The organism is Lysobacter soli, from assembly GCF_003382285.1.
Lineage (GTDB): Bacteria > Pseudomonadota > Gammaproteobacteria > Xanthomonadales > Xanthomonadaceae > Lysobacter_J > Lysobacter_J soli.
On sequence record NZ_QTJR01000011.1, the window covers coordinates 1 to 57671 of the forward strand.

The 57671-nt window shown below is 67.4% G+C and carries 49 protein-coding genes (1 of these 49 running past the window's edge); 23 read left to right on the forward strand and 26 right to left on the reverse strand.

Annotated features, from left to right (window positions below):
* Positions 1-200: 200 nt before the first annotated feature.
* Positions 201-1283 (reverse strand): HDOD domain-containing protein, encoded by a 1083-nt coding sequence (locus DX912_RS14070; RefSeq protein ID WP_233433597.1) that lies wholly within the window; start codon positions 1281-1283, stop codon positions 201-203.
* Positions 1284-1869: 586 nt separating this feature from the next.
* Here DX912_RS14070 and DX912_RS14080 point away from each other — a divergent pair.
* Together DX912_RS14080 and DX912_RS14085 are read left to right on the forward strand one after the other, a co-directional pair.
* Positions 1870-3474, forward strand: coding sequence for a peptide chain release factor 3 (locus DX912_RS14080; protein WP_115843358.1), 1605 nt, complete (start codon positions 1870-1872; stop codon positions 3472-3474).
* 8 nt (positions 3475-3482) lie between these two features.
* The gene (locus DX912_RS14085; protein ID WP_233433598.1) at positions 3483-3752 is read left to right on the forward strand and encodes a DUF1294 domain-containing protein; all 270 of its coding nucleotides are present in this window, start codon (positions 3483-3485) and stop codon (positions 3750-3752) included.
* A gap of 10 nt (positions 3753-3762) precedes the next feature.
* Here DX912_RS14085 and DX912_RS14090 read toward each other — a convergent pair whose 3' ends face one another.
* Together DX912_RS14090 and DX912_RS14095 are read right to left on the reverse strand one after the other, a co-directional pair.
* Positions 3763-4407 carry an aspartyl/asparaginyl beta-hydroxylase domain-containing protein gene (locus DX912_RS14090; RefSeq protein WP_115843362.1) on the reverse strand — a complete coding sequence of 215 codons (645 nt, stop codon included), beginning with the start codon at positions 4405-4407 and terminating at the stop codon, positions 3763-3765.
* 2 nt (positions 4408-4409) lie between these two features.
* Positions 4410-5033 carry a sulfotransferase family 2 domain-containing protein gene (locus DX912_RS14095; RefSeq protein WP_115843364.1) on the reverse strand — a complete coding sequence of 208 codons (624 nt, stop codon included), beginning with the start codon at positions 5031-5033 and terminating at the stop codon, positions 4410-4412.
* Between the two features lie 206 nt (positions 5034-5239).
* Here DX912_RS14095 and trhA point away from each other — a divergent pair, with 206 nt between their 5' ends.
* Complete coding sequence (trhA, locus tag DX912_RS14100) at positions 5240-5974, forward strand: PAQR family membrane homeostasis protein TrhA (RefSeq protein ID WP_115843366.1); 735 nt, start codon at positions 5240-5242, stop codon at positions 5972-5974.
* Positions 5975-6190: 216 nt separating this feature from the next.
* The gene (locus tag DX912_RS14105) at positions 6191-8080 is read left to right on the forward strand and encodes an AsmA family protein (RefSeq protein WP_233433599.1); all 1890 of its coding nucleotides are present in this window, start codon (positions 6191-6193) and stop codon (positions 8078-8080) included.
* 24 nt (positions 8081-8104) lie between these two features.
* Here the strand turns inward: DX912_RS14105 and DX912_RS14110 are convergent, their stop codons facing one another.
* The 3 genes from DX912_RS14110 to mtgA all read right to left on the reverse strand — a co-directional run bounded on the left by DX912_RS14110 (position 8105) and on the right by mtgA (position 10438).
* The gene (locus tag DX912_RS14110; protein WP_115843552.1) at positions 8105-8533 is read right to left on the reverse strand and encodes a CBS domain-containing protein; all 429 of its coding nucleotides are present in this window, start codon (positions 8531-8533) and stop codon (positions 8105-8107) included.
* A gap of 113 nt (positions 8534-8646) precedes the next feature.
* Complete coding sequence (locus DX912_RS14115) at positions 8647-9660, reverse strand: glycosyltransferase family 2 protein (protein WP_115843370.1); 1014 nt, start codon at positions 9658-9660, stop codon at positions 8647-8649.
* 34 nt (positions 9661-9694) lie between these two features.
* Positions 9695-10438, reverse strand: coding sequence for a monofunctional biosynthetic peptidoglycan transglycosylase (mtgA, locus tag DX912_RS14120; protein WP_233433604.1), 744 nt, complete (start codon positions 10436-10438; stop codon positions 9695-9697).
* A 115-nt stretch (positions 10439-10553) separates the two neighbouring features.
* Here mtgA and hslO point away from each other — a divergent pair, with 115 nt between their 5' ends.
* The 6 genes from hslO to DX912_RS14150 all read left to right on the forward strand — a co-directional run bounded on the left by hslO (position 10554) and on the right by DX912_RS14150 (position 23032).
* A complete protein-coding gene (gene hslO / locus DX912_RS14125) occupies positions 10554-11474 on the forward strand; it encodes an Hsp33 family molecular chaperone HslO (protein ID WP_115843372.1) in 921 nt (306 codons plus the stop codon).
* Between the two features lie 140 nt (positions 11475-11614).
* The gene (locus tag DX912_RS14130) at positions 11615-12439 is read left to right on the forward strand and encodes an XOO1806 family protein (RefSeq protein WP_181902849.1); all 825 of its coding nucleotides are present in this window, start codon (positions 11615-11617) and stop codon (positions 12437-12439) included.
* Positions 12440-12713: 274 nt separating this feature from the next.
* Positions 12714-15698, forward strand: a complete 2985-nt coding sequence (locus DX912_RS14135; protein ID WP_115843376.1) for a TonB-dependent receptor domain-containing protein — start codon at positions 12714-12716, stop codon at positions 15696-15698.
* 331 nt (positions 15699-16029) lie between these two features.
* Positions 16030-19014, forward strand: coding sequence for a TonB-dependent receptor domain-containing protein (locus DX912_RS14140; RefSeq protein ID WP_115843378.1), 2985 nt, complete (start codon positions 16030-16032; stop codon positions 19012-19014).
* Positions 19015-19245: 231 nt separating this feature from the next.
* The gene (locus DX912_RS14145; protein WP_115843380.1) at positions 19246-22263 is read left to right on the forward strand and encodes a TonB-dependent receptor domain-containing protein; all 3018 of its coding nucleotides are present in this window, start codon (positions 19246-19248) and stop codon (positions 22261-22263) included.
* Positions 22264-22372: 109 nt separating this feature from the next.
* The gene (locus DX912_RS14150) at positions 22373-23032 is read left to right on the forward strand and encodes a TIGR02466 family protein (protein ID WP_115843382.1); all 660 of its coding nucleotides are present in this window, start codon (positions 22373-22375) and stop codon (positions 23030-23032) included.
* 89 nt (positions 23033-23121) lie between these two features.
* Here DX912_RS14150 and DX912_RS14155 read toward each other — a convergent pair whose 3' ends face one another.
* From DX912_RS14155 to DX912_RS14190, 8 genes are all read right to left on the reverse strand, one after another.
* On the reverse strand, positions 23122-24039 hold the full coding sequence (locus DX912_RS14155; protein WP_181902841.1) for a DUF4097 family beta strand repeat-containing protein: 918 nt from the start codon (positions 24037-24039) through the stop codon (positions 23122-23124).
* A 71-nt stretch (positions 24040-24110) separates the two neighbouring features.
* Complete coding sequence (locus DX912_RS14160; protein ID WP_115843386.1) at positions 24111-24632, reverse strand: hypothetical protein; 522 nt, start codon at positions 24630-24632, stop codon at positions 24111-24113.
* Positions 24629-25231, reverse strand: coding sequence for an RNA polymerase sigma factor (locus DX912_RS14165; RefSeq protein WP_232338446.1), 603 nt, complete (start codon positions 25229-25231; stop codon positions 24629-24631). The genes DX912_RS14160 and DX912_RS14165 overlap by 4 nt, the downstream gene beginning before the upstream one ends.
* A 26-nt stretch (positions 25232-25257) precedes the next feature.
* A complete protein-coding gene (locus DX912_RS14170) occupies positions 25258-26838 on the reverse strand; it encodes a tetratricopeptide repeat-containing sulfotransferase family protein (protein WP_115843388.1) in 1581 nt (526 codons plus the stop codon).
* A complete protein-coding gene (locus DX912_RS14175) occupies positions 26835-27866 on the reverse strand; it encodes a hypothetical protein (RefSeq protein ID WP_115843390.1) in 1032 nt (343 codons plus the stop codon). The genes DX912_RS14170 and DX912_RS14175 overlap by 4 nt, the downstream gene beginning before the upstream one ends.
* Positions 27867-27900: 34 nt before the next feature.
* Positions 27901-28485, reverse strand: a complete 585-nt coding sequence (locus tag DX912_RS14180; RefSeq protein ID WP_115843392.1) for a 2OG-Fe(II) oxygenase — start codon at positions 28483-28485, stop codon at positions 27901-27903.
* A 7-nt stretch (positions 28486-28492) separates the two neighbouring features.
* Entirely contained in the window at positions 28493-30301 is a 1809-nt protein-coding gene (locus tag DX912_RS14185; protein ID WP_115843394.1) for a phosphoenolpyruvate carboxykinase (GTP), read from the reverse strand.
* A gap of 57 nt (positions 30302-30358) precedes the next feature.
* Positions 30359-31021, reverse strand: a complete 663-nt coding sequence (locus DX912_RS14190; RefSeq protein ID WP_115843397.1) for a TetR/AcrR family transcriptional regulator — start codon at positions 31019-31021, stop codon at positions 30359-30361.
* Between the two features lie 272 nt (positions 31022-31293).
* Between DX912_RS14190 and DX912_RS14195 the strand changes: the two genes are divergently transcribed.
* Positions 31294-33762: an acyl-CoA dehydrogenase gene (locus tag DX912_RS14195; protein ID WP_115843399.1), complete on the forward strand. Its 2469-nt coding sequence runs from the start codon at positions 31294-31296 to the stop codon at positions 33760-33762.
* Between the two features lie 75 nt (positions 33763-33837).
* Entirely contained in the window at positions 33838-34305 is a 468-nt protein-coding gene (locus DX912_RS14200; RefSeq protein WP_115843401.1) for a hotdog fold domain-containing protein, read from the forward strand.
* Between the two features lie 10 nt (positions 34306-34315).
* Here the strand turns inward: DX912_RS14200 and DX912_RS14205 are convergent, their stop codons facing one another.
* Together DX912_RS14205 and DX912_RS14210 are read right to left on the reverse strand one after the other, a co-directional pair.
* Positions 34316-34669, reverse strand: coding sequence for a DUF1304 domain-containing protein (locus DX912_RS14205; RefSeq protein ID WP_115843403.1), 354 nt, complete (start codon positions 34667-34669; stop codon positions 34316-34318).
* 233 nt (positions 34670-34902) lie between these two features.
* Positions 34903-36210, reverse strand: coding sequence for an NTP/NDP exchange transporter (locus tag DX912_RS14210; RefSeq protein ID WP_220340811.1), 1308 nt, complete (start codon positions 36208-36210; stop codon positions 34903-34905).
* Between the two features lie 220 nt (positions 36211-36430).
* On the opposite strand from DX912_RS14210, the gene DX912_RS14215 reads away from it, so the two are divergent.
* The 3 genes from DX912_RS14215 to DX912_RS18640 all read left to right on the forward strand — a co-directional run bounded on the left by DX912_RS14215 (position 36431) and on the right by DX912_RS18640 (position 40635).
* Positions 36431-38011, forward strand: coding sequence for a GMC family oxidoreductase (locus DX912_RS14215; RefSeq protein WP_115843407.1), 1581 nt, complete (start codon positions 36431-36433; stop codon positions 38009-38011).
* A 436-nt stretch (positions 38012-38447) separates the two neighbouring features.
* A complete protein-coding gene (locus tag DX912_RS14220; protein ID WP_425477953.1) occupies positions 38448-39599 on the forward strand; it encodes a serine hydrolase domain-containing protein in 1152 nt (383 codons plus the stop codon).
* Between the two features lie 577 nt (positions 39600-40176).
* A complete protein-coding gene (locus DX912_RS18640; protein WP_386840412.1) occupies positions 40177-40635 on the forward strand; it encodes a hypothetical protein in 459 nt (152 codons plus the stop codon).
* 361 nt (positions 40636-40996) lie between these two features.
* On the opposite strand, the gene DX912_RS18445 is transcribed toward DX912_RS18640, so the two are convergent.
* Entirely contained in the window at positions 40997-41332 is a 336-nt protein-coding gene (locus tag DX912_RS18445; RefSeq protein WP_181902842.1) for a hypothetical protein, read from the reverse strand.
* 29 nt (positions 41333-41361) lie between these two features.
* Here DX912_RS18445 and DX912_RS18450 point away from each other — a divergent pair, with 29 nt between their 5' ends.
* Complete coding sequence (locus tag DX912_RS18450; RefSeq protein ID WP_181902843.1) at positions 41362-41616, forward strand: hypothetical protein; 255 nt, start codon at positions 41362-41364, stop codon at positions 41614-41616.
* Positions 41617-41654: 38 nt separating this feature from the next.
* On the opposite strand, the gene gcvH is transcribed toward DX912_RS18450, so the two are convergent.
* The 5 genes from gcvH to DX912_RS14250 form a co-directional block, all read right to left on the reverse strand.
* On the reverse strand, positions 41655-42050 hold the full coding sequence (gcvH, locus tag DX912_RS14230) for a glycine cleavage system protein GcvH (protein WP_115843413.1): 396 nt from the start codon (positions 42048-42050) through the stop codon (positions 41655-41657).
* A gap of 111 nt (positions 42051-42161) precedes the next feature.
* The gene (gene gcvT / locus DX912_RS14235; protein ID WP_115843415.1) at positions 42162-43283 is read right to left on the reverse strand and encodes a glycine cleavage system aminomethyltransferase GcvT; all 1122 of its coding nucleotides are present in this window, start codon (positions 43281-43283) and stop codon (positions 42162-42164) included.
* A gap of 123 nt (positions 43284-43406) precedes the next feature.
* Positions 43407-43922, reverse strand: coding sequence for a hypothetical protein (locus tag DX912_RS14240; protein WP_115843417.1), 516 nt, complete (start codon positions 43920-43922; stop codon positions 43407-43409).
* Positions 43919-44359 carry an NfeD family protein gene (locus DX912_RS14245; protein WP_115843419.1) on the reverse strand — a complete coding sequence of 147 codons (441 nt, stop codon included), beginning with the start codon at positions 44357-44359 and terminating at the stop codon, positions 43919-43921. The genes DX912_RS14240 and DX912_RS14245 overlap by 4 nt, the downstream gene beginning before the upstream one ends.
* A gap of 3 nt (positions 44360-44362) precedes the next feature.
* Positions 44363-45340: an SPFH domain-containing protein gene (locus tag DX912_RS14250; RefSeq protein WP_115843421.1), complete on the reverse strand. Its 978-nt coding sequence runs from the start codon at positions 45338-45340 to the stop codon at positions 44363-44365.
* 106 nt (positions 45341-45446) lie between these two features.
* Between DX912_RS14250 and DX912_RS14255 the strand changes: the two genes are divergently transcribed.
* Genes DX912_RS14255 through DX912_RS14265 form a run of 3 tightly spaced genes read left to right on the forward strand, consistent with a single transcriptional unit; the run spans position 45447 to position 48078 of the window.
* Positions 45447-46082 (forward strand): RNA polymerase sigma factor, encoded by a 636-nt coding sequence (locus DX912_RS14255; RefSeq protein ID WP_115843423.1) that lies wholly within the window; start codon positions 45447-45449, stop codon positions 46080-46082.
* On the forward strand, positions 46075-46830 hold the full coding sequence (locus DX912_RS14260; RefSeq protein WP_115843425.1) for a hypothetical protein: 756 nt from the start codon (positions 46075-46077) through the stop codon (positions 46828-46830). Before DX912_RS14255 ends, DX912_RS14260 begins: the two co-directional genes overlap by 8 nt.
* A gap of 27 nt (positions 46831-46857) precedes the next feature.
* Positions 46858-48078: a PDZ domain-containing protein gene (locus DX912_RS14265; RefSeq protein ID WP_115843427.1), complete on the forward strand. Its 1221-nt coding sequence runs from the start codon at positions 46858-46860 to the stop codon at positions 48076-48078.
* 237 nt (positions 48079-48315) lie between these two features.
* Here the strand turns inward: DX912_RS14265 and DX912_RS14270 are convergent, their stop codons facing one another.
* The 4 genes from DX912_RS14270 to DX912_RS14285 all read right to left on the reverse strand — a co-directional run bounded on the left by DX912_RS14270 (position 48316) and on the right by DX912_RS14285 (position 53069).
* Positions 48316-49263 (reverse strand): DUF6607 family protein, encoded by a 948-nt coding sequence (locus DX912_RS14270; RefSeq protein WP_115843429.1) that lies wholly within the window; start codon positions 49261-49263, stop codon positions 48316-48318.
* A 41-nt stretch (positions 49264-49304) separates the two neighbouring features.
* A complete protein-coding gene (locus tag DX912_RS14275) occupies positions 49305-51599 on the reverse strand; it encodes a TonB-dependent hemoglobin/transferrin/lactoferrin family receptor (protein WP_115843431.1) in 2295 nt (764 codons plus the stop codon).
* 187 nt (positions 51600-51786) lie between these two features.
* Positions 51787-52026, reverse strand: coding sequence for a hemin uptake protein HemP (locus tag DX912_RS14280; RefSeq protein ID WP_115843433.1), 240 nt, complete (start codon positions 52024-52026; stop codon positions 51787-51789).
* 74 nt (positions 52027-52100) lie between these two features.
* On the reverse strand, positions 52101-53069 hold the full coding sequence (locus DX912_RS14285) for an aldo/keto reductase (RefSeq protein ID WP_115843435.1): 969 nt from the start codon (positions 53067-53069) through the stop codon (positions 52101-52103).
* A 325-nt stretch (positions 53070-53394) separates the two neighbouring features.
* Between DX912_RS14285 and DX912_RS14290 the strand changes: the two genes are divergently transcribed.
* From DX912_RS14290 to DX912_RS14305, 4 genes are all read left to right on the forward strand, one after another.
* A complete protein-coding gene (locus DX912_RS14290) occupies positions 53395-53973 on the forward strand; it encodes a TMEM165/GDT1 family protein (RefSeq protein WP_233433600.1) in 579 nt (192 codons plus the stop codon).
* 109 nt (positions 53974-54082) lie between these two features.
* Entirely contained in the window at positions 54083-55219 is a 1137-nt protein-coding gene (locus DX912_RS14295; protein ID WP_115843437.1) for a GGDEF domain-containing protein, read from the forward strand.
* Between the two features lie 190 nt (positions 55220-55409).
* On the forward strand, positions 55410-56708 hold the full coding sequence (locus DX912_RS14300) for a NupC/NupG family nucleoside CNT transporter (RefSeq protein WP_115843439.1): 1299 nt from the start codon (positions 55410-55412) through the stop codon (positions 56706-56708).
* A 1-nt stretch (position 56709) separates the two neighbouring features.
* Positions 56710-57671: the 5' portion of a ribokinase gene (locus DX912_RS14305; RefSeq protein WP_115843441.1), read on the forward strand. Its footprint extends 7 nt past the window's final position; only the first 962 of its 969 coding nucleotides appear in the window; the start codon lies at positions 56710-56712; the stop codon falls past the right edge of the window.

Here is a 57671-nt window from a genome sequence, read left to right on the forward strand (position 1 = left end):
CCGTTCGTTCACCGCTACGGCTTCGTTACCCCTCACCCCAACCCCTCTCCCGGTGGGAGAGGGGCTTGAAGCGCGCCTCGTCATTCCAGCGGAATATGGAACCCATCAGCCCGCAGCGACCGCTACGCGTCGCGAGCGCGCAGAAACAAAAAGGGCGCGTCACCGACGCGCCCCTTCGCAAACACTTCAAACCGAACCGCTTACGCGGCCTGCGCTGCCGACGGCTCCACCAGATCGCGCCATTGCGGCAGGCGGTCCAGGACATTGACGCCTCGCAGGTAACCCTCGTCCACCGGCGCACCGGCGACCAGCGACGAGGCCACGTGCACGGCACCGGCGACCCAGAAGCCGCTCGCCTTCAGGCGACCCGGGCGGTGCTGGAACGCGACGCCTTCGACGATCGGCATCGGCAGGCCCCACAGGCCCAGGAGGTACGCACCGGCCTCGGCGTAGTGCGGGCCGCTCGAACCTTCCGAACCGTCGGACACGCCCGGCAGCAGCTTGCCGACTTCCGCCAGCAGGCCGGCGGTGGCAGCGAGTTCGGCGCTCGGGCCCGCGAGCAGGCGACGCGCCAGGCGCGAGGTCCGCAGCGCGCGGTCCTGGATCGCCTCGCGTTCCTTCCCGGCCAGCTGGTTCGGGCCGAAGGCCTCGCTGGCCAGCACCAGGCGCAGCAGCTGCTGATGGCCCAGTCGCGTGACCGCAGCGCGGATGTCGGTGATCTCGCGACCGCCGGAGAAGTACGCCGAATTGCACAGGCGCAGCACCTTGGCGACGATCGCCGGGTCCTGCGAGAGCATCTGCGCGATGGCCGCGTTGCTCGCATCCGGATCGCGCAGCAGGCGCGAGAGTTCCAGGTACAGGCGCGGCGGCGGCGGGAGCGAGCCGACGCGGCCCACCGCCTGCTTGAGTTCCTCGCTGCCCAGCACGTTGCGCAGTTCGGCCACGCTGTCGATGGCCTCGATCAACTCGCCGGCATCCAGCGGTCGCGACAGCAGCCGGTGCGCGCAATCCAGGCCCTGCATGCTGCCGCTGTCCTCGTCCGGATCCAGCAGCAGGATGCGCACCGCCTGCGGGTGCAGCGCCGCCACCTGGCTCAGCAGGACCGGACCCGGCACGACGCCCAGGCGCAGGCCGCAGATGAAGACGTCGACGGGCTCGCCCGACGACAGTGCCGCATCGGGTTCGGCCAGCCACTGCACATTCCAGCCCAGATCGAAATAACTCAGCGACTCCTCGAATTCGCCGGCGCGGCCGGCGTCCTCACCCACGATCACGATGCGCACTGCAACCCCCGGAAATACGGAATGCGAATATCCATGACGGGTAGCGGCACGCATAGGCCGGGCTTTAGGAACTGCTGAACGGGGATGTTCTGAATTGGGAGCGGGCGCACACTTTCGGTTCCGGCCCGTCTGACGGGGCTTGGGCATCGAGCTCGGAGCTCGAGCGGCGGAGCAATTCGCTCGGACCGTCGAGCCGTCTGCTCGTGACGCCGAGTCCGGAGCTCGGACTGCCGAGCTATTTGCCCCGAACGCCGAGCTCGGAGCCCGGACCGCCGAGCTATTTGCCCCGAACGCCGAGCTCGGAGCCCCGACCGCCGAGCTATTTGCTCCGAACGCCGAGCTCGGAGCTTGAACCGCCGAGCTCTCAGCTCCGAACACCGAGTCCGGAGCTCGGACGGCCGAGCCACAAGCTCCGGACGCCGAGCCCGGAGCTCGGATCGCCAGGCTTTCAGCCAGGATATCGTGTGCCCGAACGCCGGCCGCCCTGCTCCCGACGGCCGCCCGGGCCAGCCGCGTATAATTCCCGCCCTTCCCGACTACCGACCCGCGGACCGCCGTCTCCGGCCCGTCCGCGCCCGCCGTTGCCATGTCCGACGTTTCCCTCGAAGCCGCCCGCCGCCGCACGTTCGCGATCATCTCGCACCCCGACGCGGGCAAGACCACGCTCACCGAAAAGCTGCTGCTGTTCGGCGGTGCGATCCAGATGGCCGGCTCGGTCAAGGGCCGCAAGGCCGCGCGCCATGCGACCTCCGACTGGATGGCGCTGGAAAAGGAGCGCGGCATCTCGGTGACCAGCTCGGTGATGCAGTTCCCCTACGAGGGCAGCATCGTCAACCTGCTCGACACCCCGGGCCACGCCGACTTCGGCGAGGACACCTACCGCGTGCTCACCGCGGTGGACTCGGCGCTGATGGTCATCGACGTCGCCAAGGGCGTCGAGGAGCGCACGATCAAGCTGATGGAGGTGTGCCGCCTGCGCGACACGCCGATCATGACCTTCATCAACAAGCTCGACCGCGAAGGCAAGAACCCGATCGAGCTGCTGGATGAAGTGGAAAGCGTGCTGAAGATCCAGTGCGCGCCCATCACCTGGCCCATCGGCATGGGCCAGCGCCTGAAGGGCGTGGTGCACCTGGTCACCGGCGAGGTGCACCTGTACGAACAGGGCCGCAACTTCACGCGCCAGGATTCGACGATCTTCCCGTCCATCGACGACCCGGCGCTGGAAGCGCGCATCGGTGCGCAGATGCTGCAGGAACTGCGCGACGAGCTGGAACTGGTCGAAGGCGCCTCGCATCCGTTCGACGTCGCGAAGTATCTGGCCGGCGAACAGACGCCGGTGTTCTTCGGCTCGGCCGTGAACAACTTCGGCGTGCAGCTGCTGCTGGACTTCTTCGTCGAGCACGCGCCCTCGCCCAAGCCGCGCGCCACCACGTCGCGCGAAGTCGCCGCGTACGAGCCCAAGCTCACCGGCTTCGTCTTCAAGATCCAGGCGAACATGGATCCGCAACACCGCGACCGCGTGGCGTTCATGCGCGTGTGCTCGGGCAAGTTCAGCGCCGGCATGAAGGCGTTCCACGTGCGCAGCGGCAAGGAAGTGAAGCTCGCCAACGCGCTGACCTTCATGGCGAGCGATCGCGAGATCGCCGAGAGCGCGTGGCCGGGCGACGTCATCGGCATCCACAACCACGGCACGATCTCCATCGGCGACACGTTCACCGAAGGCGAGAACCTGAGCTTCACCGGCATCCCGAACTTCGCGCCCGAGCTGTTCCGCCGCGCGCGCCTGCGCGATCCGCTGAAACTCAAGCAGCTGCAGAAGGGCCTCGCGCAGCTGTCGGAAGAAGGCGCGACGCAGTTCTTCCGCCCGCTGATGAGCAACGACCTGATCCTCGGCGCAGTCGGCGTGCTGCAGTTCGATGTCGTCGCGTACCGCCTGAAGGACGAGTACGGCGTGGACGCGAGCTTCGAGCAGGTCAGCGTGGCGACCGCCCGCTGGATCCGCTGCGACAACGAGAAGAAGCTGGAAGAGTTCCGCGACAAGAACGCGATGAACCTCGCGCTCGATGCGGCCGGCCAGCTGGTTTACCTCGCTCCCACGCGCGTGAACCTGCAGCTGGCGCAGGAACGTGCGCCGGACGTGACGTTCCTGGCCACGCGCGAGCACGCGCACGCGGCGGCGTTCGACTGATGTCGCCGGTGGCGCTTTGGTGGCTGGCCGCGTGGCTGGCGCTCAACGCCGCCACCGTGCTCGTGTTCGCCTACGACAAGGCGATTGCGGGCGGTACGCGCCGGCGCGTGCCGGAACGGACGCTTTTGACGCTCGCGCTACTCGGCGGCTCGCCGGGCGCCCTGCTGGCGATGGCGTTGTTCCGCCACAAGACGGCGAAGGCGGCGTTCCGCCGGGCCATGATGGCGATCGTCGCGCTGCAGGTCATCGTGCTGGGGCTGTTCTACCTGTTCCGCTGACGCGCGCGCGTCACTTCCGCGCCGGCAACTTCCCCACCCAGTCCGGGATCGTCTGGTCCGCGTCGAAGTATTCGAAGATCAGGTGGATGCGGTCGGTGTCGCCGTTGTTCTCCACGGCGTGCACGGCCATGTTGCTCACTTCCACCGCCTCGCCTTCGACGAAGTGGTAGCCGGTGCCGTCGATGAAGAACACGACGCGGTCGTTGGTGAGAAGCGGCACGTGGATCTTGTGCGGCCACTTCGCGGCCGGGTTCGCGTCGCGATGCGGCTTGATCACGCCGCCCGGCGCCATGCGCGCGAGCATCACGCGCGGGAATTCCGCGTTCGCATAGCCGTACGGCGCCACGGCCTGCGCCATGACGGGCTCGAGCAGCTCGCGCCATGACGACCACAGCGGCCGTTCGTAGTGCTTGCGCCAGTCCTGGAAGTCGCTGACGAAGCGGAACACGATGTGGCGCGTGCGATCGAGCGCTTCGAAGCGGTTGGGCTTGTCGGCGTTCTCCGCGTCCCACGTCGCCTCGGGCAGCGCGAGCACCGCCTCGCGCAGGCGTGCGATGTCGACATGGCCCAGGCGTCGCACCGATGTCGTCTTGCGCGGATTGGGCTGGATGTCTTCCGGTTTGAAGCCGGCGGGCGGGAACGTCGTGGTGGCCATGGTCAGAACTCGTAGCCGAACAGTTCGAGGTCGCGCCTGTATACGGACGCGACGTCCTGGATCAGCGCATCGTCGTAGTAATCGCGGTAGCTGCCGCGGCGCGAGCTGTTGACCTGACCGAGCGTCGCCCCGGGGATCTTCAGGCGTTCGCAGATCAGATCGTACGACCCCTGCATGTCCTCCACGCGCCCGACGTGGTCGGCGAGCACCGCGCCATCTTCGCCGGTGACGAACGTGTGCTGCGGCTGGAACAGGATGTGCTGCCGGGCGCGCGGGTCCTGCAGGATGTAGCGCATCACCTGCTGCGGGTTCTTCAGGAACGCTCCGTCGGCGCGCGTCATGAACGCGCAGTACGAGATGAAGCGGTCGAACGGGTTACGCACGAAGGCGAACTTGAAGTACGACGCGAATGCCTCGTCGCCGAGGAACGGACGGATCTGCTGCAACGTGATGTGGCCGTGCTTGATCGCGGCGAGTTCCTCGAACGGGAACCGCTTGTTGACGAACAGGCCGACCTGTTCGAGATCGTCCTCGCTCATGTGCTCGCGCAGCGCCTGCCGCACCGAATGCGTGCCGGTCTTGGGAATGGCGGCGAAAACGAAGCGGTGCTGGTGCGAGATGATCATCGGTCCCCGACGCGATTGGCTCTGCCGGCCATCATAGAGCGCGACGCGGCGCACGAGCGGGCCGCGACGGCGTGCGCATCCTGCGCGACGCGGCGCACGAGCGGGCCGCGACGGCGTGCGCATCCTGCGCGCCGCGTCACAGCCCGGGCGAACGGGACGGCCCACATCAGAGCAAATACTCCAGCCTGCGCTAGGATGCTCGAACCATGCCCCCCGCACGCTCCGTCCATGACGGCTCCGCTCCTGTCGAGCCGCCCATTGCGCCCTCCGCGCGGCCTTCCGCGGCGGACGAGCCGCATTCGGTCCGCGAGGAACTCGTCAACGCGCTGACCCATGGCCTGGGCGCCACCGCCGCGCTCGCCGGCGGCGCGGTCCTGATCACCCTCGCCGCGCTGTTCGGCGACGGCTGGCAACTGGGCAGCGCGATCGTATTCGGCATTTGCCTGCTGGCGCTCTACCTCGCGTCCACGCTGTACCACGCGATCCAGCATCCGGTCGCCAAGGCCCGGCTGAAGGTGGTGGATCACTGCGCGATCTACCTGCTGATCGCGGGCACCTACACGCCCTTCACGCTCATCGGCCTGCGCGGGCCGTGGGGCTGGGGACTGTTCGCAGCGATCTGGACGCTGGCGCTGGCGGGCGTCGTGTTCAAGCTGTTCTTCACCGGGCGCTTCAAGTTGCTGTCGACCGGCATCTACATCGCCATGGGCTGGCTGGTGCTGGTCGCAATCAAGCCGCTGATCGGCGCGCTCGACGGCTGGACCATCGGTTGGCTGTTCGGTGGCGGCCTCTTCTATACGCTGGGCACGGTGTTCTATCACCGGCCTTCGCTGCCGTACTCGCACGCGATCTGGCATCTGTTCGTCGTCGCCGGAAGCGTGTGCCATTACGTCGCCGTGATGGCGCAGGTCGTCACGCCGGGAACGCTGCTTCCGACCTGAACTGCTCGCAAACGCATTCACTTTCGCTTTACCGCGCGCCGCCGATGGTGGGGGCGATTCTTGCGGAAGTGTGCAGTGAACCGATTGCGTCTCCCATTCATTCCCGAGCTTCGCGTGCGCTGCGGCGCGCGCGCGTGACGCATGCCCTGGCGCAGCGCACACGCAGCGGGACCGGACGACGCGAACGGCCGCGCGTGGCCGCATCGCCATCCGGTAATGACGGCACTGGCAATCGTGGCGGTGCTCGTCGCCGTCCTCATCGCGATCTGGGACTGGAACTGGTTCAAGGGCCCGGTCGAGCGCCAGGTCAAGGCGCGCACCGGCCGTGAGTTCCACATCGGCGGGAACCTCGATGTCGACCTGGGCTGGACGCCGGTCGTCTCCGCCGAAAAGGTCAGCTTCGGCAACGCCGAATGGTCGCGCGCGCCGCAGATGGCGACCGCCGACCGCGCCGAAATAGGCATCGCATTGTGGCCGCTGCTGCGTCGCCAGGTGTTGTTGCCGTTGATCCGGCTCGACAACCCGCGCCTGCTCCTGGAGACCAACCCGAAAGGCGGCGACGGCAACTGGATCTTCGGCGAGAAGGGCGGCGACACCGACGTGCAATTCCGTCGCGTCGATATCCAGCGGGGCTTCGTGCAGTTCCTCGATGCACCCAACCGCACTGACATCCGCGTCGGCGTGAGCAGCCAGCACAAGGCCGCGCGCGATGCTTCCGCGCCGGTGTCCGTGGTGGGCGGCGGCCTGTGGCAGAACAACCGGTTCGTCCTTCAGGGCAATGCCGCTTCGCCGCTGTTGCTGCGCGATCGCACCGCGCCGTACCGCATCAACGTGCGCGCCTCCGCTGGCGCGACGCACGCGCATGCGCGCGGCACGCTGCTCGATCCGCTCCGCCTTCGCGGGTTCGACCTGCAGATGAAGCTGTCGGGGCGCGACCTGGGCGACCTGTATCCGCTGCTCGGCCTGGCGATTCCACACACGCCGCCGTACTCGCTCGACGGGCGCTTCAGCCGCGAGGGCGAGGTCTGGCATTACCGCAAGTTCGACGGCCGCATCGGCGACAGCGACATGCATGGCGATGCGAGCGTCGACACCTCCGGCAAGCGTCCGTACCTGCGCGCGGACCTGACCTCGCGCCGCCTGGACTTCGACGACCTCGCCGGTTTCGTCGGCGGCACGCCGCAGACCGGTCGCGGCGAGACCGCCAACGCCGAGCAGGACAAGGATGCGGCGCAGCAGGATGCGAGCGGGCGCCTGCTGCCGCAGACGCCGTACAACCTCACCAAACTGCGCGCGATGGATGCCGACGTCCGCCTGCGCGCGATGCGCATCAACGCGCCCAGCCTGCCGCTGGACGACATGGACGCGCACCTGCTGCTCGAAGGCGGCATGCTCAAGCTCGACCCGCTCAACTTCGGCGTGGCCGAAGGCGACATCCGCTCGCGCATCCGCATGGACGCGCGTACCGACACGATCCGCACGCGCGCCGACGCGGACATCGCCGGATTGAACCTCGGCAAGCTGCTGCCCAAGGTCGAGATCACGCAGAACGCGATCGGCAAGATCAGCGGCAAGGTCGGCATCGAAGGCACCGGCAATTCCATCGCCGCGATGCTCGGCAGCAGCGACGGCAACATTGCCGTCGGCATGGGCCAGGGCCGCATCAGCAACCTGCTGATGGAGATGGCCGGCATCGACCTGGCCGAGATCATCAAGTTCAAGCTCGGCGGCGACAAGCAGATTCCCGTGCGCTGCGCGTTCGCCGACTTCGGCGTCGACGACGGCCTGATGACCACGCGTTCGCTCGCCTTCGATACGAGCGACACGATCCTCATCGGCTCCGGCACGGTGAACCTGCGCGACGAGAAGCTCGATCTCACGATCCGGCCGCGTCCGAAGGACCGCAGCCTGCTCGCCTTCCGCACGCCGCTGCGCGTGGATGGCACGTTCAAGAAGCCTGCGGTGCATCCGGACCTGGCGAAGGTCGGCCTGCGTGGCGCGATCGCGCTGACGTTGGCGACGATCACGCCGCCGGCGGCGTTGCTGGCGACGCTGGAACTTGGTCCGGGCGAAGACTCGGGTTGCGGCGGGAAGTACGCGAAGTAGGTCCCGGCCGCCGTATCGCTCGCGTCAGCTGGCGATGTAGCGCTGCAGCTGGTCCAGTTCGAGTTGCTGGTCTTCGATCACCGCCTTCACGAGGTCGCCGATCGACACCACGCCAAGCACCTGCCCGTTGTGCACGACCGGCAGGTGGCGGATGCGGCGGTCGGTGACGATCTGCATGCAGCGATCGGTGGTGTCGTCCAGGCCGATGCTGATGACTTCGGCCGTCATGATCGTGCGCACCGGTGTGTCGGCCGAGGAGCGGCCCTGCAGCACGATCTTCCGCGCGTAATCGCGTTCGGAAAGAATGCCTACCAGCCGCCCGCCCTCAAGCACCAGTACCGCACCGATGCGCTTTTCGGCCATGAGGCGGATCGCGTCGATCACGGGCGCGTCCGGGCCGATCGCGAACACTTCCGGCGCCTTGGCTTCCAGCAGTTGCCGCACGGTACGCATGGCCGACTCCATGTTCCTGGGGGCTCGCGGCCGAGCATACTCCAGCGCGGCGTCAACGCATGCGAAGGCGTGAACGCGCGACGGGACCCGCATCGAGCGCTCTCGAAGCCCGCTCAGTCCACCGCGGAACCGTGCAGACGGTGGACGCGATCGCCCTCGTCGGCCGCATGCGCCGGCCGGGCGGGAGACGCGGGCTGCCAGCTGTCCACCAGATAGAGCGGGCGTTGCTTGGATTCGTCGTAGAGGCGACCGAGGTATTCGCCGATCACGCCCAGCGCGATCAGCTGTACGCCGCCGAGGAAGAGGATCACCGACATCATCGTCGGCCAGCCCGCGACCGGATCGCCCCACAGCAGTGCCTTGACGATGATCGCCACGCCATAGAGGAAGGCGACCAGCGCGGTCAGCAGGCCCAGATACGTGGCCAGTCGTAACGGCGCGGTCGAAAAACTGGTGATGCCTTCCAGCGCGAGGTTCCACAGGCGCCAGAAATTGAACTTGCTGCTGCCGGCCATGCGCGGGTCGCGGTGATAAGGAATCGCGATGCGGTTGTAGCCGACCCAGCCGAACAGGCCCTTCATGAAGCGATGGCGTTCGCGCAGCTGCTGCAATGCATGCAGCGCGCGGGCCGAGAGCAAGCGGAAATCGCCGGTGTCGGCAGGAATCGGCGTTTTCGAAAGCGCGCCGATCACGCGATAGAACGCGTGCGCGGTGACGCGCTTGAGCCACCTTTCGCCTTCGCGCTCCATGCGCGTGCCGTGGATGTCGTCGTAGCCCTCGCGCCACTTGGCGACGAATTGCGGGATCAGTTCCGGCGGATCCTGCCCGTCGGCGTCGAGGATCAGCGCCGCGCCCTCGTCCACGCGATCCAGTCCCGCGGTCAGCGCCAGCTCCTTGCCGAAATTGCGCGACAGGCGCAGCAGTGCGATCCGGCGATCGGCCGCCGCGAGGTGCTGCATCACCTGCCAGGTCGCGTCGCGGCTGCCGTCGTCGACATACAGCACCTGCGCGTCGATGCCGTCGCGCGCGAGCGCGTCGAGCTGCGCCTCGATGCGCGGGTGCAGCACCGGCAGGCTGTCGGCCTCGTTGAAGGCGGCAATGACGATCGTGAGGCGTTCGGCGGTCATGACGGGATGGTACTGGGTGATCGGGAGCCGGAGCTCATTCGAGGCGTTGCAGGTATCCGGTGCCGCCCATGTAGCGCATCTGGCGTTGGATCGCCTGAGCACGCCGCTGCACATATGGACCGGGCTTGGCGATGCTGTAGCGACGCGGGCTCGGCAGCACGGCGGCCATGCGGGCAGCCTCTGCTGCGGTGAGCCGCGCGGCGTCCTTCCGGAAGTACGTGCGCGCGGCGGCCTGCGCGCCGTACACCCCGTCACCGAACTCGGCGACGTTGACGTACACCTCGACGATGCGGTGCTTGGGCCACATCGTCTCGATGAGCACGGTGTACCAAGCCTCGATGCCCTTGCGCACCCAGCTGCGTCCGCTCCACAGGAACAGGTTCTTCGCCGTCTGCTGGCTGATGGTGCTGCCGCCGCGCACCTTGCGGCCGCGCTCGTTGTTCTTGCGCGCGCGCTCGATGGCCTTGAGGTCGAAGCCGTAGTGCTCGGCGAAGGTCTGGTCTTCCGAGGCGATCACCGCAAGCGGCACGTAGGGCGAGATGTCGTCCAGATCGCGCCAGTCATGGGCGATGCGGAACGACCAGTCGCCATCGCCCCAGGCTTCGAGCTGGCGCCAGACCATGAAGGCACTGAAGGGCGGATCGACGAAGCGCAGCGTCGCCACCTGCACCACGCTCAGCACCAGAGCCGCAAGCGGAAGCGCGATCAACCAGCGCAGCCAGCGACGGCGTCGGCGCGGCAACGCGTGCCCGTGCGCCGGCGATGCCGCGGCGTCCAACTCTTGCACGGGCGATGCTCCGTCCCCATGGTGGTGTCGACTTTTCAAACTTGACGCCTCTTCACACGACCGCGCGCATTATTCCAACGACGCGCGCCAACCGCACGAGTTCCGCATGCCCCAGACCGATACCGCGCCCGTCGGCGACCGCGACAAGTTGACCCGCTTCCTCATCGAGACCGCCGGCGTACGCGGCGTGCGCGTGCACCTGGCCGATACGTGGACGCAGGTCCGCGAACGCGCCGAGTACCCGCAGGCCGCGGCCGAACTGCTCGGCGAGGCGCTCGTCGCAGCGGCTGCATTCACCGGCCACGCCAAGGTCGACGGCCGGCTGTCGGTGCAGCTGCGGGGCCATGGCGCGCTGCGCACCCTGTTTGCCGAGTGCACCGCCGCCGGCACCTTGCGCGGCATCGCGCAGGTCGACGAGGACGCCGGGACCGTTTCGCGCGACCTGCGCGACCTCGGCGAAGGCGCGCTGCTGGCCATCACCATCGAGAACCCGTCGCTCGATGGACGCGAACCCATGCGCTACCAGGGCCTGGTGTCGCTGGAGTCGGACTCGCTCGCCGGCGCCTTCGAGGACTACTTCCGCCAGTCCGAGCAGTTGCCGACGAGGCTCCTGCTCGCCGCCGACGAACGGCAGGCCGCGGGGCTGATGTTGCAGAAGCTGCCGGGGGATCATGGCGACGACGACGGCTGGTCGCGGGTGGGTGCGCTGTTCGACACGCTCACCACGCGCGAGCTGCTGGAATGGTCCGCGGATGACCTGCTGACCCGACTGTTCCACGAGGACGGGGTGCAGGTGCTGGGGCAAAGGCCGCTTCGCTTCGCATGCTCGTGTTCGCGCGAGCGGGTGGAGTCGATGCTCGTCTCCCTCGGCCAGGCCGAGGCGGAGGCGGCCGTCGAGGCGGCCGGTGGCGCCGCCGAGATCCGTTGCGAGTTTTGCGGACAGAGTTACCGTTTCGACGCAGAGGAAATCGCTAGCTTGTTCACCGTGGCAACGACGGAACTGGCGGCCCCGGACAGGGTCCAGTGACCGTCCGGACGCCCTGGGGAATTGTTAAATAAACATAAACGGTCTATAGTCGCGGTCCTCAGGAGAGGGGAACTCCGCCCGGTTAAACCGGTCGTATCCAAGACATGAACACGCGCCTGCTTCGACTGCCGTTGACCCTGATGCTCGCCATTGGCGTGGCGGCAGGCGTGCACGCGCAGTCCCGCACCACGGCCGCGGATACGACCTACCTGCCGGTCTGGAACCAGAGCAGCGGCAAGCTCGAATACCTCCTGCAGCTCGAACCTACCGGCGCGCCCGTCGCAGGCGCCCGCTGGCGCGTGGGCAGCAACACGCTCGATGCGGCCTTCGGCCTGGAAGCAGGCGACACGCTCGGCCTGGTCTGCGATCGCAAGACCGGCCTGGCCGGCGCCATCGGCAACCTCGCCAACCATTGCGCACTCGCCTCGCTCGACGAGGACGACGATCGCACCGCGGCCCGTACCGGCACGCTTGGCGCAAGCCTGAGCCGCGCCGGCGGCAAGGTCGGCCTGGCGCTCGGCACCGGGCGCGACACCCTGCCTGCCTGGCTGAGCCCGAACGCGAAGTTCAGCAAGGTCGACCAGAACACCCTCACCGTCTACGGCCAGAAGAACATCGGCCGTGAAGCCACGGTTTCGATCGGCGGCACGTGGGCGCGGGCCAAGCTCATCCCCGCGGGCGAAATGCCTGCGCTGGCCGATCGCTGGAGCAGCCACAGTCTTACCGTTGGCGCGGGCATGGGCAATTTCAGCGCCAACATCGTCGGCCGCGTGGTCGACACGCCGGGCGAACCCGGCCAGTGGGAAGGCTTGGGCGTCGGCCTGACTTGGCGCACGCCGTGGAGCGGACAGCTCACGGTCGGTGCAGAGAACGTCGTGACTCGCGGCAAGAATCCGTTCGCACCGGAGAACGTCGACAAGGACGAAGGCACCGTGCCTTACGTCCGATACGAGCAGGATCTCTGACGTGAGCCGCGGCGCATTGCGCCGAACTCCGGGCACGAAACCACGACGGCCGCGCAACCAGCGCGGCCGTTTTGCGTTTGATCACAGGCCTGTGGACTCCATACGTCGCAGTACCAAGGCGTACGGATTTCACATGTTTCAAACTGTGCGTTAACGACACTTTCACTTCTCGCGCAAGCTGGTTAGGATCCGGTTGCCTTGCCGATTTTGGCGTTCCGTTTGACGCCACCGGCCAGGTCCCATGGGATCCATCGACTCACGCTTGGAGAGAGAGATGAACTTGAAGACCACCCCGCTCCGCGACGCGATCGTCTATTCGCTCGCGGTCGGCGCTACCGCGGTCGCCAGTACCGGCATCGCCGTCGCACAGGAACAGCAGCAGACCACCACGCTCGACCGCATCGAAGTCACCGGCTCGCGCATCCGCCAGGTCGACATCGAGACCGAAGCGCCGGTGCTCACCATCAGCCGCGCGGACATCGAACAGCAGGGCTTCCAGTCGGTCGCCGACATCCTGCAGAACATTTCCGCCGTCGGCGCCCCGGCCATCAGCCGCGCCTCCCCGCTCAGCGCGGGCGAGAACGTCGGCGGCCAGTTCATCAGCATGCGCAACCTCGGTACGACGCGCACGCTGATCCTGGTCAACGGCAAGCGCCTGGGCATCAGCACCAGCGGCCTGCAGGACGTGTCGCTCATCCCGACCGTCGCGGTCGAGCGCGTCGAAGTGCTGAAGGACGGCGCCTCGTCGATCTACGGCTCGGACGCCATCGCCGGCGTGGTGAACATCATCACGCGCTCGAACTTCGAAGGTGCCACGGTCGATGCGTACTACGGCCAGTACAGCGAAGGCGACGGCGAGACCACGCGCGCTTCGGGCATCCTCGGCTTCACCGGTGACCGCGGCTCGCTGACGGCGGCCGTCGAATACCGCAAGGAAGAGGAAGTCTTCGCACGCGATCGCGAGTATTCGGCGTACCCGCAGAGCTACAAGCACCCGACCCGCGGCTGGACCACGGCTTCGCAGTGGGGCCAGGTGACCGACGCCCGCAACGCCACGACCAACCCGTTCGGCGTGGGCAACCTGGTGCTCAACGAGGGTGCGGACTGGCGCCGCATCGCCAACTACCACACGCAGAACACGAACACCGGCACTACGGCTGCAGATCCGAACGGTTCCCCGGTCGACAAGAGCAACACCAACCAGCAGACGCACCTGCGCACGCCGCTGGAGAGCAAGTCGCTGTTCGTCAACGGCCTGTTCGACATCACCGAGAACGTGCGCTTCCGCGGTGACGTGCTGTACACCGACCGCACCTCCGAGCGCCAGGTCGCCGGCTATCCGTTCCAGAGCGCCTCGGCCGGCGTCGTGCCGGGCGGCTTCAAGATGGCCGCGAACAGCTACTACAACCCGGTCGGCACCTGGCACGGCTTCGCCAATCCGCACGCGGTGAACTTCACCCGTCGTACGTGGGAAGTGCCGCGCGTCGACCAGCCGCAGTCCACCACGTGGCGTTTCGCCGCGGCCGTGGAAGGCAGCTTTGGCGTCGCCGACCGCATGTTCGACTGGGACGTCAACTACCTCTACAACAACAACAAGGTCCACCAGGAAAACTACGGCAACCTCAACATCGAGCGCGCCCGTCAGTCGACCGGTGCCTCGTTCCTGGACACCGACGGCGTGGTCAAGTGCGGCACGCCGGGCAACGTGATCCTGGGCTGCGTGCCGTGGAACCCGTTCATCCCGTACGGTCGCGTCGGCGACGGCGGCCTCACCGGCAACCAGGCCCTGCAGGACTGGCTGTTCCAGCGCCTGAATTCGTCGGGCGAAACTGAAACGACGGTGTACGCGGCGAACCTGAGCGGTTCGCTGGCGACGTTGCCGGCGGGCGACCTGGGCGTGGCGGTGGGCGTCGAAAACCGCAAGGAAGAAGGTCGCTTCATTCCCGACGCGCAGGCGGTCACGGGCAACTCGACCACGCTCGCGAGCGGTCCGACGCAGGGCAGCTACTCGGTGGACGAAATCTACGCCGAGTTGTTCATCCCGGTGCTGGCCGACCTGCCGGGCGCGAAGGAACTGAGCTTCAGCCTCGCCACCCGCTACTCGGACTACGACACCTTCGGCGACACGCTCAACAGCAAGTTCGGCTTCAAGTGGAAGCCGCTGGATTCGCTGCTGTTCCGTGGTACCTACGCTGAAGGCTTCCGTGCGCCGACGATCGCCGACCTGTACGGTGGCGGCTCGCAGACGTTCTCGTTCTTCACCGACCCGTGCGACACGAGCTTCGGTGCGGCGGCGTCCAACCCGACCGTTCGTGCTGCGTGCGGCACCCAGGCGCCGGTGGTTCCGAACCCGAACACGTTCCGTCAGCTGGCGCAGGGCTTCACCCCGGCGACCGCGGCCGGCGCACAGTCGCCGGTGGCGTTCTTCTCCGGTTCGAACCCGAACCTGATCCCGGAAACCTCGGAGTCCAAGACGCTGGGCACCGTGTGGAGCCCGGGCTTCATCGAAGGCCTGAACATCAGCCTGGACTGGTGGAACATCCGCATCGACGACACCATCGTCGCCGACTCGCCGACGCAGATCCTCAACGACTGCTACATCCAGAACGATCCGACGCGCTGCGCACTGTTCACGCGTGACGCGGCCCAGGGTTACGTCAACAACCTCGCCTTCGCCAGCATCAACGCCGGCTACCGCGAGGCCGAGGGCTGGGACATGGACCTGAGCTACCGTCTGGCGACGGAAGGCTTCGGTACGTTCAACCTGTCCTGGCAGACGACGTACACCACCAAGGACGAGATCAAGACCGACACCAACCCGGCGACCAAGGCGCAGCAGCTGGTCGGCTACGCGACCTCGCCGGGCTTCGTGGGTACCTTCCGCGTCCGCTCCAACACCAGCCTGACGTGGGATCTGGGCATGTGGAGCGCGACCTGGGGCATGCGCTACTACTCGGGCATGAAGGAAACCTGCTTGTCGGCCGCGCTGTTCCCGGATGAGTGCTCCAATCCGGAGTTCGCCGTCGCCAACCCGGTGCCGGCACAGGCGCGCGCGATCAACGAGATCGGCTCCAACACCTTCCACGACCTGGAATTCCGCTGGAAGGCGCCGTGGAACGCGACCGTCGCGGTCGGTGCGAACAACGTGTTCGACCACCAGGGTCCGGTGGTGTACAGCCAGCCGAACGCGAACGTGTCCTACCAGGGCCAGTTCGACATCGGTCGTTTCTTCTACATGAAGTACCAGCAGCGCTTCTGATCCATCCACGGATGGAGCAATCGAGCGGCCCCGAAAGGGGCCGCTTTTTTTTTGCCCCGTGCAAGCCGCACTGCCCGCCTGCCGCTCCGCCGCGAGCACGAAAGCGGCTCTGCCACCCCGGCGGATTCGGCGGGGCCTTTCGATGTGCCGATTCAGGCTTCCGGCCTTGCTGGTTTCACTTGTCACGATCCGATAACCGGTAGTTAACGCGTCTTTCACTTTTCTGTTGAGGGGGTTAGGATCGGGTTAAGCCTTGCCGTTTTTGGCGTCTGATTTGACTCCGTCGGCTGGGCCCCATGGGAAGTACCACCTGAGTTTTTCGGAGAGAGAGATGACCTTGAAGACCACCCAGCTCCGCGACGCGATCACCTTCGCGCTCGCCGTGGGCTCTACTGCGGCGGCCGGTACCGGCATCGCCTTCGCCCAGGAAGGCGAGAAAGCCACGACCCTCGATCGCATCGAGGTGACGGGTTCGCGCATCAAGCGCGCCGACATCGAAACGTCCCAGCCGATCTTCTCGCTGAGCCGCGACGACATCACGGCGCAGGGCCTGACCTCCGTCGGCGACGTGATCCAGAACATCACCGCCAACGGTTCGACGCTCAACAGCACCTTCAACAACGGCGGTAACGGCGAGACGCGCGTCAGCCTGCGCAACCTCGGTTCCAACCGCACCCTGGTGCTGGTCAACGGTCGTCGCTGGATCGGCGGCACGGGCCTGGGTGGCGCGGTCGACCTCAACACCATCCCGTCGGCAGCCGTCGAGCGCATCGAAATCCTGAAGGACGGCGCCTCCACCATCTACGGTTCGGACGCCATCGCCGGCGTGGTGAACGTGATCCTGCGCCAGAACTTCGAAGGCGCCGAAGCCAACGCCTACATCGGCCAGTTCGACAAGGGCGACGGCGAGCGCCAGGCGTACGACTTCACCATCGGCACGAGCGGCGACCGCTTCTCGGCGATGCTGGGCTACGGCTACGTCAAGGAGGAGCCGGTCATGGCCGGCGACCGCTACATCTCGAAGGAGCCGACCTACACGACCGGCAACTTCTTCGGTTCGGGCACCAGCCCGAATGGTCGCTTCGCTCTGTGCCCGGGTGGTTACAACATCACCACCAACACCTGCACCGGCGGCCAGACCAACTTCAATGGCGGCGCTGGCACCTTCACCTACGACGGCGCAGGCACCCCGGCCCGTCCGTACGTGCCGGGCGTGGATGCGTACAACTTCGCTCCGGAAAACTACCTGCTGACGCCGCAGGAGCGTCGTTCGGTGTTCGGTAACGCGTCGGTCGACATCACCGACAACGTCCGCTTCAAGACGACCGTCACCTACAACGAGCGCGTTTCCGAGCAGCTGCTGGCCGCCATGCCGGTCGTGCTGGGCTCCGCCCCGGGCGCGACGCCGCTGGCGCAGGACGTCTTCATCAGCCGCAACAGCATCTACAACCCGTTCGGTGCCGACGTCTCGCGCATCAACCGCCGCATCACCGAGACCGGCGGTCGTTCGTTCAACCAGGACGTCCGCACGTTCGCGATGAACGCCGGCTTCGAAGGCACGCTGAACTTCGGCGACAACTACTACGACTGGGAAGCGGGCTACTTCCGCGGCCAGAACAAGGCGAACAACACCACCTACGGTCTGTTCAACCTGATCGCGCTGGGCCAGGCGCTCGGCCCGTCGTTCCGCGACGCCGACGGCACCCCGCGCTGCGGCACGGCGACGGCTCCTATCGCCGGCTGCGTTCCGATGAACATGCTGGGCGGCGTGGGCGGCATCACGCAGGACATGCTCGACTTCGCCAGCTTCACCGCGCATGACGAGTACAGCTACACGCAGAAGAACTACTACGCGAACTTCAGCGGCGACCTGTTCGACCTGCCGGCTGGCGCGCTGGGCTTCTCGGTTGGTGCCGAACACCGCACCGAAGAGGGCTACGATTCGCCGGACGCGCTGATCAACTCGGGCAACACCACCGGCAACGCGCGTACCGCGACCGCCGGCGGTTACAAGGTCGACGAGGCCTACATCGAACTCGCGATCCCGGTCCTGGCCGACCAGCCGTTCGCCAAGCTGCTCGACTTCTCGGTGGCCACGCGCTACTCGGATTACTCGAACTTCGGCGACACGCTCAACAGCAAGTTCGGTTTCCGCTGGAAGCCGATCGAAGACCTGATGGTTCGCGGCAACTGGTCGGAGGGCTTCCGCGCTCCGTCGATCGCCGAGCTGTTCGCCGGTCAGGCCGACTCGTTCCCGAGCCTGGCCGATCCCTGCAACACGGCCAACTACAACACGCAGACCACCGTCGGTCAGGCGCAGTGCCGTGCCGAAGGCGTTCCGGCCGGTGGCTACCGCCAGGACAGCGCGCAGATCCGCATCACGGTCGGCGGCAACCCGAACCTGCTGCCTGAGAAGTCCGAGTCGTACACATTCGGCTTCGTGTACAGCCCGCACTTCGTCGAAGGCCTGGACGTCTCGCTGGACTGGTGGAAGATCACGCTGGAAGACCAGATCACCACCATCGGTGGTGCGACGATCATCCAGCAGTGTCTGGATTCCGGCGGCGCCGGTCCGACCTGCGATCTGTACACGCGTAATCCGGCCGGCGACATCAGCACGCTGCTCAACACCACCACGAACATCGGTGGTACGCGCGTTGAGGGTTACGACCTGACCGTCGGCTACAGGCTGCCGGAAACCCCGTGGGGCAAGTTCAGCTTCACGTGGGATACCACGTACCTGGCCGAGCAGATGGACGACATCGACGGCGACGGCCGTTACGGCGAGGACAACCAGCGTGAGCCGGCGATCGGCCAGCCGTTGAACTACAACGAAGGCGGCAACCTGGTCGGCGAATACGCGCAGAACGACAACAAGTGGCGCATCCGTTCGAACCTGGCCACCCGTTGGGAAATGGGCGACTTCGGCGCGACCTGGAACATGCGCTTCTACTCGCGTCAGGACGAAGTCTGCGATCCGGGCTTCGAAGAGTACGGCTTCGGTTACCTCTGCACCGAGACCGACCGCTTCGTCGGCGTCCCGACGGACGCGAACGCCAATGGCGTCTGGGACGGCACGGCCGGCGGCGACACGATCGAGTCGCAGAAGGAAAGCCAGCACCACATCGGCGGCACGACGTACCACGACGTGAGCGTTTACTGGAACGCGCCGTGGAACGCCAAGATCTCGGTCGGTATCAACAACGTGTTCGACAAGAACCCGCCGATCGTGCTCAACGCCTTCGCCAACACGTTCGACCCGCAGTACGAGGTCCCGGGCCAGTTCTTCTACATGCGCTACTCGCAGAAGTTCTGATCGGTACCAACGGCACTTGCAACACAACTACGGCCCCGAAAGGGGCCGTAGTTTTTTGCGAGCGTTTCAGAAATGAAACAATGCGCGTTCAGACTGTTGAAGATTAACAACACTTTAAGTATTCGCTCCGCGGGTCTACCATCGGGCCCGACCTTGCCGGACTTGGCGTGGTTGTTTGCTCCGCCCGGCGTGGTTCCCATGGGAACAACTTAGACCGACTTGGAGAGAGCGATGATCTTGAAGACAACAAAGCTCCGGGACGCAATTCGCGTAACGCTCGCACTGGGCACCACGACTGCGGCCGGCATCGGCGCAGCACAGGCCCAGGACCCTGCTCCCGCCCCCGCCCAGGAAGCGACGACCCTCGACCGCATCGAAGTCACCGGTTCGCGCATCAAGCGCGCCGACATCGAGACTTCGCAGCCGATCTTCTCGCTCAGTCGCGATGACATCACCGCGCAGGGCCTCACTTCCGTCGGCGACGTGATCCAGAACATCACCGCCAACGGTTCCACGCTCAACACGACCTTCAACAACGGCGGCAACGGCGACACCGGCGTCAGCCTGCGCAACCTCGGCGCGAACCGGACGCTGGTGCTGGTCAACGGCCGCCGCTGGGTCGGCGGCGCATCCGGCACCGGCCTGGGTGGCCAGGTCGACCTCAACTCGATCCCGACCGCGGCCGTCGAACGCGTCGAAGTGCTGAAGGATGGCGCCTCGGCGATCTACGGTTCCGATGCGATCGCAGGCGTGGTCAACATCATCCTGCGCCAGAACTTCGAAGGCGCCGAAGCCAACGCCTACATCGGCCAGTTCGACAAGGGCGACGGATTCCGCCAGTCGTACGACTTCACCATCGGCAGCACGTCCGACCGCTTCGCGGTGATGCTGGGCTTCGGCTACGTCAAGGAAGATCCGGTGATGGCGGGCGACCGCTACATCTCCAAGGAGCCGATCTACACCACCGGTGCGGCGCTCGGCGGCAGCTCGACGACGCCGAACGGCAACTTCTCGGTGCGCTTCGGCGAGTGCTTCACGGACCCGACCGATCCCGACACCGCCACGCGCTGCCGTCCGAACGGCACGCCCGGCAGCTTCACCTACGATCCGGGTGCAGGCGCGGCGAACTGGCGCAACTTCACCGGCGCCGACATCTACAACTTCGCGCCCGACAACTACCTGCTGACGCCGCAGGAACGTCGGTCGGTCTTCGGCAACGCGTCGGTGGACATCACCGACAACGTGCGCTTCAAGACCACGCTCACTTACAACGAGCGGCAATCCGAACAGTTGCTCGCGGCGATGCCGATCACGCTGGGCGTGCCGGTCACCGGCACCAACGCCGGCAACGTCGTCATCAGCGCCGACAGCATCTACAACCCGTTCGGCGAAGACATCGACTGGGTGCAGCGCCGTGCAGTGGAAACCGGCGGTCGTCGCTTCAGCCAGGACGTGCGCACCTTCGCGATGAACGCCGGCTTCGAGGGCACGCTCAACTTCGCCGACAAGTACTACGACTGGGAAGCGGGCTACTTCTACGGTCGCAACAAGGCCAACAACACCACCAACGGCCTGTTCAACGTGATCTCGCTGGGCAATGCGCTGGGACCGTCGTTCATCGATGACGAAGGCGTGCCGACCTGCGGAACGCCCGATTCGCCGATCGCCGGCTGCGTGCCGATGAACATGCTGGGCGGCGTGGGCAGCATGACGCAGGACATGCTCGACTACGCGACCTTCGTCGCGCACGACGAGTACAGCTACACGCAGAAGACCTACTACGCCAACATCGGCGGCGACCTGTTCGACCTGCCCGGCGGCCCGCTCGGCTTCTCAATCGGCCTCGAACACCGTACCGAGGAGGGCTACGACTCGCCCGATGCGCTGATCAACTCCGGCAACACCACCGGTAACGCACGCACCGCCACCAACGGCGGTTACGACGTGGACGAGGCGTACCTCGAACTCGCCATCCCGGTGCTCGCCGACGTGCCCGGCGCGAAGCTGCTCGATTTCTCGGTCGCCACGCGTTATTCCGACTACAGCAACTTCGGCGACACGCTCAACAGCAAGTTCGGTTTCCGCTGGAAGCCGATCGAAGACCTGCTGGTCCGCGGCAACTGGTCCGAAGGTTTCCGCGCGCCGTCGATCGCCGAACTGTTCGCCGGCCAGGCCGACTCGTTCCCGCAGGTCAGCGATCCCTGCAACCAGGCCAACTTCGGCAACCAGACGCCGCCGGCGCAGGCACGCTGCCAGGCCGAAGGCGTACCCGCGGGCGGCTACGCACAGAACAACACGCAGATCCGCATCACCGTCGGCGGCAATCCGAACCTGCTGCCGGAGAAGGCCGAATCGACCACGGCGGGCCTGGTCTACAGTCCGAGCTTCGTCGAAGGACTCGACGTTTCGCTGGACTGGTGGAAGATCAAGATCGAGGACGCCATCACCACCGTCGGCGCGACCGCGATCATCCAGCAGTGCATCGACTCCGGCGGCACCGGCGCGACCTGCGATCTGTACAGCCGCCAGCCCGGTGGCGAAATCCTCACCCTGCTCAACACCACGACCAACATCGGCGGCACGAAGGTCGAAGGCTGGGATATGACGGTGAGCTATCGTCTGCCCGAGAACTCGTGGGGCAAGTTCAGCTTCACGTGGGACACGACCTACCTGTCGGAATTCCTCAACGACAACGACGGCGACGGCATCTACGGCGAGGACATCTTCAAGGAACCCGCGATCGGCTCGCCGATGGCGGCGAACGAAGGTGGCAACCTCGTCGGCGAATACGACGGTCCGAACCTGCTCAACTACTGGCGCATCCGTTCGAACCTCGCGGCACGCTGGGAGAAGGGCGACTGGGGCGCGACGTGGAACGTGCGCTACTACTCCGACCAGACCGAGCCTTGCCAGACCTTCGAGGATTACGGCTACGGTTGGCTGTGCACCACCACCGACCGCTTCCGCAGCATCCCGACCGACGCCAACGGCAACGGCACCTGGGACGGTACGGCCGGCGGCGACGACTTCACCGTCGTCGCGGCGAACGAGCACCATGTGGGCGCCTCGACCTTCCATGACGCGAGCCTCTACTGGAACGCGCCGTGGAATGCGAAGGTGACCGTCGGCATCAACAACATCTTCGACAAGAACCCGCCGATCGCGTACACCGCCTTCGCCAACTCGTTCGATCCGCAGTACGACGTGCCGGGACGCTTCTTCTACTTCCGGTATTCGCAGAAGTTCTGATCCTTCCCCGCGAAGGTTCATTCGCAGCGGCCCCGCAAGGGGCCGCCGCTTTATCCGGGACGCGCCGACCGGGCTAAACTCGGCATTCCCAACGCGCCGCAGCGATCGCATGAGCTTCGAGATCAGCCCCGTCTTCTCGGTCCCCTTCGCGCAGGACATGCTGCCCGACGCCGCGGCGCTCAACCCGCAATTACGGGCGCTGATCCTGGCGCGCGAATCCGAAGGCGCGCGCTACGCCAATCCGAATCCGTCGCTTCAGCAGCAACCGGGCGTGTTCGAAAGCGACTTCAACCTCTTCGCCTGGCCGGACGCCTGCATCCAGCAGCTTCGCCAGTTCTGCTGGACGGCGCTCGGCCGCACGATCGCCGATCTGAACGGCTACAGCGCCGAAGAAATGAAGCGGCTGCAGATCTTCTCGCACACGTGGTTCCACGTGACGCGCAAAGGAGGGTTCACGATCAACCACACGCATCCGATGGCCTCGTGGTCCGGCGTGTACTGCGTGGATCCGGGCACGACGCCGGCCGATCGCCCCGATTCGGGCGTGCTGCGCTTCCACAATCCGCACCATTACAGCAACTACTTCCTCGACGCCGGCAACGCACGGCTGCGTGCTCCGTATCACCACGGCACGTGGAACGTCCGCTTCCAGGCCGGGCAACTTGTTTTGTTCCCGTCCTGGTTGCAGCACGAAGTGATGCCGTTCTTCGGGGACGACGAACGCATCACCATCGCGTTCAACTGCTGGTTCGGGATGAAGAACGGCTGATGCCGGCGTACTGCCGCTGATCTGCAAAGGCATCAAAAAAGCCGCAAAAAATGCGGCTTTTTTGCTTTTTCGCACCTGCCTCGACGCACTCATTCCAATCGAAGCGTCGCATCTCCCGAGAAGCTTTCGATCGACACGTCGCCATCGCCGTTGCCGTAGCGGTGGTCGAAGCTCGAACCCGGACCGTGCTTGGGACGATTGATCTGCGCGCCCGGTGCGGCCAGGTCGCCGCTGAAGCTTTCGCCGCGCACGTTCGCCGACAGGTTCTTCGGCAGCGTGAGGTCGAGGTCGCCGCTGACGGTTTCCAGCGTGACGCGCCCGTTGTTCGCCAGCGCGGTGTTGATGCGGATGTCGCCCGACACCGTCGAACCGGACAGCTTCTGCACGCGCGTGTTGAGCGTGCTCACGTCGACGCGGCCCGACACGGTTTCCACGCGCACCTCGCCGTCCAGGCGGCCGCGCAGGTTGAGGTCGCCGCTCACCGTTTCGGCGCTGACACGGCTGGAGTTGACGGTGAGCATCAGGTCGCCGCTGACGCTGTCGAAGTCGGCTTCGCGCGGTGCGGCGGCGACGGTCACCTCGCCGCTGACCGAGTCGATGGACAACTCGTTCGACGCGACGCCTTCGACGTTGACGTCGGCGGAGACCACGTCGATGTCGAGGTCGGCGCGGATCGGCACCATCAGGCGCAGGTCGGTCGGCTCGCTCTTGTCGCCGCCGCCGAACACGCCCATGCCGCTGCGGTTGGGATACTTCACGCGGATGCTGAGGTGTTCGCGGTCGCCGTCGATCTCCAGGCGCTCGACGCCTTCGCCGAGGCTGCCTTCGATCTTCACTTCCGGCTTGTCCCAGGCGCGCACTTCGACGCTGCCCTTGACGTTCTCGATCTCGACCCGGCCACGCGGGTCCAGCGGACGCGACTCGTTGATCGGCGTGGCGGCGAAGGCGCCGTGCGCCGTCAGCAGGGCCAGGCCGAATGCGAGGCGTTGGATGTGGGCGCGGGTCATGGACGTTCTCCGGGAATCAGGCTTCGGTTCTTGGGTGGTGAAAGTGGTCAGCGGCATCTGGATGGCACCGGTCATGCGTAGGCGACGCGTTGCGCCAGTGCGAGGCGCCGTGCGTAGGTCTTGCGGAGCTGTTCGAGCAGCAGGCGCGAGTTCGGATCGTGCGCCAGCGCGTCGAGGATCAGCGCGGCGTTGCGGTCGAGTTCGTCGAACGCCGGCTGCAGTTCCGCCGGCGGCCGGCCCGTACCGACTTCGATCATCGCGGCCTGGTACTGGCGGCGCATGCCCTGGGCTTCCAGCTGCACGAGCGTGTCGCGCTGCGCGGTCGCGGTGCCGGGAAGCGCCGGGCCTTCGCCACCGCTGCGCCACAGCCCGACCATGCCCACGGCGAGCACGAGGGTGGCGGCCATCGCGACCGGCGCGATCCAGCGCGGACGCTGCTTCTGCACCTGGCGCGGCTGCGCCTGGATGCGCTCGGCGATGCCGGCCCAGAGGTCGCGCTCGGGCGCTTCGTCGCGGCGCATCGCCCGCAACTGCCAGCGCAGCGCATCGGGGAGGTCGTCGCGACCGGTGTTTTCGGTGTGGTTCGTGTTCATGCGTGTGCCTCCAACCGGTCGCGCAGCAGGTTGCGCGCGCGGTGCAATTGCGCCTTCGAACTGCCGACCGCCATGCCGAGTTCGGCGGCGATCTCCTCGTGCTTCCAGCCTTCCACGTCGTACAGGACCAACACCGCCCGGGCGCGCGGCGGCAGGCTGGCGACGGCGCGTTCCAGGTCCATGGACAGCGCGGTGGTATGTCCGGCCGAATCGGCACTGCCGATCAAGTCGAAAACTTCTTCGTCCGAGTCGCCCTCGTCCTGCGGGCGGCTGCGGCGGCTGCGCAGTTCCATCAGCGCGGTGTTCACGGCCAGCCGGTGCAGCCAGGTCGAGAACGCCGACTCGAAGCGGAACGCCGGCAGCGCCTGCCATGCGCGCACGAAGGCTTCCTGCGTCAGGTCCTCCGCGCGGGCGCCGTGACCGCCGACCAAGCGGGCGATGACGCCATGGACGCGCCCGGCATGGCGGCGATACAGCGCCTCGAAGGCGCGCATCTCGCCGCGCGCGGCCGCCGACACGAGGCTGCGTTCCTCGCTGCCGTCGTCCGGGACGGCGGGGGCATCGGTCAGGCTTTCGGTCACGACGGTCAGCATGTCCATATGGATGCGCCGGACGGGGCGCGGGTTTAAGGGGACGCCTGCGGCTCGCGCCAGGGCGCCAGGGCCTCGAGCAGCGGCCCCAGCTTGTCGACGTACGGGGCCCAGGCCGCCTTGCGGTCCTTGATGATGCCTCCGCGCATCTGCGGGCTGCTCGCGGTGGCCACGGCGCCGGGGCGGTCGAGCGTGGTCGCGGCCGTGTCCCACGGCAGCTCGCAGAAGGCGAGGACCCGGCGCATCGCGCCCTCCGGATCGGCGACCAGCTCGTCGTAGCGCACGTCCAGGATCCGGCCCGGCATCACCGCGTGCCAGTGCGCCATCAGGCCGCGGTACTGGCCGTACCACTCGGCCAGCTCGCGCTGGTCGTAGGAGAAGGTGTTCACGTCGGAGAACATCGTGCGCAGGTTCGAGAAGCACGTGTCGACCGGGTCGCGCACCATGTGCAGGATCCGCGCATGCGGCAGCGCGCGGGCGATGAAACCCAGGTGGAGGAAGTTCGACGGCAGCTTTTCGGTGAGCACCGCCCTGCCCTTCGCGCGCGCCGCCGTGTGTTCGAGGAAACGACGCCCGAGCGCGGCGTAATCGACCTTGTCCGCCCGGCGCACGAGTTCGGCGTCGAGCACGCCGCGGCTGCGGTAATCGGCGAAGTAACGCATCTGCGAGGCGAACGAATACGTCTCGCCGCCGTCGGTGACGTCCGGATGCCCGCCGAGCAACTGTTCCAGGAGCGTGCTGCCGGAGCGGTGCATGCCGACGACGAACACCGGACGGTACGGCGCCGGTTCGTCTGCATGCGCATGCCCTGCGGCGACGAACCCGGCATCGCACAGCTTCGCCAGGCCTTCGTACATGCGTCGCGCATCGGTGCGATCGTGCGGCGACAGCTGGCGCTTGGTGCGGCAGGCATGTTCCAGCGCCTGCCACGACTCGTCGTACGCGCCGATGTCGTGGGCCTCGTTGTGCACGGCGTAGGCGAGGTACACGCGGCTTTCGCTGCCGGCCGGGACGCGCGAGATGAGCGCCTTCATGCGCGCGACGTGGTTGTGCTCCGGCGTCTGCTTGCGCAGGCGCGAGAGCACCCAATGCGCCTGCGCGTACGTCGGCAGGATCGCGATGCACTGTTCGAGTTCGTCTTCCGCCTGCTCCATCTGGCCGAAGAACATGTGCACCACCCCGCGGAAATAGCGCGCCGGCGCGTGGCGGGGATCGCGTTGCACGGCGAGGTCGAGCAGCTGCATCGCGAGCTCGTTCTCGCCGCTGGTGCTGACGAGCATCGCCACTTCGGTGAGCCATGCCGCCGAGCGACGTTCCTGCCAGCGAGAATGCGCCAGGCACTCCATCAGCAGCGCAGGCTCGTTGAACAGCCGCAGCGCACGCGCGAGGTTGAGCACGGCCTCGTCGCCCTGCGGGCGCGCGGCGAGCGCGCGCACGGCGTACTCGCGCGAATCGCGATAGCGCCCCAGCGACAGCGCCATGCGGGAGGCACGCAGCATCGCCATGACGTGGTTCGGATCGTGTTCGAGCACGCCGTCGTACGCCGTCAGCGCGGCCGCCCATTGGCCCTGTTTCGCATAGGTCTCGGCGCGCTGCCAGAGCGTTGCGGCGTTCATGTCCAGTCCCGTGGCGGTTGCATGGGCAGCGGCGATCCCAGGTGCGGCAGCACGAAGCGCTGCGCCCAGTCGCGGGCGCGTGCGAGTTCAGCGCCGAAGCGTTCATGGACCATGCGCGCTTCCCGTGCGCGTTGCTCCGCACTGTATTCCACCGACATCGCCTTCGCATTGCGATGGGCGACCTCGCGCGCGCGAAGGCGCAGCGTGTCTTCCGGCGACGGCATCCGCCACCAGCGCGCGCAGTCGACGACGACGTTCTCGGGATCGTCAGCGAGGGTCGCGAAATCGAGCACGCGCACGCGTTCGCCGAAATCGCGCACGAGCCCGGCGAGCAGATCGCGCTGCGCCACCCATTGCAGTGCGACCGCGCACAGCAGGTCCGGCGGCTGCAACGCCTGCGCCGGAAGGCGCTGATGGAGCGTTCCGGCGCTCAGCGCGCGCCCGGCGAGTTCCGGTACTTTTGCCTGCGTTTCCGGGGTTTTCTTGATGTTGGAGACGAGGAAATCGTCCAGGGTCGAGGTCAGCAGCACCGCGCGGCTTTCGGGGGATGCACGCAGCAGCTCCGGCGCGATGTTGAGCGCCGCGTGCGTGGCCTTCACCAGTACGCTGCCATCGGGCGTCCACGGACGCGACAGCAGGCGCACCGTCGTGTCGCACAGCCCGTCGATCGACCAGCCCGAATGACGTGCATCGCCGAGGCGCCGCAGCACCAGCGGTTCCTTGAGCGCAACTTGGTAATCCGGCACGTGGACGGCGCGCGCGAGCAGCGTCGAGCCGCAGAACGAGGTGTGGAACAGCCAGGCCGGCGGGCGCTGTGACGGCAACGCGGCGAAACGGTCGGCCGGCACGTGCTCGATCGACGCGAGCGTCGCGTCCAGTCGCGTGTCGAGGAAGGTTGAGCGTTCGAGCACTTCGACGTCGAGCATCGCCATGTCGAAACGACGTTGCGGCACGTGAAGGTCGACGGGAAACCAGCGCGCATCAGTCGCGCGCACCGGCAACGTTGCATCGAAGCTCGCCGTCTCCACGCGCCCTCCCGGGATGGTTGCCTGCTCGGGTGCGTCAGGCGGGAGCGCGCTGGCGCTCGAACTTGATCGCGAACGTGTACCGCGGCGCGTAGCAGATGCGGTTCGGCGGCCGACCGACGTGCTTGATCGCGCCGTCGAAGATCACCAGCCGGCCCGGGCGCGGCTGCACTGCCGCAGCGACTTCGTCGTTGGCGTCGAAAAACATCGTCTCGCCGCCCCATTCCAGGTCCCAGTGCTCGCACAGGTACCACAGCGCGGTGAGGTCGTGCTGGTCCGGGAGGCAGTCGGTGTGGCTGAAAAGCATGTCGCCGAAGGTCGCGACGTTGGTGTACGCGCGGTACGGGCGGTAGCCGTACTCGCGCGTGGTGAAGCCGAGCACCGCACGCGCGGTGACGTCGAAAATAGGCTGCTGCACGAGCGCTTCGAGCTTGATTTCGGTCGCCCAGTGCTTGTGCTCGGCAGTTTCCGGCCGGGCGACCTCGGTGCGCGTGAACGCGGCCTTGGCCAGGCCGCGCACGTAATCGGCCACGTTGGGAAGGTGGCCGTCGAACACCCGCAGCGGGCGGCCGTCGATCTCGAATTCACGACTGGCCGCGAGCGCGGCGGGGTTCGGTGTCATGCAGGCCTCAGTTCTGCAGCGCCTTCGCGATGCGCTGCTGTTCGTCCTTCAGCGCCTGCGGCATGCGCGGACCGTATTCGTCCAGGTAGTCGCCGATGCTCGCGAATTCGGCTTGCCAGCCTTCGCGCTCGAAACCGAACAGCTTGGCGCGTGCTTCGTCGGTGAGTTCCACGCCGTCGAGGTTGATCTCGTCGTCCTTCGGCAGGTGGCCGATCGGCGTTTCGACCGAACCGGCTTCGCCCTTCACGCGCTGGATCATCCACTCCAGCACGCGCAGGTTCTCGCCGAAGCCCGGCCACAGGAATGAACCGTCGTCGCCCTTGCGGAACCAGTTGACGTGGAAGATCTTCGGCAGCTTTGCGCCGGCCTGGTCGAAGGAGAGCCAATGCGTGAAGTAGTCGGCGAAGTTGTAGCCGCAGAACGGCTTCATCGCCATCGGATCGCGGCGCATCACGCCCACTGCACCGGTTGCGGCAGCGGTGGTTTCCGAGCCCATCGCGGCGCCGACGAGCACGCCGTGCGTCCAGTCGCGGGCTTCGAACACCAGCGGCACCAACGACGGACGACGTCCACCGAAGACGATCGCGCTGATCGGCACGCCGGCGGCGTTTTCCGCTTCGGGCGAGTAGCTCGGGCACTGCCTGGCGCTCACGGTGAAGCGCGAGTTCGGATGCGCGGCCGGGCCCTTGGCCGCGTCGTACGCGTTGCCACGCCAGTCGGTGACCGGCTGCTGGCCGTCGTCGAGGCCTTCCCACCACGGCTGGTTGTCGGCGGTGACGCCGACATTGGTGAAGATCGTGTTGCTCTGGATCGACTTGAGCGCGTTCGGGTTCGACTTGGCCGACGTGCCCGGCGCGACGCCGAAGAAGCCGGCCTCCGGATTGATCGCGTACAGGCGGCCATCGGCGCCCGGGCGCATCCAGCAGATGTCGTCGCCCACCGTCCAGACCTTCCAGCCGTCGGCGCGGTAACCTTCCGGCGGAATCAGCATGGCCAGGTTGGTCTTGCCGCACGCGGACGGGAATGCCGCGGCGATGTAGTGCGTTTCGCCCTGGGGATTTTCCAGGCCGAGGATCAGCATGTGTTCGGCGAGCCAGCCTTCCGAACGGGCCTGGTGCGAGGCGATGCGCAGCGCGTGGCACTTCTTGCCCAGCAGCGCGTTGCCACCGTAGCCCGAACCGAACGACTTGATCGTCAGTTCTTCCGGGAAATGCATGATGAAGCGGCGCTCCGGATCGAGTTCGCCGATCGAATGCAGGCCGCGCACGAACTTCCCTTCGCGCTCGATGCGCGCCAGCGGAGCCGCGCCCATGCGCGTCATGATGCGCATGTTCGCCACGACGTACGGGCTGTCGGTGATTTCCACGCCGCAACGCGACAGCGGCGAATCGATCGGGCCCATGCAGTACGGGATCACGTACATCGTCCGGCCCTTCATGCAGCCGTCGAAGAGCGCGTCCATCTTCGCGTGACCATCTGCCGGCGCCATCCAGTGGTTGTTCGGGCCGGCGTCGTCCTGCTTCGTCGTGCAGACGAAGGTGAGGTGTTCGACGCGGGCGACGTCGTCCGGATGCGAGCGGTGCAGGTAGCTGTTCGGGTGCGTGGTCTCGTTGAGCTTGATCAACGTGCCGTCGGCCTGCATCTGCGCGATCAGCGCGGCGTTCTCGGCATCGCTGCCATCGCACCAGTGGATGGCGTCGGGCTTGGTCAGCGCGGCGACTTCGGCGACCCACGCATTGAGCGCGGCGAGCTTGCTGCCTTCGCTCCCCGGGGCGACGGCAGGTTGTTTGGCGACGTCATGGGAAATGGCATTCATTGCGGAACTACCTCCAGCGGGGGCCGGCTTTATGGGAAATCTGGCTGACGATCGGGCTCATGCTGAAGGAATCAGCGTGGCCATCATGTGCTCGACATAGGCCTCGAATTCGTCGTGCTGCATGCGCGCCTGGTGCAGCTGCAGGTTCAGCTGCAGGAAGCCGACATAGGCGGCGTACAGCAGACGCGCGCGGTGCTGGGCGTCGGTACGGCTGAGCCCGGCCTGGCGGAACGATGCGGTGAGGTACTCCAGGCGACGCTCGGACACGCGTCCGATTACCGGCTGCACCGCCGGATGGTCCAGCGCCTTGAGCAGCTCGGAATAGATGACGTGCGACTTGAATTCGTGCGCGACCAGCGTGAACAGCGCGCGCAGGCGCTCGCGCGGGTCGGAAATGGGTTCGAGCTGTCCGAAGACGGTTTCCTGCTCGACCTTCTCCCAGCGCTCCAGCGCCGCGACGAGCAGCGCATCGCGGGACGGGAAATGCCAGTAGAAGCTGCCCTTCGTCACGCCGAGCCGGCGCGCGAGCGGTTCGACCGCGACCGCGGCGACGCCCTGTTCGGCAATGAGGTCCAAGGCGGCCTGGGCCCAGTCGTCGGCGCTCAGGCGGCCGGTGCGTTCAGGCGCGGATCGTGCCTGTGCCGTCCTCTCGCCGGTTGCGCGTTCGCCGGGACGGTCCTGTCCGGCTCCTTCGTGCTTGGTCTGGGCGTCTGAGCTCATGGTTTCCAGTTTAACCATACGCCAGCGGCGGGAACAGTATGCAGGCCGTCAAGAACCCCGAAAGAAGGCATGAAGGCGAGCCGGTCTGGCAAAGGTGCGGTTGACAGTAGCGCGGCGATCTTACCATACTCGCCCGTATGGCAAGCGTTTGATGCGCGCGCTTGAATGCCGAGCGGTAAACGGGATGTTCCCGGAAAGGCACCTGCGCATCGCCGCGACCCGACCACACTTACCTTTAATACGTACCGCCGCACCGCTGCTGGAGCGCTGTCATGAGCATCGCGATTCCCTTCATTGCCTTCCTGCTGGTCGGCGCCATCGCCGCCTACCACCGCCTGCGACTGCCGGTCTGGGCGGCGCTGACCGCCACCGCGCTGGTCGCCTGCTGGCTGCTCGGCGCCAACGGCACGGCCACCGTCGTCGCCGCCATCGTCACCGCGGTGATCGCGGTGCCGCTGCTGCTGCCGCAGTTCCGCCTGCCGTTCATCACCAAGCCGCTGCTGGGCTTCTACACGAAGATCCTGCCGCCACTGTCGGAAACCGAACGCGTCGCGCTGGAAGCCGGCACCGTCGGCTGGGAAGGCCAGCTGTTCTCCGGCAAGCCCGATTGGGACGTGCTGCACAACCAGCCGCGCCCGACGCTGAGCGCCGATGAGCAGGCCTTCCTCGACGGCCCGGTCGAAGAGCTGTGCAAGATGATCGACGACTGGCAGATCACCCACGTCGACGCCGACCTCTCGCCGGAGCTGTGGGATTTCATCAAGAAGAACAAGTTCTTCGGCATGATCGTGCCGAAGGAATACGGTGGCCTGGGCTTCACCGCGCTGGGCAACCACAAGGTGATCCAGAAGCTGGCGTCGATGTCCTCGGTGGTGTCCTCCACCGTCGGCGTGCCGAACTCGCTCGGCCCGGCCGAGCTGCTGATGCACTACGGCACGCAGGAGCAGAAGGACCACTACCTTCCGCGCCTGGCCGACGGCCGTGAAGTGCCGTGCTTCGGCCTGACCGGCCCGTGGGCCGGTTCGGATGCGACGTCGATCCCCGACTACGGCATCGTCTGCATGGGCGAATGGAACGGCGCGCGCGTGGTCGGCGTGAAGCTGACCTTCGACAAGCGCTACATCACGCTCGCCCCGGTCGCGACGCTGATCGGCCTGGCGTTCCGCATGTACGACCCGGAAGGCCTGATCGGCGACAAGCAGGACATCGGCATCACGCTGGCACTGCTGCCGCGCGACACCGCCGGCGTCGAGATCGGCCGCCGCGCGATGCCGCTCAACAGCCCGTTCCAGAACGGCCCGATCCGCGGCAAGGACGTCTTCATCCCGCTCAGCCAGCTCATCGGCGGAGAAGCCTACGCCGGCAAGGGCTGGCAGATGCTGGTCGAATGCCTGTCGATCGGCCGCTCGATCACGCTGCCGTCCACCGCGTCGGGCGGCTCGAAGTTCGGTGCGGTCGTCACCGGTTCGTATGCGCGCATCCGCAAGCAGTTCGGCCTGTCGGTCGGCCGCTTCGAGGGCGTGGAAGAAGCGCTGGCCCGCATCGGCGGCAATGCGTACACCATCAGCGCGCTGGCCGAAGCCTCGGCCGCTGCCGTGGCGCGTGGCGAGTTGCCGGCGGTGCCGTCGACCATCTCGAAGTACCACTGCACCGAGCTGGGCCGTGAAGTCGCGCGCGACACGATGGACATCATCGGCGGCAAGGGCATCATCCTCGGCCCGCGCAACTTCGCCGGCCGCAACTGGCAGGCCGCGCCGATCATGATCACCGTGGAAGGCGCGAACATCATGACGCGCTCGCTGATGATCTTCGGCCAGGGCGCGATCCTGTGCCATCCGTGGGTGCTGAAGGAAATGAAGGCGGCGACGCTGCCCGATCCGGCCGAGCGCCTGCGCGAGTTCGACCGCAATCTGTTCGGCCATATCGGCTTCGCGATCTCCAACGCCGTGCGTTCGTTCTGGTTCGGCCTGACGTCGGCGCGCCTGGGCAAGGCGCCCGGTGACGCCTACACGCGTCGCTACTACCGCAAGCTCAACCGCTATTCGGCGGCGCTGGCGCTGTGCGCGGACACCTCGATGCTGCTGCTCGGCGGCAAGCTGAAGTTCAAGGAATCGCTGTCGGGCCGCCTGGGCGACGTGCTGAGCAACCTGTACATCGCCAGCGCGCTGCTCAAGCGCTACCAGGACGAAGGCTGCCCGGTCACCGACCAGCCGCTGCTGGCGTGGTCGATCCACAACGCGACGTTCAAGATCGAGAAGGCGTTCTCCGGCGCGCTGCGCAACTTCCCGATCCGTCCGGTCGGCTGGCTGCTGTGGGCGCTGGTGTTCCCGCTGGGTCGTCGCGCGCAGTACCCGAGCGACCGCCTGGGCCACAAGGTCGCTTCCCTGCTGATGTCGCCGAACGAAGCGCGCGATCGCCTCGGCAAGGGCGTGTTCCTGACGCCGACCGCCAACAACCCGGGCGGCCGCATCGCCAGCTACCTGCAGAAGGCCGTGCTCGCCGAGCCGGTGGAGCGCAAGTTCCTCAAGGCGCTCAAGCAGAAGGGCATCGAGGCGCACGATTTCGCCTCGCAGCTCGAGGAAGGCGTGCGCGAAGGCTGGATCACCGCCGACGAGCGCCGCCAGCTGGAAGAGCTGCGCGAGCTGACGATCGACACGATCAGCGTCGACGACTTCGATCCGTCCGAGCTGCGCGCCGCCACCTCGGAGATCGGCAAGCGCGACAGCCGCTACGCCGCCTGAGGCGACGCGATCTGAAACCAACGACGGCGGGCATGTCCCGCCGTCGTCGTATCCGGCCACTGGAACACGTCCGCCATGTCCACGCCCCTGCTCTCGCTGTATCGCAAATTCACGCGCTGGCCCGCCGGCCGCTGGCTGTTCTCGCGTGCGATCTGTTTCAAGGCGCCCTACTTCGGCACGATCGCGCCGCGCATCGTGTCGCTGGAGCCGAACCGCTGCGAGGTGCGCATCGCCGACCGCCGCCGCGTGCACAACCACATCGGCACGGTGCACGCGATCGCGCTGTGCAACCTGGCCGAACTCGCCGCCGGCGTGATGACCGACGCGACGCTGCCCGCGTCGATGCGCTGGATTCCCAAGGGCATGACGGTCGAATACCTGAAGAAGGCAACCGGCACGATGCACGGCGTCGCGACGCCGGATGTTCCGTTGGTCGAATCCACGTCGGGTTACGAACTGCCCGTCACCGTCATCGTGAAGAACGACGCCGGCGAAGCGGTATTCCGCGCGTCGATCGCGATGTGGGTGTCGCCGCGGAAGTAAGTCTTCCGCGTCAGCCGACGAACCACAGCGCGGCCAGCGCAAGCAGCGCCGGCACGGCCTGCACGACGAAGATCCGCTTGTTGACCGTCGCCGCGCCGTAGACGCCGGCTACGACAACGCACGCGAGGAAGAACGTCGCCACGTCTCGGCGCTCGCCGATGATCGACCACACCAGGCCCGCGGCGAGGAAGCCGTTGTAGAGGCCCTGGTTCGCGGCAAGGACCTTCGTCGATTCGGCCTTCTCGCGCGTGAGGCGGAAGACCTTCATGCCGAGCGGGCGCGTCCAGAGGAACATTTCGAGCACGAGGAAATACGCGTGCAGGAGTGCGACGAGGGCGATCAGCAGCAGCACAAGCATGGACATTCCGATTCTCCGCGTGACTGCTTCTGGAAGCCGTCATCCCGGCGAAGGCCGGGATCCAGGCTGGCAAGCGCACCGTAGCGTTTGCTGCGGCGTGATGCACGTGTTCGTTCCAGCGTGCCAGGCCTGAAGCGAAGCGATGGGGCGGACGGGTGATGGCCTGGATCCCGGCCTACGCCGGGATGACGTTGGTCTCGAAAAGTGCGAGCACGACTACGTTCGATCCTGGCTGAAACTTACGACGTCGCCGGCTGCGCCTCCGCCGCCGGCGTCGCTTCCACGCGTCGCGACATGCGCCAGCCGATCGTCGCCGCGCTGAGCGCCGCCAGCGCGCTGATGCTCGCGAAGCCGCCGGTGGTCACACCCAGCGTGCGCAGCGCATTCATGCCGAGCGCGATTGCGGTGTCGCCGAAACGCCACACCGCCGTGTCCACCGCGTTCTGGCCCTTGTAGCGGACGTTGCGCGGCACACGCGCGTAGAGGCTGTGGCGTGCGGGTTCGGCCATGCCGTAGGCGAGTCCGCGGCTGACGATCAGCGCCAGCGCCACGGCGGGCAGCCCGAAGGCCATCGGCGCGTGCGGATCGGGCGAGAAGACGACCAGCGACAACGCGAGCATGCTCACGACCGCCCACACCAGGATCACCGGCCCCGGCCCGCGACGCGGCAGCAGCCAGCGCGTCAGCGTGAGCTGGGTAATGGCAGTAAGCAGGTTCGCCACCTGGTCCACGCGCGCGGCGAAGGCGGTGCGCGAGACCGCATCGGTCAACGCCGTGCCGGAATAGTCGGCCACCAGCGCGTAATTCACCGTGCCGATGCCGTCGGCAAGCAGCAACAGGATTGCCATGTTCCGCATGAACGGATCGGTGAACACCTGCTTCAGGCCATCGAGCATGCCGCCGCCGATGGGCGCCTCCTGCGCGGCTTCGAAGCGGCGTTCGCCATGTGTTCGTGCCCATCGCCCGAGCAGCACGATGCACACCACCGCCAGCCCGAGCAGCGACGCCGACACCAGCAGCAGGGGCGCCACGCCGATGATGTTCACCAGCGTCGCGGTGAGCGTCGGGCCCGACAGTGCGCCCGCGGTGCCCGCCACCGCAATGATCGGGAACAGACGCTTGGCCTGCTCGACGTTCCAGATGTCGGACATGAAGATCCAGAACACCGAGACGACGAACAGGTTGAACACGCTCACCCAGACGAAGAACACCGTCCCCAGCGCGCGCGGGCCGATGAGCGCCGGGTCGGCGAACAGCGGCACGAACGCAAACAGGCAGCCGATGAAGAACAGGTACACCAGCGGCACGACGATGCGCCGCGAGTAGCGGGCGATCAGCCACGCGAACACGGGCGTGAGGATGAGCGTCGCGATGAACGTCGCGCCGTAGAACCACGGCAGCTGCGTCGAACCGACCGCGGCCACGAGCTGCTCGCGCAGCGGCCGGATCACGTAGTACGCCGCGAGCACGCAGAAGAAATAGGCGAACGACAGCGCCACCGCGGGCCATTCGCCACCGCGGACGCGGGCGCCCGTTGCTGCGGGCACGCCTTCTTCGTGAGCCTGCGGCATCGCGATGGGAACTCCGGGGACGATGGCGCGAGTCTAACCGGCCTCGATGACCGGGCTTTGCCTTGCCCGCCTGTCCGCCCTGCCTGCCATGCCCGAAGCGGGCTGGGCGCGGGAACGGGTGCGCACGGGGAGCATTTGCTCTAATGGCGCCACTTACGGTCGGCCGGCAACTCGGCGGTTCGGGACAAGGGCACACGTGTTCGACTACATCATCATCGGCGCCGGCTCGGCCGGCTGCGTGCTCGCCAACCGGCTCTCCGCCGATCCCGACGTCAAGGTCCTGCTGCTGGAAGCCGGCCCGCGCGACAGCCACCCCTTCATCCACATGCCCGCCGGCCTCGCGAAGCTGGTGAACAACCGGCGCGTGAACTGGGATTACCACACCGCACCGGAGCCGGCGCTCGACGACCGCACGCTGTGGTGGCCGCGCGGCAAGGTGCTGGGCGGTTCCAGCTCGATCAACGCCATGTGCTACACGCGCGGCGTGCCCGGCGATTACGACGAGTGGGCGACGCAGGGCGCGACGGGGTGGGACTGGAACTCGGTGTTGCCCTGGTTCCGCCGCAGCGAACGCAACTCGCGCGGCGCCGATGCGCTGCACGGCGACGACGGCCCGCTGTACGTGTCCGACCTTCGCTACAGCAATCCGCTTTCGCACGTCTTCATCGAAGCCGGCCGGCAGGCGGGTTTCGCGGTCAACGACGACTTCAACGGCCCGCGGCAGGACGGCTTCGGCCTCTACCAGGTCACGCAGAAGAACGGTGCGCGTTGTTCGAGTGCGGTCGCCTACCTCGACCCGGTGCGCCGTCGCCCCAACCTCACCATCGTCACCGGCGCACAGGCCAACCGCATCACCTTCCAGCACGGCCGCGCGAACGGCGTGGTGTATCGGGCGAATGGGCGCGCCTTCCACCAGGCTGCGGCGCGCGAAGTGTTGCTGTGCGGCGGCGCGCTCAACTCGCCACAGATGCTGATGCTGTCGGGCGTCGGCCCGGCGATGCAGCTGCGCCGGTACGGCATCGACGTCGTGGTGGATGCGCCGCAGGTCGGCGAGAACCTGCAGGATCACCTGGACATCTGCACGCTGCGGCATTGCCCGAAGCCCATCACCTACGACCGCCTCAGCGACGCGCGCATCGCGTTCGACTACTACCTGCGCGGGCACAGCGGCATCGGCTCGAGCAACATCGCCGAAGCCGGCGGCTTCGTGCGTTCGCGCCTTGCGCCCGACGAACGCCCCGACATCCAGCTGCATTTCGTACCGGCGATGCTCGACGATCACGGCCGCCATCGCCTGCCCGGCGACGGCTACACCGTGCACGCCTGTTTCCTGCGGCCGCGCAGTCGCGGTCGCGTGCGACTGATGAGCGCGCATGCCGGCGACCACGTCCGCATCGAGGCGAACTACCTCAGCGACGCAGACGGCTTCGACCTGAAGATGATGGTCGAGTGCGCGAAGCTGTCGCGCGAACTGCTCGCACAGCCCGCCTTCGACGAATACCGCGGCGCCCCGATCTTCCCCGCGCGCGACGACCTCGACGACCACGATCTCGTCGCCTTCATCCGCGCGAAGGCCGAAACCATCTACCACCCCGTCGGCACCTGCAGGATGGGTTCGGACGCGTTGTCGGTTGTCGATCCGCAACTGCGCGTGCGCGGCGTCGAAGGCCTGCGCGTGGTCGATGCGTCGGTGATGCCGACGCTTATCGGCGGCAACACCAACGCGCCGACGATGATGATCGCCGAGCGCGCGGCCGACCTGATCCGCGCCGGCTGATGGGCCTCAGCCGCGCAATCTGAACGCGCCGGTTCGCGCAGTCTTCACGCAGTCGGGCGCATCTACAAAAGTGAATACGAAAAAAGGCGGCTCGCGAACTGCGACACAGTCCACTAAAGCCTGAAAAATCAGCGCTGTGTTGCGGAGTGTTGCGCTGCCCCCTGAGATTGGCGCTATGATCCCGCGAGATCGTGAAGCAGGGGCGAAGGCCATGAAAAGCAACGTGAAAAAGCCTTCGCGCAGCCTGCGCCGCATCGGTGCCATCGCGCTGCTGTTGCCGCTCACGCTTGGCTCGACCGCGCAGACGCCGCAGCACTCGGGCGCGCCGGTCGCCATGCCCAATGCCTTCACCACGGCGAACGTCCGCCCGGTCGCGGCACCACTTCCGCCTGCCGTGCCGCTGCCTGCCGACTTCGACGTGCGCCAGTTCGAATCGATGGCGCAGCAGCTCGTCGCCGGCCAGCGCGTGCCGGGCCTTGCGATGGCGATGGTGCACAACGGCCGCATCCTCAGCGCGCGTGGGTACGGCATCACCGATACCAGCCGCGCGACGCCGGTCGATTCGCACACCGTGTTCCGCCTGGCCTCGCTGTCCAAGAGCTTCGCCGGCACGATGACGGGCCTGCTCGTCAATGACGGTTCGCTCCGCTGGGACAGCAAGCTCGTCGATTACCTGCCCTCCTTCCGCCTGAGCAATCCGGCCGCGTCGCAGCAGCTCACCGTCGCAGACCTGCTCAGCCATCGCGTTGGCTTGACGCACAACGCGTTCGATCGCGACCTGGAGCAGTACGTCGATTTCCGCACGCTCACGCAGAAGCTCGCCTACGCGCCGCTGCAGTGCGCGCCGGGCACCTGCTACAGCTACCAGAACGTCGCCTTCAGCCTGGTCGGCGACATGGTCTTCGCCGCGACCGGCGACTTCTACGCGCAGGAAGTGCAGCGCCGCATCTTCAAGCCGCTGGGCATGAACGATGCGAGCCTGGGCCTTGAAGGTATCCAGGCCAGCCCGAGCTGGGCCCGCCCGCATGTGCGCGGTCGCGGCGGCTGGGTGTCGATGATGCCCAAGACCACCTACTACCAGGTGTTGCCGGCCGCGGGCGTCAACGCCAGCGCCAGCGACATGGCGCAGTACCTGCTCGCGCACACAGGCCATCGCCCTGACGTGCTGCCCGCGCCGCTGCTGGCCACGCTGCACCACCAGCTGGTCGACACGCCGAGCGAGATCCGCGGTTCTTCGTGGCGTCGCACGCGCCTGACCGGCGCCGGCTACGCACTCGGCTGGCGCACCTACAAGTACGCCGGGCACGACGTGGTCTTCCACGGCGGCGCCGTGCAGGGCTATCGCGGCCTGATCGCGATGGTGCCGGAGCTCGATTTCGGCGTGGCGCTGATGTGGAACAGCGAGAGCTCGCTGCCCTCCGGCATGCTGCCGACCATCCTCGACACCGCTCTCGGCCTGCCGCCGGGCCAGTGGCTGGACGACGACATCGACCCAACGCTGTACGCCGAGGCGACCGACGATACGTCGCCCGATGCCCCGCACGCACCGGGCGCGCACGCGTCGGCTTCGACTGCCGCGCCGCAGTAAGCGGCTTCGCTTCGACCCGCGCCACTCGCGCGTCATGGACGCCGGTGCAGTTCCCGGCGTTCGTTCCCCCTTGATTCCATGTTCGCCGTCGGGCGTTGCCGAAGCGTTCCGCATTCGCAGTGGTGCGCGCGTCGCGGTGCGAGGCCATGCCTCTCGTGACAGCGCCTGGCCGCGCGCCCGCTTACCCGGGCTGCAACAGCGTTCTGTTTCGAGCGCAGTGCGTCGGTGACGTGGCGGCGGCACGGCCCGGCCCGTCGCGGCGATGAGAGCCGGCAACCACCTATCACCGGTCCAGGCTATGCGTAGGGCAACCTGCTGCCGATGACGGCAACCGCGCCGTCCTTGGAGCGAACGCAGCAGGCAGGTTCGTGGCTGCCACTCGGCGGGATACTGGCTGTCGCCCAATCGTTCTGTGGAACCGCGCCTGCGGGAACGCGCTGCCAGGCGCGCACCTGTGACGGAAGAGCCACGGCCGACGATGCGTCGCCCGCGCCTTTCGACCTCCCAAAAAAAACTCTCCCCCCGCCTGGGCTGCGGGGAGAGAGCTCGATTACGGTCTTCGGGGCTTTCTTAGATCATCGGCGCCGGGGTGGCCGGCATCGCCGTCACAGCCGCCTTCTTGGCGGTCTTCTTGCGGCTCGACTTCTTGGCAGCCTTCTTCGGAGCCGCCTTCTTGGTCGCCTTCTTGGCGGTCTTCTTCGCGCCAGCCTTCTTGGCGGTCTTGCGCGCGCCGGCCTTCTTGGTGGCCTTCTTCGCGGTCTTCTTGGCGGCGGTCTTGCGGGCGCCAGTCTTCTTGGTGGCCTTCTTGGCGGCGGTCTTGCGGGTCGCCTTCTTCGCGGTCTTGCGGGCGCCGGTCTTCTTGGCGGCCTTCTTCGCGACCTTCTTGGCCGGACGCTTGGTCGCCTTCTTGGCGGCCTTCTTCACGGTCTTCTTCGCGCCAGCCTTCTTGGCGACCTTCTTCGTCGCCTTCTTGGCGGCGGTCTTTTTCTTCGCAGCTTTCTTCATGGCCATGGTATGGCTCCTCGTCAGTGGTTGATCAGCATTGATCAGTGGTCGTGCAGGTCTATCGCCCAGTAGAACCTAAGCCGCGGGAGTCGGACCCGCGAGCAGCCGCCGACGCGCGGACGCGCCGGTACGGATTTGGTGCCGCCCGCATGTGCGGGCAAACAAAAACCCGGCGCGCCATGAGCGGACCGGGTTGGATGGAGTGCCTGGCCTGCGTGTGCACGGTGCGCGTTTTCGCGGGGGAAACGAACCCTGCGTCCACCGTTTCGACAGCCCGGTCGGAGGTTCGTTTTGTGCCGCGAGTTGTCGCGTTGTCTGTACTCACTCTCTTCCGCAGGAGACGCTGCTGGGCGAAACCTAATCACGCTTTTTCGCACTGTCAACAACTTCGCTCATTTTTTTTTCAGGCAGGTCGGCGTGGCGTCACGGCCATCGCCGGTCCGGACGACGCGTCGAACGACGACGACGACGATCGCTGTTCGTCTGCATCGCCGACATGATTTTCGCAAACCGCTTTTTTTAAGGGGTTTGCGAAAACGCATCGAAGCAACGGCCTGTTCGACGACGCGTTCGCATCGATGCGTCGCGGTCGCGACGGCCACCCGGAAAGCCGGTTCGAGACGCCCGAAAAAAATCTCCGACGACGCCCTCGTTTCGCGTCGCACAAACCCGATTTGCGCGAAAGTGCGCGAACTCCGACGAGGTGCCGACGTCGCTTCGACGACCATCCGACGCGTTCGCGAACATCGCATCGGGCATGTCGGCGACGACCTTCGCGATGCAGTCGATGCACTTCGACGCGCGACCCGCATCGCATCCGACGAACCCGTCGACACGGTTCGATGCGCATCCGGAACGTGTCGCCCGTCGCGTCGCGCGGGTCCACCGACGCGCTCGATCCGAGGTTTTTCGCGGAGGCGTGCGAGGGGTTGCTCACCGGACCGTCACTTTCCGCAACGCGCTTCGCCTGCCGCAAAAACAAAACCGGCCGCACGAGGCGGCCGGTCGGTGATCGCTTGCTCCCGCGCGTGGCGGGAATGCGCAGTTCGATCAGTGGTCTTCTTCTTCCAGCAGCTCGGCGTAGTCGTCCGGAGCGAGCAGCTCGTTGAGCTGGTCGGCGTCCTCGATCTCCAGCGTGTAGATCCAGCCTTCGCCGTAGGCGTCCTCGTTGATGGTCTCCGGCTTGTCGGTCAGCGCGGTGTTCACCGAGACGACCTTGCCGGTGACCGGTGCGTAGACGTCGGAAGCGGCCTTGACCGACTCGACGACGGCGGAAGCGGCGCCGGCTTCGACGCGGTCGCCGACGTTCGGCAGCTCGACGTACACCAGGTCGCCGAGCAGGCCCTGTGCGTGGTCGGAGATGCCGACGGTCACCTTGCCGTCGCCATCGACGCGGGCCCACTCATGGGACTTCATGAACTTCAGATCGCCGGGAATTTCACTCATGACGGGAGCCTCGAAACGTTTGCGGGGGCACGGGACAGCGGTTGTCGGCGCCTAGTCTAACGGCGCCGGATGGGGCGTGCGACAGGGGGCTTCCGTCGCGGAACATGGCACTCAGGCGAGCACGCCTTCCTGCGGCTGGCCATCGCGCACGAACGGGAACTTCACGACGCGAACCGGCACTTCCTTGCCGCGGATGTCGACGCGCACGTTGCCTGCCGTGCCCAGCGCGATCTTGCCCGCGGGCACGCGGGCGAACGCGATCGCCTTGCCGAGCGTCGGCGAGAAGGTGCCCGAGAGGATTTCGCCATCGCCGTGTTCGGTGATCACCTTCTGGCCGTGGCGCAGCACGCCCTTCTCGTCCATCACCAGCGCGATCATCTGGCGCGGCGCACCGGCGGCCTTCTGCGCTTCGAGCACGTCGCGGCCGATGAAGTCCCGCCCTTCGTCGAGCGCCACCGTCCACGCGAGCGCGGCTTCATACGGCGAGACCGTGTCGTCCATGTCCTGCCCGTAAAGATTCATGCCGGCTTCCAGGCGCAGCGTGTCGCGCGCGCCCAGGCCCGCCGGCTTCACGCCCGCATCGAGCAGCGCGTTCCAGAACGCGACCGTCTGCGCTTCCGGTACGACGACCTCGAAACCGTCCTCGCCCGTGTAGCCGGTGCGCGCGACGAACACGTCGATGCCGCCGGTCGTCTTCGCTTCGCCGGCGGCGAACTTGCCGAGCTTGCCGATCGCATCACGGTCTTCCTCGCGCAGCAGGCCCAGCACCTTCGCGCGGGCGTTCGGGCCCTGCACGGCGATCATGCCGAAGTCGGGGCGTTCGGTGACGGTCACGTCGAAGGCCTTCGCCTGCTCGGTGATCCACGCCAGGTCCTTCTCGCGCGTGGCGGCGTTGACGACCAGGCGGAAGAAGTCCTCGGCACGGTAATAGATGATGAGGTCGTCGATCACGCCGCCCTGCGGGTTGAGCATGCAGGTGTACAGCGCCTTGCCCGGCACCTTGAGCTTGTCGACGGAGTTGGCGACCAGGCGACGCAGGAAGTCGCGCACCTTCGCGCCACGCAGGTCCACCACCGTCATGTGGCTCACGTCGAACATGCCGGCGTCGCGACGCACCTGGTGGTGTTCCTCGATCTGCGAGCCGTAGTGGATCGGCATGTCCCAGCCACCGAAGTCGACCATCTTGGCGCCGAGGTCGCGGTGGGTCTGGTTGAGGATGGTCTTCTGGGTCATGGCGCTGGAAACCTGTCTGCGGGAGCGAGCCCGCGATTATCCCAGAACCCGGCGGCGCCGGCTTTCGTGCGGGTTTGCGCTGGCGCCTACGCCGGCGAATGGTCGCCGTCGAAAACGGTTCCGCTACTCGCTCAGGCCTTCGTTGTAGCAGCGCACGCTCGACGGCGTGACACGCAGGAACTTGCCGGTACCGCGATCCAGCCGCATCGCCCAGCGCACGGCCGGAAGCATCTCCAGTCCGGACGCGCCGTCGGCACCGGTGTCGATGATCGCGACCACGCCGGTGTCGTCCACGCCGTTGCGCTGGCAGGTGGCGATGGCGACGAGCTCGTCGCGACGCAATGCCGGATACGGAACCGAATCGGTGATGCGCCAGCGCGGCTGGTCGCCGACGCGGTCGACGAACTGCGCGGCGAGCAGCTGGACCGTGCGGTCCTCGTCGTCGTCGAGCGTGGCGATGCTGCGTGCGCACAACTGGTCGATGCCGGTGCCCACGCCCACGCAGCTGCCGGTGTTGGACCGGAAGCCCTCGGGATACGGCGGCACGACTTTGCCGATCATCATCGGATTGCCGCCCGCCCACGCGCTGCCCGCGACGCACAGCGTCGCGAGCCAGCATGCAGCGGACGTTCGCCTCATACGGCCGGCTCGACCAGCAGGCTCATGCCGCGACTGGAGACGATGCGCACTACCGTGCCGGCGGGAAGCTCGGGGCCGGTGACGTCCCAGAACGCGTCGGCGATCTGCACGCGACCGTGTCCGTTGACGATCGCGCGCTCCAGCGGCACGACCTGCCCGACCAGCGCTTCGGTGCGGCGGTTGAGCGTGGGCTTGTCGCTGCGCGGTTCGCGGCCGCGGAACCAGCTGCGGTACACCTGGATCGACACGAAGCTGAGCACGACGAATGCCGCCACTTGCGCGAGCACCGGCACGTTCGGGACCAGCAGCACGATGGCGAATACCGCGGCCGCCGCGAAGCCGAGCCACAGCATGAAGGCGCCCGGCGCCATCGCCTCGGCGGCGAACAGCAGCAGCGCCACCACCGCCCAGGTCACCGTTTCGGTGTTCCACTGCATGGGTCAGCCTCCCGGGCGCGGCGACGGCGGTGGCGTGCGCGTGGTCGAGGCCTGCGCGGCGAGCGCGTCGCTGCCCAGCGCGTTCTTCGCCAGTTCGGCGATGCCGGCGAGTGAGCCGATCACGCCGGTGGCTTCCATCGGCATCATCACGAACTTCTGGTTCGGCGCCTCGGCCAGCGCCTTGAACGCCTCGATGTACTTCTGCGCCACGAAATAGTTGATGGCGTTGACGTTGCCGCCGGCGATGGCGTCGGACACCAGCTGCGTCGCCTTGGCTTCGGCTTCGGCCAGGCGCTCGCGCGCCTCGGCTTCGCGGAAGGCGGCTTCGCGCTTGCCTTCGGCTTCCAGGATCGCCGCCTGCTTGTCGCCTTCGGCGCGCAGGATTTCCGACTGCCGGTGACCCTCGGCTTCCAGGATGTTGGCGCGCTTCTCGCGCTCGGCCTTCATCTGGCGCGCCATCGAATCGACCAGGTCGCGCGGCGGCTGGATGTCCTTGAGCTCGATGCGGTTGACCTTCAGGCCCCACGGGTGCGTGGCCTGGTCCACCGCGACGAGCACCTTCGCGTTGATCTCGTCGCGCTTGGACAGCGATTCGTCCAGGTCGAGCGAGCCGATCGCGGTGCGGATGTTGGTCATCACCAGGTTGAGGATGGCGACCTCGAGCTGCGCGACCTCGTAGGCGGCCTTGGCGGCGTCGAGCACCTGGAAGTAGACGATGCCGTCCACCTTCACCACGGCGTTGTCCTTGGTGATGACGTCCTGGCTGGGGACCTCCATCACCTGCTCCATCATGTTGATCTTGCGGCCCACGCCGTAGACGATCGGGATCAGGAAATGCAGGCCCGGGTCCATGGTGTGGGTGTAGCGGCCGAACCGCTCCACCGTCCATTCATAACCCTGCGGCACCATCCGCACGGCCTTCAGCACCAGGATGACGCCCGCGAACAGCAGGACGACGCTCAGCACCGCACTCAGTCCCATGATCCCCTCCTTGTTGTCGACCCGAGTATAGGCCGACGGCTGCGACGGTTTCCGCGCCCCCTGCATCTAGGGGAAGGACGATCCAACAAACGCAGGACGCGAGCCCTTGCCCACCAGCGTGCCAACCGCCACCGACGCGCCCCGGAGCAGCTTCGCCATCGACGTCCCCGAGGCGTTGCTGGCGCGCGTTCGCGCTGGCGAACGGGCGGCATTCGAACAGATCTACCGCCGTTTCGAGCGGCCCGTGTTCAACCTCGCGCTGCGCATGCTCGGCGGCGCGCACGGGCCCGACGGCGTCGAGGAGGCGGCCGACGTGCTTCAGGAAACCATGCTCAAGGTGTTCAACAAGATCGGCGACTTCCGCGGCGCGGCGAGCGGCGGCAACGGCGACGGCGCCAGTCCGTTCTGGGGCTGGGTGCGGCAGATCGCCGTGAACGAAACGTTGATGCGCCTGCGCGGCCAGCGTCGGCACCTGCACGACGTGGCGCTGGAAGACGACGAGTTCGCCGTCGACACCGGCCCGCTGCCCACCGCGGCGGCCGACGCGGCCGCACTGAACCGCGCCCTCGCCCGCCTGCCCGCCGCCACGCGCAGCGTGCTGTGGCTGTACCACGCCGAGGGCTACACGCACGAGGAAATCGCGTCGCTGATGCAGCGCACGGCGAGCTTCTCGAAATCCCAGCTCGCACGCGGCGGTCGCCGCCTGCGTGAACTACTCGAACCGGAGAAGGCCCATGCCTGACACCGACCGCAACGATTCGCCCGCCGACTGGAGCGGCGCCTTCGCCTCGCTGCCGATGGAAACGCCGCCGGCCGGCGGATGGCAGCGCATGCAGCGCGCGCTCGACGCGACGCCCGCCCGCCGGACGCGACGCCAGTGGCCGATGTGGCTCGCCGCGGCCGCGATCGGCGCCGTCGCGCTCGTGCCGGTGCTTCGTCTCGCCGATCGCCAGACTCCGTCGGAATCGACCGAACTGGCCGCCCGCAAGCGCGCGCCGATCGACACCTCGCGCCCGCCGCTGGCGGCATCGAAGCGTCCGGAAACGCGCGTGGCGGACACGACCGAAGCCGCACCGTCCAACGGCGCGAAGCCCGCCGAAAGCGCGCCGCCTGCCTTGAAGCCGGACGACGCGACCCGCGTCGCGACCAAGACGCCGGACGACGCCGAGCGCGATGCACGCGCCGCGCAACTTCGCGACCACGTGGCCGCGTTGCAGTCCGAGTCGGCGCAGCTGGAAGCGCTGCTGGCCATCGCGCGCGACGACCGCGTCGCCTCGGCGAGCGGCGCGGCGCTCGCGGTCGAGTTCGATCGCCGCATCGGCCGCATCGACGCCTCGCTCTCGCAGCCGGGCCTGGACGACGTCGATCGCGCGGCGCTGTGGCAGGCGCGCGTGTCGACGATGCGCGAACTGGCCGGCATCGAAACCACCCAGCGCTGGCTGCAGTCCAGCGGCGAACGCTACGACGGCGCGCTCGTGAGCGTCGACTGACCCCTTTCACCCGCAGGACCCACGCCCATGATCCGTACCCGCAACACGACGCGCCTGACCGCGACGATCGCCCTGCTCCTGATGTGCATGGGCGCCGGCGCGCAGACGCCGAAGGCCGATGCCGAGCGCGCGCGCCAGGACGCCGCGAAGGCGCGGCAGGAAGCCGAGCACGCCCGACAGGACGCCAGCAAGGCGCGGCAGGATGCCGAACGCACGCGACAGATCGAAGCCGCACGCGCCGACCTCAACCGCGCCGCGCAGCGCTACGCCGAGCTCACGCGGCGCCACGCGGACTTCGACCGCGCGCAGTTCGAGCGCGAATTCGAAAAGCGCTTCGCACGCCAACCCGTGCTTGGCGTGGTGCTGTCGCCCGATCCGAAGTCCGGCGTCCGCATCGCAGCCGTGACGCCCGACAGCGCGGCGGCGAAGGCCGGCCTGCGTACCGGCGACGTCCTCACCTCGATCGGCGACACACGGCTGGATACCGGCAGTCCGACAGCGCGCCTTGAGAAGGCGCGTTCGCGGCTGCGCCTGCTGGAAACTGGCAAGACGGTGGCGCTGACCTACACGCGCGACGGACGCACCGCGACCGCGCGCGCCACGCCGATGCTCGGCGACCGCCTGGTGGTCGCGCGCGATGCCGACGGCAACCCGCTCGCACGCTCGATGCCGATGGTCGCGCCGCAGGTGCGCAACGAACTCATCCGGCTCGATTGCGAAGACGACGACAGCGACTGCCGCCTGCCGCTGCTGTCGGAAGCCTTCCGCTGGAACGGACTGAACCTGGCGACCGTCGACGCGCAGCTGGGCCGCTACTTCGGCGCCGATCGCGGCGTGCTGGTGCTGAGCACCGGAGCGGACCTGGCAGGCCTGCAGACAGGCGACGTGATCCAGCGCATCGACGGCAAGCCGGTGAGCTCGCCGCGCGAGGCGATGGCCGCCTTGCGCGACAAGCCGGCCGACAGCCGCGTCGCGGTGACCTACCTGCGCGATCGCAAGAGTGCGACGACGCAGATCACCGTGCCCAAGACCGCGATGCTGCGCATTCCGCGTCCGCCGATGCCGCCGGCGCCGCCCGCCGCGCCGAAGGCACCGGGCGCTCCGGCTGTGCCCGCACCGCCTGCCGCTCCGGCCGCACCGCCCGCGCTCCCCAAACCCGCGCAGGTGGTGACGCCGCCGGCGCCTCCCGCGCCGCCGAAGGCGCCGGAACCGCCGGACGATCTCGTGAATTACGCGATCTCGCTCTGAGCGGAACCACAGCAAGACACCACACCAATAAGTAGTGAGTAAAAAAACCCTCCCCCGTAGCGCGGGAGAGGGTTGGGGTGAGGGAGGGAGCCCGCAAGTTGTTCGGCGTCGATCGCGATTGCTGTCGGAGAAAGAAGCAGCGATTGGACGATGACGCCGGAGTTCGGAAAGCGTGACGGCTTGGGTCCCGGCCTTCGCCGGGATGACGATTCTTGTAGGCGAGGGCTTACCTCGCGATCACCGCCGCGCCGAGGCCTCCGTCGGCGCGCGCTCGACCCACTTGTCGAACACCGCATCGATCTGGGCATCGCGCACCTTCCTGCCCTCTTCCAGCGAGCCGGCCTGTTCGAACAGCGGAATGATCATCGCCATGCCGTCGACCTTCGTCTTCAGATGCACGCCCGGCGGCTGGCCGAGGTAACGCTCCCAGCGCGCGCGCACCTTCGCCCAGTACTCCTTCGTCGCCGTCCAGTACGTGTAGGCAGGCTTGAAGTCGACTTCGGTGGTCTTCTGGTAGTCGTTGAAACCGAACTCACGCGCCAGTTCCACGTGCGTGCCGTCCGGCTTGCGCAGCACCTTGGTGTTGAACTGCTCGTGCGTCCAGCCGTTCGGCGTCAGCGTGTGGCGGTTGACTGCGCTGATGGCGTTGTAGTCGCTGCGCCTGGTGTACTCGCGACGCGGCAGCGGGCGCCAGCTCGTGTCGCTGGTCCACGTCGGCACGTCGTTGTCGTAAGTCCACTGGCCCGTGCCGCAGTAGCGCGGCGCGTCGCTGACCTCGTACACGCACTGCGTCCACGCGCCACGCGTGAGTTCGGCCGGAATCGCGCGGACCTGCCAGGTCTGGTCGTCGCTGAACTCGAAACGCGTGGCCGCCTCGAACGTCCAGTCCTGCCGCCAGTGTTTGGTCACGTGGCCGCTCTTCCCGTCCACGAGGATGTGCTGCAGGACGATCTTCGTCGGCGTGTCCTGCACGACGATCACCGTTTCGTTGCCGCCGCTGCGCATCGCCGGATGGCGCTCGTAACCCGGTTGCAGCAGCACGGTTTCATCGAAAGCGAAATCGACGATGTATTCGCCCTGCATCGCCAGGATCGAATCGTGGTCTCGCGAGGTGTCGGCGAACGCGGCTGGTGAAACGGCAGCGGCGAGGAGGCCCAGGTTCAGGGCGAGCGTGCGGATCTTCATGGCTGGTTCGGCTTGGTTGAAAAGAGGAAAGGAAAGACGGCTCACCAGCTCACCGCCAGGCTGACGCCGACGTTGCGACCCGAACTGGTGTAGCGGTCCAGCACCGCGCTCGACGCGAGTGTTCCGGACGGCACGTCCGCGGCGTCCCAGTACTTGCGGTCGGCAAGGTTGAACACGCCCACGTCGAACACCGCGCCCGGCGCGAAATTCCAATGTGCGAGCAGGTCGACGACGCCGTAGCCCGGCACTTCGAACTGGTTCGCGGCGGGCAGGTCGTCCTTGCGTGCGGCGAAGCGACCGGCGAGTTCGACACCCCACGCGTCGGCGTCGTACGCCACGCCAAGCGTGGCGCGCAGCGGATCGATCGACGGCAACGGCTCGTTCGTCGTGCGGTCTTCGCCCTTCGACCACGCGGCGGCGCCGCGAACCGACCAGCCTGCCAGCGCATCGCTGTACGCGCCCAGGTCCACGCCCGCGCGCACTTCTATGCCATGGATTTCAGCGTCCTCGATGTTCTGCGACTGGAACACGATCAACGGCGTCTGCGGCGGCGCGCTCACCTGCACGGACGATTCGATGAAGTCGTCGTAGCGGTTGTAATAACCCGACACCTCGGCGTACACCGCCTCGTTCGAGAAGCGCAGCCCGAGCTCGACGCCATTGCTCTTCTCCGGCTTCAGATCCGGGTTCGGAATCGCCGTGTAGCCGAACTGCAGGTTGGTGAAGCCAAGGTTGACGTCGCTGTAGGGCGGCGCGCGGAAGCCGTGCTGGTATCCGCCGAACAGCGACCAGTCCTGACTGAAATGCCAGACCGCGCCGAGCTTGGGCGACACGCTGGTCTCGCTCAGCTCCGCCACTTCGACGCCGGGGTTGTCGTCGGTGAAGATCGCGTCGGGCTTGGGTTCGAGCTTGTAGTAATCCACGCGTACCGCCGGGATCAGGCGGAACGTGCCGCCGGCGAACGACATCTCGTCCTGCACGAAGAGCGCGGCCTGCGTCGTGTCGCTGACGGGGAAGTCGCGCACCGGGAACGTGTCGGGCGAAATCACGTTCGTCACGGTGCCGGTCAGCAGGTTGGTCGCGTGGCCGTCGCGCTTCTGCCTGAACTCGGTGCGCGTGAGTTCCACACCGTAGGTGATGGCGTGGTCGACCTGGCCGCTCGCGGCCTCCTTGTGCAACACGGCGTCGAAACCGGTGAGGCGCTGGTCGAAGTTGAACTCGCGTTCGCGCAGCACCGGATTGATGGCAACGCCACTGCGCAGCGTGGCGCGTTCCTCGCGCGTGCGCTGCGTGGTTTCGCTGTCCTGGCGATAGAGCTGCCACTGCAGCGAATCGGCGAACGCGGCATCCAGCGCATCGACTTCATGCGAGAACGCGATGCGGGCGCGGGGCTGCTTGTCGTCGCCGGTCTGCGAGGCGACGCGCACCGACGGTGGCGTGCCGGGAATCGTCGAGGTGTCGCCGAGTGCGGTGAGCACGTTGGTATCGACATTGTCCTCGTTGCCTTCGACGGTGAGCTTGAAACGCTGGTTTTCGCTGGTTTCGAACACCAGCTTCGCCAGCAGGCTGCGGCCGTCGTACTCCTGCGGGTTGGGCGCGGTGCGCGAAGCACCGCTGCTTCGGTTCTCGCCCATGTTCTCGCGCTCCTGGCCCTGGTGATGCCCGACCGCGACCAGGCCCGACCAGCGCTCGCCGCCGAAGGCCGCCGTCGCGCCGCCGGACAGCCCGTTGTCCTCGCCGAAGTAGCCGAACTTCAGGCCGAAGTAGGCGTCCTTGCCCTCCCTCAGATAATCCGACGGATCCTTCGTGACGAACGAGACCACGCCGCCCAGCGCGTCGGAACCGTACAGCGCGCTGCCCGGGCCGCGCACGACTTCGACGGCCTTGAGCGTGTCGAGGTCGACGAAGTTGCGGTTCGCGCTGGAGAAGCTGCCGATCGAGAACGCGTCCGGCACCGCGATGCCGTCGGTTTCGATGCGCACGCGGTTGCCGCCGAGGCCGCGGATGCGGATGTCGCCCAGCCCGCCGAAACGCCCCGAACCGCCCGACACCGTGATGCCCGGTTCGTAGCGGAACAAATCCTTCAGGTCGCGCACGAGGTTGCGGTCCATCTCGTCGCGATCGATCGCCGTAACGACGTTCGGCACGTCGTCCAGCGCGCGCTCTGTCAGCGTGGCGGTGACGACGATGCGGTCGAATTCGTTGGCGGCCATCGCGCTGGTGGCGGCGGCAACGATCGAGGGATCGCTACCGTCAGGCGCTGCGTCGTCGGCGATCGCGACGGTTGGAATAGCCAGCATCAGGGCAAGGGCCAGGGTGTTGCGTACAGGGTGCATGCGCGGTCTCGGAGTGATTCCGAGGCGGCTGGCAGCCGTTGCCGGCGGGCTTGCTTGCCTTGGGAGAGAGAGTTGGATTGAGAGAGAGGGTTGTGCCGCCGGGTGCGGCCGTGCGCGGCGTCCTTCCCCAAGGATCGCCGCGCGGTCGTGCATTGCGGCGGCCGCAGGGGCCGCCGTCAGGGAAGGATTACTTGGTGAGGATCAGCTTGTCGTTGCGCGTGTGGCGCAGGCGGTAGACCTCGTCGCCGTGGCGGATCAGCACTTCACGGCCACCCCGCAGCAGGTCGTCGCTGTCGAGTAGGCCCTGGGCGAACGGCGCGCTGGCGGGCATGGCCGAGGCCGACGGGATCGCGGCTACGGACGCGATGGGCGGCGACAGGCGTTGGGTTCGGGGTTTGAGCTGTAGCAGCGTGGGGCGCGTCGACATGGGCGTGGCTCGTTCGAGGGCTCGCCACGGATGATAATGATTCTCATTTGACAGTCAACCCGCCCCGCGACCGCTCATCCGACGGCGGCTTCGACCCGCTGCCAGTCGCCTTCGGCCAGGCGTTCGGCCAGCTCCAGCGCGTCGAGGTTCTGGATCAGCTGCTCCGGCCGGCTCGCACCCAGGATCACGCTCGACACATGCGGGTTGCGCAGGCACCACGCGATGGCGAGCGGCGCCGGCGCGACGCCGAGTTCCTGCGCGGTGGCGACGAAACGACGCGCGCGTTCGACGCGTGCGCCCTCCTCGCCGAGCACCGAACGCTGCAGCCAGCCGAGGCCTTCGCGACCCAGGCGCGCTTCGGTTGGAACGCCGGCGTTGTACTTGCCCGTCAGCAGGCCCGACGCGAGCGGCGACCAGATCGTCGTACCCAGTCCGTATTCGGCGTACAGCGGCGCGTACTCGAGTTCGACGCGCTCGCGATGCAGCAGGTTGTACTGCGGCTGTTCCATCGTCGGCGCGTACCAGTTCCGCGCGTGCGCGATGCGGTGCGCGTCGCGGATCTGCGCCGCGGTCCATTCCGACGTGCCCCAGTACAGCACCTTGCCCTGGCGGATCAGCGCGTCCATCGCGCCGACGGTTTCCTCGATGGGCGTGTCCGGATCGGGACGATGGCAGTAGTACAGATCGAGCGTCTCCACGCGCAGCCGCTTGAGCGCGGCGTGGCAGGCGTCGGTGACGTGCTTGCGCGACAGGCCGCGCTGCGTCGGGCCCGGAGCATCGACCGCGCCGAAGAACACCTTGCTGGAGACGCAGAAGCCGTCGCGCGGCAGGCGCAGGTCGGCGATCACGTCGCCCATGACCTTCTCGGCCTCGCCGTTGGCGTAGGTCTCGGCGTTGTCGAAGAAGTTGACGCCGTTGTCCCAGGCGGCGGCGACCAGGTCGCGCGCGGTCGAGCGCCCGATCTGCGCGCCGAAGGTGAGCCAGGCGCCGAAGGACAGCGCCGAAAGTTGCAGGCCGGATGAACCGAGGCGGCGGTATTGCATATGGGGTGCTCCGGATTGGGGCTGGCGGGCGGAGTCGTTCAGTTTAGCCCTGCCGCCGTGCGCGTCCGGTCGGTACAATGCGCGCACTTCCTCCTCCGGGGAGTAGCCCCTCCGCCCGCGACACGCCGGCGGGGACCCGCGTCAACACACTTGGCCCACAGGCCATGGCGCGGGAGCGGCAGCAGCCGGACGCCTTCGGGCACGGCCAGCGACCACGGGCAAGACCGAAGGCAGGCGTCGCACGCGCAACTGGCAATCAGCCGGGTCGGGCCGTGTGACGGCTGCCTTTCGCGTCCACGCGAAAGCCCGACCCCGGAGTTTCACGATGGATCACTTTCCCCTGATGGCGGCCGCGATCTCCACCGGCACCGTCGCGCTGGCCGAGATCGGCGACAAGACGCAGCTGCTCGCGCTGCTGCTCGCCGCGCGCTTCCGCAAGCCGCTGCCGATCATCGCCGGCATCCTGGTCGCCACGCTGCTCAACCACGCGCTGGCCGGCTGGTTCGGCACGCTGGTGGCGCAATGGCTGACGCCCGACGTGCTGCGCTGGGTCGTGGCGATCAGCTTCCTGGCGGTCGCCATCTGGACGCTCAAGCCGGACAAGCTCGACGAAGGCGAGGAATTGCTGCCGGCACGCGGCGCGTTCGTCGCCACGACGTTCGCCTTCTTCCTGGCCGAGATCGGCGACAAGACGCAGGTCGCGACCGTGCTGCTGGCCGCCAAGTATTCGCCCCTGTGGGAAGTGGTCGTCGGCACGACCGTCGGCATGCTGCTGGCCAACGTGCCGGTGGTGCTGCTGGGCAGCAAGCTGGCCGACCGCCTGCCGTTGAAGGCGGCGCGCTACACGGCGGCAGTGGTCTTCCTGGTGCTGGCGATCTGGGCCGCGGTGCGCGGCATCGGATAAGCCTGGGTCGGCGCGCTGCTTCAGGCCGAAGGAGCGCGCCACGCGGCAAGCCGCCCGGGCGCGCTATGCTCGGCGCGGCCCGCGACGGGCCGGCAAGCGGGGGAAGCGCATGCTCGGAACCGGCGGAAGGGTCCGCGACGTCGTCGCCGCGCTGCTGGCGCGGCCGGACGAAATCATGTTGGAGATCGGCGCCGGCGGCGAGCTGATGGTCGCGCGCCTGCGCGTGGTCATCGCCGCGCTGCTGCTGGTGCTGCCGGTGACGAGCGCGCTCGCCGGCGGCAGCGTCAAGGACACCCTGATCGGCCTCGCCGGCGCGATCGTCATCAACATCTTCGCGCACCTGTGGCTCGCGCTCGCGCGTCGGCGGCGGCTGTTCCGCTGGCTGCCGTTCGCGTCGTCGGCGTTCGACGTCACCGCCACGACCGTACTGCTGATCATCCTCGCCGCCGACCACCTGCCCGCCGGCCTCAACAACCTCACCGCCTGGTGTGGCTACGTGGTGGCGATCGTGCTCACCGCGCCGCGCAGCGACGGCCGAATCGCGCTGTTCGCGGGCGCGCTGGCGATCGGCCAGTACAGCCTGCTCGCGCTGTGGGCATTCGCTTCGGCCGGTTCGCCGGAGCAGCTGATTTCCAGCGACTACGGCGCGATCACCGTGCCCGGGCAGCTGCAGCGCGTGATCCTGCTGGGCGTGTTCACGCTGATCACCGCGATGGTGGTCTACCGGATGCAGCGACTGGTCGAGATGTCCGGCACCGACGGCCTGACCCGCCTGCCGAATCGCACGTGGCTGATGTACCGCGTGCCGCGGCTGTTCGACAGCGTCCGCCACGACGGCGACAGCCTCACCCTGGCGCTGATCGACCTGGACCACTTCAAGCGCATCAACGACGCCCACGGCCACCACGCCGGCGATCGTGCGCTTCGCCACGTCGTGTCGGTCCTGCGCGAGCTGGCCGAACCGGGCGAATGGCTGGTGCGCATCGGCGGCGAGGAATTCGTGCTGCTGCTGCGCAAGCCGATCGGCACCGCCTGGGAACGCGTGGACGCGATCCGCCGCGCCCTCGGCGAGCGGCCGTTCGAACCCGAGCGCGGCGCGGACACGGTCGCGCTGAGCTTCAGCGCCGGGCTGGCGGGCTTCCCGCACGAGGGCTCGGACCTCTCGCGCCTGCTGCGCCGGGCGGACGGGCGCCTCCAGCAGGCCAAGCTCCAGGGACGGAACCGGGTCGTCGCGCGCGATACCTGACCCTGCGACGCGCATTTTTCCGACACGCCGCCGCGGCGGTCCCCTCTGGAAGTACCGGCCCTCGCGGCCGGGCGGCCTCGTCGTAAACTACGCGCCGCCGCAGCCGTGACCCGCCCCCGCGAGGGCGCAGGCCGCATCATTCCTGAACGACAAGACTCGCTGCCGGCCGCCGGTTGCAGGGGAGAACTGAGTGGAAGCCATTACCCGGGTGGCCTTTGGCCTGTTTGGTCTTGCGGTGCTCATCGGCATCGCGTGGCTGTTCTCGAACAACAAGCGTCGCGTGGACTGGAAGCTGGTGATCACCGGCGTCAGCCTGCAGGTCGCCTTCGCCGCGCTGGTGCTGCTGGTGCCCGGCGGCAAGGACGTCTTCGACGCGATCGGCCACGGCTTCGTGAAGGTGCTCAGCTTCGTCGGCGAAGGCTCGAAGTTCATCTTCGGCAACCTGATGGACGTGAACACCTACGGCTTCATCTTCGCCTTCCAGGTTTTGCCGACGATCATCTTCTTCGCCGCGCTGATGGGCGTGCTCTACCACCTGGGCGTGATGCAGGCGGTCGTGCGCGGCATGGCGTGGGTGATCACCAAGGTGATGCGCGTGTCCGGTGCGGAAACCACCAGCGTCTGCGCCAGCGTGTTCATCGGCCAGACCGAGGCGCCGCTGACGGTGCGCCCGTACATCCCGAAGATGACCGAGTCGGAGCTGATCACGATGATGATCGGCGGCATGGCGCACATTGCCGGCGGCGTGCTCGCGGCGTACGTGGGCATGCTCGGCGGCGGCGATCCGGAGCAGCAGGCGTTCTACGCCAAGCACCTGCTCGCGGCTTCGATCATGGCCGCGCCGGCGACGCTGGTCATCGCCAAGATCCTCATCCCCGAAACCGGCGAACCGCTCACGCGCGGCACGGTGAAGATGGAAGTGGAGAAGAACACCGCCAACATCATCGACGCCGCCGCGGCCGGCGCGGGCGACGGCCTGCGTCTGGCGCTGAACATCGGCGCGATGCTGCTGGCCTTCATCGCGCTGATCGCGCTGGTGAACTGGCCGCTGTCGTGGTTCGGCGAGGTCACCGGCATCTCGGCCGCCATCGGCAAGCCGTTCGACCTGGCGACCATCTTCGGCTACGTGCTCGCGCCGCTGGCGTGGGTGATCGGCACGCCGTGGCAGGACGCGTCCACCGTCGGCAGCCTGATCGGCCAGAAGATCGTCATCAACGAATTCGTGGCGTACCTGCAGCTGGCCGACATCGTCAACGGCAAGGTCGCCGGCGTGACGCTGACCGACCAGGGCCGCCTGATCGCGACCTACGCGCTGTGCGGCTTCGCCAACTTCTCGTCGATCGCGATCCAGATCGGCGGCATCGGCGGCCTCGCGCCGGAACGTCGCCAGGACCTCGCCCGCTTCGGCCTGCGCGCGGTGCTCGGCGGTTCGATCGCGACGTTCATGACGGCGACGATCGCGGGCGTGCTGACGTGGTTTGGCAGCTGACATGACGGCTGCGCGCGTCGTCGTCGTCGGTTCGTTCAACGTCGACCACGTGTGGACCGTCGCGGCGCTGCCGCGGCCGGGCGAGACGCTCAGCGGGCAGTACCACACCGGCCCCGGCGGAAAGGGCTTCAACCAGGCCACCGCCGCGGTCCGCGCGGGCGCGGCGACGACGTTCGTGTGCGCGCTTGGCGAGGACCTTGGCGGGCAGCTCGCACGCGCACTCGCCACCGCCGATGGGCTCGATCTTCGCGAGCACTCCAGCCAGGCGCCGACCGGCACCGCCGGCATCTACGTCGATCACGACGGCCGCAATTCCATCGTGATCGGCCCTGGTGCCAACGCCGACCTGCCCGTCGATTTCGTGCAGTCGCAACGCGACGTCATTCACGGCGCGCACGTGCTGCTGGCGCAGCTGGAATCGCCGCTGGCATCGATCGAAACAGCATTCGCGATCGCACGCGAAGGCGGCGTGCGCACGATGCTCAATCCCGCGCCGGCCGACGCGCGGGTGCCGGCTTCGCTGCTCGCGTTGAGCGACGTGATCACGCCGAACGAAAGCGAGTTCTGCGCGCAGCTTGAACGGCACGTCGGTGAGCGCGTCGATGCGTCGATCGTCGCAACGCAGGGCGACGACACGCTGCACGCCTGGTGCCGCCGCCTGCTGCCGCACGGCACGGTGGTCGTGACGCTGGGCGCGGCGGGGTGCTTCGTTTCCCACGCCGAGAACGCGCTGCATCGCGATGCCCAGACGCATTACCGCGTGCCCGGCGCGAAGGTGCAGCCGCAGGACACCACCGGCGCCGGCGATGCGTTCAACGGGGCGCTCGCGGCGTCGTGGGCGCTGCGGCCGGAGGCGGCGTTCGCCGACCACCTGCACTACGCGAACCGGTACGCGGCGTTGTCGACGGAAAGCGCGGGCGCAGCCGCTTCGATGCCGCGCGAAGTGGATGTGCGGAAGCGCTT

Coding starts and splice junctions, on each gene's coding strand:
- DX912_RS14150 (WP_115843382.1), top strand. CDS start 22,373: ATGAGCTTCGAGATCAGCCCCGTCTTCTCGGTCCCCTTCGCGCAGGAC.
- DX912_RS18450 (WP_181902843.1), top strand. CDS start 41,362: ATGTCGGCGACGACCTTCGCGATGCAGTCGATGCACTTCGACGCGCGA.
- DX912_RS14180 (WP_115843392.1), bottom strand. CDS start 28,485: ATGACACCGAACCCCGCCGCGCTCGCGGCCAGTCGTGAATTCGAGATC.
- DX912_RS14285 (WP_115843435.1), bottom strand. CDS start 53,069: ATGCAATACCGCCGCCTCGGTTCATCCGGCCTGCAACTTTCGGCGCTG.
- DX912_RS14290 (WP_233433600.1), top strand. CDS start 53,395: ATGGATCACTTTCCCCTGATGGCGGCCGCGATCTCCACCGGCACCGTC.
- DX912_RS14105 (WP_233433599.1), top strand. CDS start 6,191: ATGACGGCACTGGCAATCGTGGCGGTGCTCGTCGCCGTCCTCATCGCG.
- gcvH (WP_115843413.1), bottom strand. CDS start 42,050: ATGAGTGAAATTCCCGGCGATCTGAAGTTCATGAAGTCCCATGAGTGG.
- DX912_RS14170 (WP_115843388.1), bottom strand. CDS start 26,838: ATGAACGCCGCAACGCTCTGGCAGCGCGCCGAGACCTATGCGAAACAG.
- DX912_RS18445 (WP_181902842.1), bottom strand. CDS start 41,332: ATGGTCGTCGAAGCGACGTCGGCACCTCGTCGGAGTTCGCGCACTTTC.
- DX912_RS14250 (WP_115843421.1), bottom strand. CDS start 45,340: ATGGGACTGAGTGCGGTGCTGAGCGTCGTCCTGCTGTTCGCGGGCGTC.
- DX912_RS14095 (WP_115843364.1), bottom strand. CDS start 5,033: ATGATCATCTCGCACCAGCACCGCTTCGTTTTCGCCGCCATTCCCAAG.
- DX912_RS14190 (WP_115843397.1), bottom strand. CDS start 31,021: ATGAGCTCAGACGCCCAGACCAAGCACGAAGGAGCCGGACAGGACCGT.
- DX912_RS14185 (WP_115843394.1), bottom strand. CDS start 30,301: ATGAATGCCATTTCCCATGACGTCGCCAAACAACCTGCCGTCGCCCCG.
- DX912_RS14135 (WP_115843376.1), top strand. CDS start 12,714: ATGAACTTGAAGACCACCCCGCTCCGCGACGCGATCGTCTATTCGCTC.
- DX912_RS14165 (WP_232338446.1), bottom strand. CDS start 25,231: ATGGACATGCTGACCGTCGTGACCGAAAGCCTGACCGATGCCCCCGCC.
- hslO (WP_115843372.1), top strand. CDS start 10,554: ATGCCCCAGACCGATACCGCGCCCGTCGGCGACCGCGACAAGTTGACC.
- DX912_RS14270 (WP_115843429.1), bottom strand. CDS start 49,263: ATGAAGATCCGCACGCTCGCCCTGAACCTGGGCCTCCTCGCCGCTGCC.
- DX912_RS14195 (WP_115843399.1), top strand. CDS start 31,294: ATGAGCATCGCGATTCCCTTCATTGCCTTCCTGCTGGTCGGCGCCATC.
- DX912_RS14245 (WP_115843419.1), bottom strand. CDS start 44,359: ATGCAGTGGAACACCGAAACGGTGACCTGGGCGGTGGTGGCGCTGCTG.
- DX912_RS14115 (WP_115843370.1), bottom strand. CDS start 9,660: ATGACCGCCGAACGCCTCACGATCGTCATTGCCGCCTTCAACGAGGCC.
- DX912_RS14295 (WP_115843437.1), top strand. CDS start 54,083: ATGCTCGGAACCGGCGGAAGGGTCCGCGACGTCGTCGCCGCGCTGCTG.
- trhA (WP_115843366.1), top strand. CDS start 5,240: ATGCCCCCCGCACGCTCCGTCCATGACGGCTCCGCTCCTGTCGAGCCG.
- DX912_RS14155 (WP_181902841.1), bottom strand. CDS start 24,039: ATGACCCGCGCCCACATCCAACGCCTCGCATTCGGCCTGGCCCTGCTG.
- DX912_RS14205 (WP_115843403.1), bottom strand. CDS start 34,669: ATGTCCATGCTTGTGCTGCTGCTGATCGCCCTCGTCGCACTCCTGCAC.
- DX912_RS14160 (WP_115843386.1), bottom strand. CDS start 24,632: ATGAACACGAACCACACCGAAAACACCGGTCGCGACGACCTCCCCGAT.
- DX912_RS14280 (WP_115843433.1), bottom strand. CDS start 52,026: ATGTCGACGCGCCCCACGCTGCTACAGCTCAAACCCCGAACCCAACGC.
- DX912_RS14240 (WP_115843417.1), bottom strand. CDS start 43,922: ATGAGGCGAACGTCCGCTGCATGCTGGCTCGCGACGCTGTGCGTCGCG.
- DX912_RS14275 (WP_115843431.1), bottom strand. CDS start 51,599: ATGCACCCTGTACGCAACACCCTGGCCCTTGCCCTGATGCTGGCTATT.
- DX912_RS14265 (WP_115843427.1), top strand. CDS start 46,858: ATGATCCGTACCCGCAACACGACGCGCCTGACCGCGACGATCGCCCTG.
- DX912_RS14140 (WP_115843378.1), top strand. CDS start 16,030: ATGACCTTGAAGACCACCCAGCTCCGCGACGCGATCACCTTCGCGCTC.
- gcvT (WP_115843415.1), bottom strand. CDS start 43,283: ATGACCCAGAAGACCATCCTCAACCAGACCCACCGCGACCTCGGCGCC.
- DX912_RS14080 (WP_115843358.1), top strand. CDS start 1,870: ATGTCCGACGTTTCCCTCGAAGCCGCCCGCCGCCGCACGTTCGCGATC.
- DX912_RS14145 (WP_115843380.1), top strand. CDS start 19,246: ATGATCTTGAAGACAACAAAGCTCCGGGACGCAATTCGCGTAACGCTC.
- DX912_RS14260 (WP_115843425.1), top strand. CDS start 46,075: ATGCCTGACACCGACCGCAACGATTCGCCCGCCGACTGGAGCGGCGCC.
- DX912_RS14220 (WP_425477953.1), top strand. CDS start 38,448: ATGGCGCAGCAGCTCGTCGCCGGCCAGCGCGTGCCGGGCCTTGCGATG.
- DX912_RS14200 (WP_115843401.1), top strand. CDS start 33,838: ATGTCCACGCCCCTGCTCTCGCTGTATCGCAAATTCACGCGCTGGCCC.
- DX912_RS14090 (WP_115843362.1), bottom strand. CDS start 4,407: ATGGCCACCACGACGTTCCCGCCCGCCGGCTTCAAACCGGAAGACATC.
- DX912_RS14130 (WP_181902849.1), top strand. CDS start 11,615: ATGCTCGCCATTGGCGTGGCGGCAGGCGTGCACGCGCAGTCCCGCACC.
- DX912_RS14110 (WP_115843552.1), bottom strand. CDS start 8,533: ATGCGTACCGTGCGGCAACTGCTGGAAGCCAAGGCGCCGGAAGTGTTC.